Origin of the sequence: Streptomyces sp. NPDC059787, assembly GCF_042732315.1 — a bacterium.
Classification (GTDB): domain Bacteria; phylum Actinomycetota; class Actinomycetes; order Streptomycetales; family Streptomycetaceae; genus Streptomyces; species Streptomyces atrovirens.
Window position 1 is genome coordinate 56,300 of sequence record NZ_JBHWHX010000030.1, and the last position, 40,433, is coordinate 96,732.

The 40,433-nt window shown below is 72.6% G+C and carries 36 protein-coding genes (1 of these 36 cut by a window edge); 14 read left to right on the forward strand and 22 right to left on the reverse strand.

The window, feature by feature from the left end; translation table 11 throughout:
* On the forward strand, positions 1-3,480 hold the 3' portion of the coding sequence (gene pulA, locus ACFV5H_RS25670) for a pullulanase-type alpha-1,6-glucosidase (RefSeq protein ID WP_385197443.1). The gene continues 1,932 nt to the left of window position 1, outside the view; only the last 3,480 of its 5,412 coding nucleotides appear in the window; its start codon lies off the left edge, out of view; the stop codon is at positions 3,478-3,480.
* 55 nt (positions 3,481-3,535) lie between these two features.
* Positions 3,536-3,892 (forward strand): 5-carboxymethyl-2-hydroxymuconate Delta-isomerase, encoded by a 357-nt coding sequence (locus ACFV5H_RS25675; RefSeq protein WP_385048366.1) that lies wholly within the window; start codon positions 3,536-3,538, stop codon positions 3,890-3,892.
* A gap of 5 nt (positions 3,893-3,897) precedes the next feature.
* Here the strand turns inward: ACFV5H_RS25675 and ACFV5H_RS25680 are convergent, their stop codons facing one another.
* The gene (locus ACFV5H_RS25680; protein ID WP_385048363.1) at positions 3,898-4,620 is read right to left on the reverse strand and encodes a TetR/AcrR family transcriptional regulator; all 723 of its coding nucleotides are present in this window, start codon (positions 4,618-4,620) and stop codon (positions 3,898-3,900) included.
* A gap of 64 nt (positions 4,621-4,684) precedes the next feature.
* A complete protein-coding gene (locus tag ACFV5H_RS25685; RefSeq protein WP_385197445.1) occupies positions 4,685-6,574 on the reverse strand; it encodes a hypothetical protein in 1,890 nt (629 codons plus the stop codon).
* A 135-nt stretch (positions 6,575-6,709) separates the two neighbouring features.
* Between ACFV5H_RS25685 and ACFV5H_RS25690 the strand changes: the two genes are divergently transcribed.
* Positions 6,710-7,141 carry a hypothetical protein gene (locus ACFV5H_RS25690; RefSeq protein ID WP_385048357.1) on the forward strand — a complete coding sequence of 144 codons (432 nt, stop codon included), beginning with the start codon at positions 6,710-6,712 and terminating at the stop codon, positions 7,139-7,141.
* 78 nt (positions 7,142-7,219) lie between these two features.
* Here the strand turns inward: ACFV5H_RS25690 and ACFV5H_RS25695 are convergent, their stop codons facing one another.
* The 8 genes from ACFV5H_RS25695 to ACFV5H_RS25730 form a co-directional block, all read right to left on the reverse strand.
* Positions 7,220-8,734 carry a DUF1996 domain-containing protein gene (locus ACFV5H_RS25695; protein WP_385197446.1) on the reverse strand — a complete coding sequence of 505 codons (1,515 nt, stop codon included), beginning with the start codon at positions 8,732-8,734 and terminating at the stop codon, positions 7,220-7,222.
* Positions 8,735-8,950: 216 nt separating this feature from the next.
* A complete protein-coding gene (locus ACFV5H_RS25700; protein ID WP_385048351.1) occupies positions 8,951-9,604 on the reverse strand; it encodes a response regulator in 654 nt (217 codons plus the stop codon).
* Positions 9,589-10,854, reverse strand: coding sequence for a sensor histidine kinase (locus tag ACFV5H_RS25705; RefSeq protein WP_385048348.1), 1,266 nt, complete (start codon positions 10,852-10,854; stop codon positions 9,589-9,591). Before ACFV5H_RS25705 ends, ACFV5H_RS25700 begins: the two co-directional genes overlap by 16 nt.
* Positions 10,855-10,922: 68 nt before the next feature.
* The gene (locus ACFV5H_RS25710) at positions 10,923-11,933 is read right to left on the reverse strand and encodes an SDR family oxidoreductase (RefSeq protein ID WP_385048345.1); all 1,011 of its coding nucleotides are present in this window, start codon (positions 11,931-11,933) and stop codon (positions 10,923-10,925) included.
* Between the two features lie 72 nt (positions 11,934-12,005).
* Complete coding sequence (locus tag ACFV5H_RS25715; RefSeq protein WP_385197448.1) at positions 12,006-12,560, reverse strand: winged helix-turn-helix domain-containing protein; 555 nt, start codon at positions 12,558-12,560, stop codon at positions 12,006-12,008.
* 319 nt (positions 12,561-12,879) lie between these two features.
* Complete coding sequence (gene glnII, locus ACFV5H_RS25720; protein ID WP_385048340.1) at positions 12,880-13,908, reverse strand: glutamine synthetase; 1,029 nt, start codon at positions 13,906-13,908, stop codon at positions 12,880-12,882.
* 260 nt (positions 13,909-14,168) lie between these two features.
* On the reverse strand, positions 14,169-14,813 hold the full coding sequence (locus tag ACFV5H_RS25725) for a hypothetical protein (protein WP_385048338.1): 645 nt from the start codon (positions 14,811-14,813) through the stop codon (positions 14,169-14,171).
* Positions 14,814-14,923: 110 nt separating this feature from the next.
* Positions 14,924-15,283 carry an arsenate reductase family protein gene (locus ACFV5H_RS25730; protein ID WP_385048335.1) on the reverse strand — a complete coding sequence of 120 codons (360 nt, stop codon included), beginning with the start codon at positions 15,281-15,283 and terminating at the stop codon, positions 14,924-14,926.
* A gap of 232 nt (positions 15,284-15,515) precedes the next feature.
* Between ACFV5H_RS25730 and ACFV5H_RS25735 the strand changes: the two genes are divergently transcribed.
* The 6 genes from ACFV5H_RS25735 (at position 15,516) to ACFV5H_RS25760 (ending at position 21,861) form a co-directional block, all read left to right on the forward strand.
* A complete protein-coding gene (locus ACFV5H_RS25735) occupies positions 15,516-15,830 on the forward strand; it encodes a hypothetical protein (protein ID WP_385197450.1) in 315 nt (104 codons plus the stop codon).
* 178 nt (positions 15,831-16,008) lie between these two features.
* Positions 16,009-17,256 (forward strand): sensor histidine kinase, encoded by a 1,248-nt coding sequence (locus ACFV5H_RS25740; RefSeq protein ID WP_385048328.1) that lies wholly within the window; start codon positions 16,009-16,011, stop codon positions 17,254-17,256.
* Positions 17,256-17,930 carry a response regulator gene (locus ACFV5H_RS25745; protein ID WP_385048326.1) on the forward strand — a complete coding sequence of 225 codons (675 nt, stop codon included), beginning with the start codon at positions 17,256-17,258 and terminating at the stop codon, positions 17,928-17,930. Before ACFV5H_RS25740 ends, ACFV5H_RS25745 begins: the two co-directional genes overlap by 1 nt.
* 171 nt (positions 17,931-18,101) lie before the next feature.
* Positions 18,102-18,533, forward strand: coding sequence for a hypothetical protein (locus ACFV5H_RS25750; protein WP_385048323.1), 432 nt, complete (start codon positions 18,102-18,104; stop codon positions 18,531-18,533).
* A gap of 23 nt (positions 18,534-18,556) precedes the next feature.
* A complete protein-coding gene (locus ACFV5H_RS25755; protein WP_385048320.1) occupies positions 18,557-19,303 on the forward strand; it encodes an ABC transporter ATP-binding protein in 747 nt (248 codons plus the stop codon).
* Positions 19,300-21,861, forward strand: a complete 2,562-nt coding sequence (locus tag ACFV5H_RS25760) for an FtsX-like permease family protein (protein WP_385197451.1) — start codon at positions 19,300-19,302, stop codon at positions 21,859-21,861. Before ACFV5H_RS25755 ends, ACFV5H_RS25760 begins: the two co-directional genes overlap by 4 nt.
* A gap of 69 nt (positions 21,862-21,930) precedes the next feature.
* Here the strand turns inward: ACFV5H_RS25760 and ACFV5H_RS25765 are convergent, their stop codons facing one another.
* Both ACFV5H_RS25765 and glnA read right to left on the reverse strand, forming a co-directional pair.
* On the reverse strand, positions 21,931-22,188 hold the full coding sequence (locus ACFV5H_RS25765; RefSeq protein ID WP_385048314.1) for a hypothetical protein: 258 nt from the start codon (positions 22,186-22,188) through the stop codon (positions 21,931-21,933).
* A gap of 131 nt (positions 22,189-22,319) precedes the next feature.
* A complete protein-coding gene (gene glnA / locus ACFV5H_RS25770) occupies positions 22,320-23,729 on the reverse strand; it encodes a type I glutamate--ammonia ligase (RefSeq protein WP_385048311.1) in 1,410 nt (469 codons plus the stop codon).
* Between the two features lie 210 nt (positions 23,730-23,939).
* Between glnA and ACFV5H_RS25775 the strand changes: the two genes are divergently transcribed.
* The gene (locus ACFV5H_RS25775; RefSeq protein WP_344565381.1) at positions 23,940-24,410 is read left to right on the forward strand and encodes an RDD family protein; all 471 of its coding nucleotides are present in this window, start codon (positions 23,940-23,942) and stop codon (positions 24,408-24,410) included.
* A gap of 81 nt (positions 24,411-24,491) precedes the next feature.
* Here the strand turns inward: ACFV5H_RS25775 and ACFV5H_RS25780 are convergent, their stop codons facing one another.
* The 4 genes from ACFV5H_RS25780 to lipB form a co-directional block, all read right to left on the reverse strand.
* Positions 24,492-25,196, reverse strand: coding sequence for a DUF4191 domain-containing protein (locus ACFV5H_RS25780; protein ID WP_073935628.1), 705 nt, complete (start codon positions 25,194-25,196; stop codon positions 24,492-24,494).
* Between the two features lie 37 nt (positions 25,197-25,233).
* Complete coding sequence (locus ACFV5H_RS25785) at positions 25,234-25,464, reverse strand: hypothetical protein (protein ID WP_385048307.1); 231 nt, start codon at positions 25,462-25,464, stop codon at positions 25,234-25,236.
* Positions 25,465-25,731: 267 nt separating this feature from the next.
* Complete coding sequence (gene lipA, locus ACFV5H_RS25790) at positions 25,732-26,697, reverse strand: lipoyl synthase (protein ID WP_385048304.1); 966 nt, start codon at positions 26,695-26,697, stop codon at positions 25,732-25,734.
* A gap of 155 nt (positions 26,698-26,852) precedes the next feature.
* A complete protein-coding gene (gene lipB, locus ACFV5H_RS25795; protein WP_385048301.1) occupies positions 26,853-27,650 on the reverse strand; it encodes a lipoyl(octanoyl) transferase LipB in 798 nt (265 codons plus the stop codon).
* Positions 27,651-27,913: 263 nt separating this feature from the next.
* On the opposite strand from lipB, the gene ACFV5H_RS25800 reads away from it, so the two are divergent.
* Entirely contained in the window at positions 27,914-29,368 is a 1,455-nt protein-coding gene (locus ACFV5H_RS25800; protein ID WP_385048298.1) for a regulator, read from the forward strand.
* Positions 29,369-29,708: 340 nt separating this feature from the next.
* Here ACFV5H_RS25800 and ACFV5H_RS25805 read toward each other — a convergent pair whose 3' ends face one another.
* Positions 29,709-31,091: an NAD(P)/FAD-dependent oxidoreductase gene (locus tag ACFV5H_RS25805; protein WP_385197453.1), complete on the reverse strand. Its 1,383-nt coding sequence runs from the start codon at positions 31,089-31,091 to the stop codon at positions 29,709-29,711.
* A gap of 350 nt (positions 31,092-31,441) precedes the next feature.
* Positions 31,442-32,344, reverse strand: a complete 903-nt coding sequence (locus tag ACFV5H_RS25810) for a TIGR01777 family oxidoreductase (RefSeq protein WP_385058852.1) — start codon at positions 32,342-32,344, stop codon at positions 31,442-31,444.
* A gap of 72 nt (positions 32,345-32,416) precedes the next feature.
* Between ACFV5H_RS25810 and ACFV5H_RS25815 the strand changes: the two genes are divergently transcribed.
* On the forward strand, positions 32,417-32,902 hold the full coding sequence (locus tag ACFV5H_RS25815) for a GNAT family N-acetyltransferase (protein WP_385058850.1): 486 nt from the start codon (positions 32,417-32,419) through the stop codon (positions 32,900-32,902).
* 16 nt (positions 32,903-32,918) lie between these two features.
* On the opposite strand, the gene ACFV5H_RS25820 is transcribed toward ACFV5H_RS25815, so the two are convergent.
* Positions 32,919-34,103 (reverse strand): MarP family serine protease, encoded by a 1,185-nt coding sequence (locus ACFV5H_RS25820; protein ID WP_385197455.1) that lies wholly within the window; start codon positions 34,101-34,103, stop codon positions 32,919-32,921.
* 198 nt (positions 34,104-34,301) lie between these two features.
* On the opposite strand from ACFV5H_RS25820, the gene ACFV5H_RS25825 reads away from it, so the two are divergent.
* Positions 34,302-35,228: a peptidoglycan recognition protein gene (locus ACFV5H_RS25825; RefSeq protein WP_385197456.1), complete on the forward strand. Its 927-nt coding sequence runs from the start codon at positions 34,302-34,304 to the stop codon at positions 35,226-35,228.
* Positions 35,225-35,401, forward strand: coding sequence for a hypothetical protein (locus ACFV5H_RS25830; protein WP_385058846.1), 177 nt, complete (start codon positions 35,225-35,227; stop codon positions 35,399-35,401). Before ACFV5H_RS25825 ends, ACFV5H_RS25830 begins: the two co-directional genes overlap by 4 nt.
* A 13-nt stretch (positions 35,402-35,414) precedes the next feature.
* On the opposite strand, the gene ACFV5H_RS25835 is transcribed toward ACFV5H_RS25830, so the two are convergent.
* From ACFV5H_RS25835 to aceE, 3 genes are all read right to left on the reverse strand, one after another.
* Complete coding sequence (locus tag ACFV5H_RS25835) at positions 35,415-35,933, reverse strand: DUF4240 domain-containing protein (protein WP_385058856.1); 519 nt, start codon at positions 35,931-35,933, stop codon at positions 35,415-35,417.
* A 319-nt stretch (positions 35,934-36,252) separates the two neighbouring features.
* A complete protein-coding gene (locus tag ACFV5H_RS25840; protein WP_385197458.1) occupies positions 36,253-37,227 on the reverse strand; it encodes a helix-turn-helix transcriptional regulator in 975 nt (324 codons plus the stop codon).
* A 60-nt stretch (positions 37,228-37,287) separates the two neighbouring features.
* Positions 37,288-39,993 (reverse strand): pyruvate dehydrogenase (acetyl-transferring), homodimeric type, encoded by a 2,706-nt coding sequence (aceE, locus tag ACFV5H_RS25845; protein WP_385197459.1) that lies wholly within the window; start codon positions 39,991-39,993, stop codon positions 37,288-37,290.
* Positions 39,994-40,433 lie beyond the last annotated feature (440 nt).

Genomic DNA, 40,433 nt, shown 5'->3' on the forward strand with positions numbered 1-40,433 from the left:
ACCGTCGAGGTCACCGCCGACGTCGAGGGCGGCCGGCTCAACCGGGTCGTCTTCGCCGCCCAGACCGGCAACGGGAAGTGGCGGACCCTCGGCTCCGCCGACCACGCCCCCTACAAGGTCACCCACACCATCGGCGAGGACGTCCCCGCCGGTACCGCCGTGCGCTACAAGGCGGTCGTGATCGACTCGGCCGGCCGCACCGCGAGCGCCCTGGCCGCCTCCACCACGGGCACCCCGCCCGTCGAGGAGCCGCCCACCGCCGCCTCCCGCGACTACGCGATCGTCCACTACAAGCGCACGGACGGCGACTACGACGACTGGGGCCTGTACGCCTGGGGCGACCTCGCCGACGGCGAGGCCACCGAGTGGCCGGACAGCCACCCCTTCACCGGCCGTGACGCCTACGGCGCCTTCGCCTACGTCAAGCTCAAGCCGGGCGCGTCCGACGTCGGCTTCCTCGTCATCGACAAGGACGGCGACAAGGACGTCGCCACCGACCGCACCATCGACGTCACCCAGCACGGCGAGATCTGGATCGAGCAGGGCAAGGAGGCCGTCACCACCGAACGGCCCGAATACCCGGCCCAGGACACCACCAAGGCCGTGCTGCACTACCAGCGCGCCGACGGGAACTACGACGGCTGGGGCCTGCACACCTGGACCGGTGCCGCGAACCCCACCGACTGGTCGAAGCCCCTTCAGCCGGTGAAGACCGATGCCTATGGCGCTGTCTTCGAGGTGCCGCTCGCCGAGGGTGCCACCAGCCTCAGCTACATCCTCCACAAGGGCGACGAGAAGGACCTGCCCACCGACCGGTCGCTGGACCTCAAGGCCGACGGCCACGAGGTGTGGCTGTTGAACGGCCAGGAGAAGTACCTGCTGCCGCAGCCGGCCGGCTCGGCGGCGGCACTCGACCTGACCACCTCCAAGGCGGTCTGGATCGACCGGGACACCGTCGTCTGGGACGGCTCGGAGGCCGCCGCCTCCACCCAGCTCCTCGCCTCCCGCACCGGTTCCGTCAAGGTGCAGGACGGTGCGCTGGCCGGTGACGACGCACGCTGGCTCCGGCTGGTGAAGACGGACCTCACCGACGCCCAGAAGGCGAAGTTCCCGCACCTGAAGGACGGCACCGCCTGGTCCGTCGACCCGCGTGACCGGGACCGGGTGCGCGAGGCCCTGCGCGGCCAGGTCGTGGCCTCCCAGCACGCCGCCAACGGTGCCGTGCTCGCGGCGACCGGCGTGCAGATCGCGGGCGTACTCGACGACCTCTACGCGGCCGGCGCCACCAAGGCGGAGCTCGGCCCGGTGTTCCGCCACGGCCGGCCCACCCTCTCCGTGTGGGCGCCGACCGCGCAGGACGTCTCCCTGGAGATCGGCGACCGCACCGTCCGGATGCGGCGCGACGACGGCACCGGCGTCTGGTCCGTCACCGGTCCCCGCTCCTGGAAGGGCGAGGAGTACCGGTACAAGGTGAAGGTGTGGGCGCCCGGCACCCGCGAGATCGTCACCAACGAGGTCACCGACCCCTACTCGGTCGCCCTGACGACCGACTCCGAGCGCAGCCTCGTCGTCGACCTGGCCGACCGGTCCCTGAAGCCGCGTGAGTGGTCGACGTACGACAAGCCGAAGGCCGTGCCGCTCAAGGACGCCCAGATCCAGGAGCTGCACATCCGCGACTTCTCCGTGGCGGACCGCACGGCGGAGAACCCCGGCACCTACCTCGCCTTCACCGACAAGGACAGCGACGGCTCCCAGCACCTGCGTGAGCTGGCCGAGGCCGGCACCTCGTACGTGCACCTGCTGCCCGCGTTCGACATCGCCACCATCCCCGAGAAGAAGTCCGAGCAGGCCACCGTCGACTGCGACCTCGCCTCCTACCCGGCCGACTCCGGCCGGCAGCAGGAGTGCGTGGCGAAGGCCGCCGCCAAGGACGCCTACAACTGGGGCTACGACCCCTACCACTACACGGTCCCCGAGGGCTCCTACGCCACCGACCCGGACGGCACCGAGCGCACGGTCGAGTTCCGCGAGATGGTCAAGGCGCTCAACGAGGACGGCCTGCGGGTCGTGATGGACGTGGTCTACAACCACACCGCCGCGAGCGGCCAGGCCAAGACCTCCGTCCTGGACCGGATCGTCCCCGGCTACTACCAGCGGCTGCTCGCCGACGGCTCGGTCGCCAACAGCACCTGCTGCGCCAACACGGCCACCGAGAACGCCATGATGGGCAAACTGGTCGTCGACTCGGTCGTCACCTGGGCGAAGGAGTACAAGGTCGACGGGTTCCGCTTCGACCTCATGGGCCACCACCCGAAGGCCAACATCCTCGCGGTCAGGAAGGCGCTGGACGAGCTGACCCCCGCCAAGGACGGCGTCGACGGCAAGAAGATCATCCTGTACGGCGAGGGCTGGAACTTCGGCGAGATCGCCGACGACGCCCGCTTCGTCCAGGCCACGCAGAAGAACATGGCCGGCACCGGCATCGCCACCTTCTCCGACCGGGCCCGTGACGCCGTGCGCGGCGGCGGCCCCTTCGACGAGGACCCCGGCGTGCAGGGCTTCGCCTCCGGTCTCTACACCGACCCCAACTCCTCCGGGAACAACGGCACCGAGGCCGAGCAGAAGGCCCGCCTGCTGCACTACCAGGACCTGATCAAGGTGGGCCTGAGCGGCAACCTCGCCGACTACACCTTCACCGACACCAGCGGCAAGGAGGTCAAGGGCTCCCAGGTCGACTACAACGGCGCCCCCGCCGGATACGCCGCCGCGCCCGGCGACGCCCTCGCCTACGCGGACGCGCACGACAACGAGTCCCTGTTCGACGCGCTCGCCTTCAAGCTGCCGAAGGACACGTCCGCCGACGACCGGGCCCGGATGCAGGTCCTCGCCATGGCGACGGCCACCCTCTCGCAGGGCCCGGCCCTCTCCCAGGCGGGCACCGACCTGCTGCGCTCCAAGTCCCTGGACCGCAACTCCTACGACAGCGGCGACTGGTTCAACGCCGTCCACTGGAACTGCGCGGACGGCAACGGCTTCGGCCGCGGTCTGCCGCCGGCCGCCGACAACGAGGCCAAGTGGTCCTACGCGAGGCCCCTGCTGGGCGCGGTGAAGGTCGGCTGCCCGCAGATCGAGGGCGCCTCGGCCGCGTACCGGGACCTGCTGTCCATCCGTACGACGGAGAAGGCCTTCTCCCTCGACACGGCCGCGCAGGTGCAGTCCCGGCTCTCCTTCCCGCTGTCGGGGAAGGACGAGACACCCGGCGTGATCACGATGACCCTCGGTGACCTGGTCGTCGTCTTCAACGCCACGCCGGAGCGGCAGGAGCAGCGCGTCGCCGCGCTCGCCGGGACGGGCCACCGCCTGCACCCGGTGCAGGCGGCGGGCGGGGACGCGGTCGTGAAGACCTCGTCGTACGCGAAGGAGTCCGGCACGTTCACCGTCCCGGCGCGCACGGTCGCGGTGTTCACCACCGCCGGCTGACCCCGTGAGGAGCTGCGGCTAGTGTGAGCCCTCCCGACCCGGATCAGGAGGGCTCATGCCGCAGATCACCGTCGACTACTCCGAGCGACTGGCGGACGGTTTCGACCGGCCCGCCTTCGCGCGGGACCTGCACACCGCCGTGGTGGAGATCGCGGCGGCCAAGCAGCCGGCGTGCAAGACCCGGTTCCGGCGGACCGAGGACGTCGTGGTCGGTCCCGACACCGACGGGCACGCCCTCGTGCACGTCCACGTGGCCATGCTGCCCGGCCGCAGCGACGAGACCAAGGCCCGCCTCACCGAGACCGTCCTCGAACTGCTGCGGCAGTACGTGAAGCCGGCCGAGGGCGTGCGGCTGCACGCCTCCGCAGAGGTGCGCGACCTCGACGCCTCGTACCGGAAGTTCGAGGAGTAGGGGCCCTAGGAAGCGGCCAGCGAGATCAGCCGGGCGGCGAGGTCGGTGAACGGCCCGTCGCCCGGCTCGTTCTCGAGCAGGTCGCGCAGCAGCGCGGCCAGTTCCTCGTCGCGGGCGGCGGCCACGGCGGCGAGCGCGGCGAAGTCCTGCACCAGCTGCGCCTCCAGCTCGGCGCGCGGGATGCGCCGGCCGTCCAGCCAGATCAGCGCCGTCGACTCGACGAGCGAGATCCAGGACCGTACGACCAGTTCCAGCCGCACCGGCGCCGGGCCCACCACGCCCATGTGCGCCACCATCTGGTCGTACGCGGCCTGCCGCACGGAGTCGATCAGCGCGTTCGTGGCCGAGACCGTGCTCATTGAGCAGGCTCCGCCTGCGGACACCGCCGGGCCGCCGCGCATCAGGGCGGCGAAACCGGGCCCGTGCTCGTCGACGAAGTCGAAGAAACGGGCCATCACCCGCCGCAGCCGCGACCCCAGCGGGCCCTCCCGCGGTTCCACGAACCGGGACGCCAGGTCCTCCGCCGCACGCCTCAACGCGGCCTCGTACAGGCTGAGTTTGCCGGGGAAGTAGTGGTAGACCAGCGGGCGGGAGATGCCCGCCCGTGACGCTATCTCGTCGATGGAGACCTCGTCGGGGGAACGCCGGCTGAACAGTTCGAGGGCCACGCCGATCAACTGCTGCCGCCGCTCCTCGACTCCCATCCTGCGCCGCACCCCGGTAGTCATACGAACACCTTACCGATTGATTCCGGCCTCGAACGGTCCGGACCGGACGGCGGTGTTCATCCGGCTAGCGCAGTCCGTCGACCGACCGCCCGTTCTCGAGTGTGCCCCTGAGGCCGGCGCGGGCGCCCTTCTCCGCGCGGACGGCCAGCAGAGGGCCCCGTGCCGAGCCCTCGACCCCGCCCGTCGCCCTGACGGACGCCAGGTCGCGGCTGCCGGCGGCGAGCAGGTACCAGGTGCCGGATCCGGACTTCCACAGCACCCCGGCGAGCACCCGAGGCTCGCGCTCCCCGCAGGCCGGCGCGGACTCGGCCTTCGCCGCCACCGCCCCGAACCGCCCGCCCGGCGTGTGGAACTGCGCCAGCACCCGCGCCCCGCCGCCCCGCCAGGTCTCCGCCCGCGTGCACACCCACTCCGCCTCCCCGCTCCCGTCGGGCAGCGGCTGCTCGGCGAACGCCCAGGCGTTCACGCTCCGTACGCCCGCCGAGCGCATCGCGCTCAGCGAGCAGGCGTACGGCGCCCAGGTGCGCAGCGCCCCGGCACCGGAGGCCTCACGCGTCCCGCCGGGACGCCCGGCGGTGAGGTGGGCCGGGACCAGTTCGCCGAGGTCGGTCACCAGCCTGGTGCCGGTGCCGTCGGTCAGCCGCAGCACGTTCCAGGAGGCGCACGGCCCCGGCCGGAGGGCGGGACTCGCCAGCGGTGAGGTCACACCGTCGGTGAAGGTGAGGGCCGTCGCCTCCGAGCCGGGCTCGCGCAGGTCCCGCTCGTCCGCCTCACGCACCCAGGGCGCCAGCAGATAACGGACGTTGCCGTCGACGCGGCTCAGCACCACCGCGCCCGACCCGGCCCGGCCGGCGCCGTCGACGCGGGCGAGGTCGAGCACGGCCCCCCGCGTGCCGTCCTCCGGCTCGGCGTACCTGGCGAGCCGCAGACCGTCGTACAGGACCACCACGTGCGCGGTGTCGACCGTCCCCGCGTACAGCAGCCGGGGCGGTCCGGCGGGGCCGCCGGACGGGGTGCCCGGGGTCGCCGACACCCGGACGCCCTTCCCGGGCCGGGCCCAGACGGCGAGGGCGCGGCGCAGCAGGGCCTCGTCGCCGGTGCGGTCGCCGCGAGCCGGCCACACGGAGAAGTCGGTGCGCGCGGAGGTCTTCCACGCGGCGGGGGAGACCCGGGTCAGCTTCCCCGGGTCCAGCGCGGCCTGCGCGGCCGGGTTGCGCGCGTACGGGGGCGCGGCGGCGCCGTCCGGGCCCCAGCCGTCACCCGGCAGCCCCAGCAGCGTCCCGCACACCGCCAGCGCCGCCCCGCCGACCAGCGCGGCCTTCAGACGCCGGCGGCGGCGCAGCAGATCCGTCGGCCGGGCCTGGAGCACGCAGGGGTCGAACTCGGGGGAGTCGAGCAGCCGGTACGGGTCGGGGATCCGGTCGGCCTCCTCCAGCGCGGCGTCCACGTCGGCGACGCCCGCCGCCGCGAGCACCTCCCGCACGTCCCCGTCCGGGAGCCGCTCCAGACCGCGCAGGGCGTGGGCGGCGCGGGCCGGGCCGGACAGCGCGGACAGCCGCTGGTCCAGCGCGAGTTCGTCGGCGCCGCCCGAACGCGGGAACAGCTTCAGCCCCCACACCCGCGGTAGCGGCGACGGCAGCCGCGCCCCGCGCCCCAGCGCCGTACGCAGCACCTGGAGGCGGAGCAGCGCGTACCCGGGGTCGCCGTCACGGCCGGCCTGCTGGGCGGGGATCAGCGGCGCGGGGGTGCGGCCCCGGGGCAGCGCCCGCTGGACCAGGGAGTGCGCGGTGAGCACCCGCCTGCTCCGGCCCCTGCCGGACGGCAGCACCAGGTAGGCGAGCCGGACGAGCCGCGGATAGTGCTCGACGAGCGCGGCCTCGGCCTGCTCGACGCCCACGACCGGACCGGCCGCGGAGGAGGCGGGGGAGGGCGGGACGACATCCTGTGACTGCACGTCCAGCAGAACGAGCGGACCGGGGAGATGGTCACCGGGAATTGAGCGTCGCGGGCGTCACAGCCGTATCGAAGGGCGAGGGCCCCGCGCCGGGGCTCCGTGCGGCATGTCGCCCGCGAGGGACCGGAGGAACACATGAGGCTGACCCGACCGATGCTCGCGCTGGCCGGTGCGGCGGCGGCACTGGCGCTGACCGCCTGCGGATCCGGCGAAGACGGCGAGGACGAGGTGCCGCCCACCGCGACCGGCAGCCTGGAGCACCTGGCCGCCGAGGCGAAGTGCGAGCCGAACATGCAGACCGACGCCGACACCATCCGCCAGGCGCTGTGCGGGAAGGGCGACGGGAAGTACGTCCTCGCCACCTTCGCCACCGACCGGGGTCAGGCCGAATGGCTCAGCACCGCCAAGGACTACGGCGGTTACTACCTCGTCGGCCGCAAGTGGGTGGCCGTCGGCGAGGAGCGGACCGTGACGGCGCTGCGGAGCACGCTCGGCGGGACCATGGAGGAGGGGTCCGAGCACATGAACCCCGGCGGCAGCCACAACCAGGGCGGCCACCACGGCTGACCCCCGGCTCCGGACGGACGAAGAGGCCGGCGGTGGGAGATCCCACCGCCGGCCTCTTCCCGTCACCGGGTCACCGGACTACTGGCAGTCCTGGCCGCTGTTGATGCAGTCGACCATCTCGTTCATCAGGTCCTCGTCGAAGAAGTTGATGAAGTCGTTGTGGTCGGTGATCGGCTTGTGCAGCTGCTCCGGGAAGGAGTCCACCGCGAACGGGTTCACGACCTGCCCGTTCTCGATCCGCGGGGCCGGGATGTTGTCGTAGACCAGGCGGACCTGGAGCTGGGGGATGGCCTGGAAGCCGTTCGAGCAGGTGCCGTCCGCCTCGACGAAGTCGACGTGCGTGCGGTGGTTGGCGCTGTCGATGTTCTGGCCGTCCCAGCAGCTCTGGAAGGCGGACGTCCGGACCACGCTGCTGCCCTGGGGGCAGATCGGGTACTTGTCCGTCACCTGCCGGTCCTCGAAGCCGGTGCAGCTCCAGGCGGTGTTGGCGTTGTTCAGGCCGTTGGTGAAGGCCTTCGCGTCACCGGTGATGATGCGCAGCGCCCTCGGCATCGCGACGACGTCGCTCGTCCGGTTGCCGACGAACCTCAGCTCCGCCGCGGTGGGCGCGACGATCTTGCCGACGTTGCCGTCCTGACCGCCGCCCGGCTGGCCCTGGTCGATGTCCTGCGTACCGTCCTGGATCCGCAGGACCGGCCAGAAGTACGTCGACCTGTCGCCCTGGTTCTGGCAGGTCGTCTCCCCGTTGGCCAGGTCCTCGTCGCTCGCGAAGGCGGTGTTGGCCTGGTTGCCGACGTAGTCGTGCTGGTGCTGGGCGCCGTTGCTGACACCGGGGGCGACGATCACGTTGTCCGAGTTGCGGAGCGCGTTCTCGTTGGTGCCGCACTCGGTGGTGAAGGTGCCCGTCGAACCGCCGTCGCCGTTCGCGGCCAGACCGTTGGGCAGGTTGCGGGAGTTCGGCTGGACGTCCTCGATGTCGATGAAGTCGTCCGCCACGGGGCCGTTGTCGGCCTGCCCGCCGTTGCCCTGGTCCTGGCCGTTGTCCTGACCGCCGTCCCCCTGGTCCTGGCCGCCGTCGCCCTGACCGTTGTCCTGGTCCTGGCCACCGCCGTCGTTCCCCGGCTGTTCGACGGGAACGCCCTGGCACTGGGCGAACCGGCCGAGGTCGCGCGGCGCCTTGCCGCCCGCGCGGTTGATGTTGATGCCGATCCGGTCCAGGGTGGCCGTCCGCTTGGACTTCAGCGGTCCGAGGATGGCGTTGTCGACGTAGCCGGCGTCTCCCGCCTGGGCCTGGCGCGTCTCCGCGAGACGCGTGTAGGCGTCCGTGATCTGCCGGTCCAGCAGGGCCAGCTCCTTCGCCACGCCCCTGCGCGCGTTCCTCGGCACCTTCGTCAGCTTCTGGCCGACGTCGGGGCAGTTGATCGTGGCGACCTGTGCCCCCCTCGACTTCGTCCGGTTGTGGCCTCCGTCCTCGTGCGCCGAGGCATAGAAGTTGGCCCAGACCAGCCCGCCCCCACCGAGCGCCAGGGCCGCCGCCCCGGCTGTCACTTTGGTGGCCAGCGGCATACGGCGTTTTCTTGTGTTGCGTCCCATGGAAATCCTCTTGACCTTCCTTACGGGGGCACCTTTGCGGGGCGTCGAGCGGCCCGGCAGGAGTGAAGCGGCTCCCTTGAGTACGGGAGCCGCCCCACGGGTGTTCACCCGTCCCGGAAATCGATGGGAAGTCAGTACGGCCACACTGGTTTCAACAGGCCCCGAGATACCGGGAGTTGTCGATCGCCCACCCGCGGTGAAGGGGTGGGTCCGGTTTCACCGGCCGTGGTCGAGATAGGCGAGAACCGCCAGCACGCGCCGGTTGTCGTCGTCCGAGACCTCAAGGCCCAGTTTGGCGAAGATGTTCGCGGTGTGCTTCGCGATCGCCCGTTCCGTCACCACCAGCCTGGCCGCGATCGCCGCGTTGGTGCGTCCCTGCGCCATCAGCTCCAGCACCTCCAGCTCGCGGGGCGTCAGCCGCGCCAGCGGCCGGTCGTTCCCCGACCGCCGCGCCAGCAACTGCTGGATCACCTGCGGATCCATCGCCGTACCTCCCCGCGCCACCCGTCGTACCGCGTCCACGAACTGCTCCGCGTCGAACACCCGGTCCTTCAGCAGATAGCCCACCCCGCCGCTGCCGTCCGCCAGCAACTCCCGCGCGTACAACTGCTCCACGTGCTGCGAGAGCACCAGCACCGGCAGCCCCGGCCGCCTGCGACGGGCCTCCAGCGCGCACTGCAGCCCCTCGTCGGTGTGCGTCGGCGGCAGCCGTACGTCGACCACGGCGACGTCGGGCTCCCGCTCGGCCAGCGCCCGCGCCAGCTCGGGGCCGGACTCCACGGCCGCCGCGATCTCGAAGTCATGCGCTTCGAGCAGCCGGACGAGTCCGTCGCGCAGCAGGAACAGGTCTTCGGCTAGGACAACGCGCAAGGGATCTCCATGGTGACCATGGTGGGGCCGCCCGCGGGGCTGCTGACGGCCAGGACGCCGTCGAATGTACCCAGTCGCCGCTCCACCCCGGTCAGTCCCGAGCCGGCGCCGACCACCGCGCCGCCCCGCCCGTTGTCGGTGACCGTCACCCGCAGATGGCCGTCGGCGTGGTGCAGGTCGATCCAGACGCGGTCCGCCCCGGAGTGCTTCACCGCGTTGGTGAGCACCTCGCTCACCGCGAAGTACGCCGCCGACTCCACCGGCGCCTCGGCCCGCCCGGACAGCTCCACGTCCACCTCCGTGGCCACCGGCAGCCGCAGTGCCAGCGCCCGCACCGCGTCCCCGAGACCGCGCTCGGCCAGCACCGGCGGGTGGATGCCGCGCACCAGCTCCCGCAGCTCGGTCAGCGCCTCGGCGGAGGACCGCCGGGTCCGCGCCAGCAGATCGCGCGCCTTCGCCGGGTCCTTCTCGATCAGCGCCTCGACCGTCCCCAGGTCCATGCCCATCGCGACCAGCCGTGCCTGCGCCCCGTCGTGCAGATCCCGCTCGATGCGCCGCAGTTCGGCGGCGGAGGTGTCCACGGCGTCCCGCCGGGTCTCGGTCAGCACCCGCACCCGCTCGGTCAGTTCACCCCGGCCCGAGCCGAGGACGGCCCGCGTGAGCAGGAAGTGCACGTGCAGCAGGCGCGGGGTGAAGAAGTGCGCGAGGAACAGCAGGGCGAGGGCGAGGACGCCGGCGCCCAGCGCGGACGTCTGGTCGGAGACCGGCACGAAGCCGTACCAGTACCCGTCGGGCATCACCCGCCACAGTCCGACCGCCAGCGCGAACCCCTCCAGCGGATAGACCAGCAGCACGAACGGCAGCAGCGCGGTGACGAAACCGGCGGTCATGTCGACCGGCAGCCACCGCAGGTCCCGCCAGGTCGCCGGGTCGCCCAGCATCCCGAACGTCCGCCCCCACGGGTTGGCGTCCTTCGGTACCGGCCGGTACGACGGCGGGATCCGCACCCCGCCCCACTCGGCCGCCAGCACCCGCCGCCAGTTCGCGAACGTCCGCACCCCCTTCAGCACGTACGGGGTGGTGACGATGCCGACGCCGATCGGGATCAGCGCGACGGACACCGCGGACAGCACGAAGCACAGCACCGCCCCCGGCAGCGCCACCAGGGCGAGCGCCAGCCCTCGTATCGCGGCGAGCGCGATGCCCCGCCCCCCGGTCCGCCCCTGGCCGTTCTTCGTCTCGGTGGTCATGGCACAAGTCTGGCCGGGCGGGACCGGCGGGGCACTGGGCCGGGCACCCGGCCCGGGGGTGGTGCTGCCTACACCCCTCCGGTGGCCCCCAGCACCTTCGCCTCCAGCTCCGGATCGAGCCCCTTGCCGGTCCGGTCCGGGCGCCGGGGCGCGGTGCCGCCGATCTCCCGCAGCCAGGCCCAGGTGTCGGCCACGGTCTCGGCGACCGGGCGGCAGCGCAGTCCCGCCGCGACCGCCCGGGAGACGTCCGCCGAGTGCAGCGCGTCGTGCAGGTCGCTGCCCGGCGGCACCCACACCGGCAACTGCGTCCACGGCTCGATCCCCGCTTCGAGGATCACCTCCGGCGCGGTCCAGCGCAGCTCGGCCGCGCCCCCGGTCACCTCGGCGCACGCCTCCAGCAGCCCGCCCATCGTGGTGTGCCCCTGCGGCGACATCAGGTTGTACGGCCCGCTCAGCTCCCGCTGTGCCGCCCCGAGGATCCACTCCGCGAGGTCGCGGACGTCGACGTACTGGAGCGGCAGGTCACGCGGGCCCGGCGCGAGGACCGGCCCGCCGCGCGCCGTCCGGTTCAGCCACCAGGGCAGCCGGCCCACGTTCTCGTACGGCCCGAGGATCAGCCCCGCCCGCACCAGCAGCGACCGGTCCGCGCCGAAGGCGTCCACGGCGGCCAGCTCACCGCCCAGCTTGTCCCGCGCGTAGTCCGTGAGGCCGGCGTCGGCGGAGGCGCCCTCCACCACGGGTGCCCGCTCGGTGTATCCGGCGGGCGGGGCCCAGTCGTACACCGAGCAGCTCGACACGTACACGTACCGTCCGGCGCGTCCCCGCAGCAGCCGCGCCGCGTCCCGCACCGCGCGCGGGGCGGCCGACCAGGTGTCGACGACGACGTCCCACTCGCCGGGGTCCCCGTCGAGCGCGGCCAGCCCGTCGATCGCGGTGCGGTCACCCAGCAGCGTCCGCGCGCCCTTCGGGGCCTCGTGCCGCCCCCGGTGGAAGACGGTCACCTCCCAGCCCCGGCCGAGGGCCGCCTCGACGACGGCCCGGCCCGCGAACTCCGTACCACCCAGCATCAGAAGTCTCATACCGGTGACTCTGCCCGGCCGGGCGGCACGGGGGAACGGGAATCTGCTGTCGGCAGACCGGCCGTACGGGACTCAGCGTCCGGCCGGCGGCACGTACTTGTAGCCGACCCGGCGCACCGTGCGGATCGCGTCCCGGTGTCCGGAGCCCAGTTTGCGGCGCAGCCGGGCGATGTGGACGTCGACGGTACGGCCGTCACCGACATGGCCGTAACCCCACACCGTGCCGACCAGGTGGTCCCGGGTGTGCACCCGGCCCGGGTGCGTCACGAGATGGGCGAGCAGTTCGAACTCCAGGTAGGTGAGGTCGAGTTGCCGTCCGTCGACGTGGGCGGTGCGCTGTACGGGGTCGACGTGGATGAGCGGATCGCCGTCGGGGTGCCCGGCCGGTTCCGGGACCGCGGCCGGGAACGGCGGCTGCTGGTCGGCGGGGACCAGCACCAGGTAGCCGACCATCGGGGGGCGGCCGGGCAGGACGGGCAGGGCGTTCTGCGGCGCGGGCAGCCAGGTGGCGCCCGGCGGCAGCAGATCCGCCACGGTCACCACCTCGTCCCGGTCGACGGCACGCAGCCGGGGAGGAGCGGAGGGGGAGACGGGGGACACGGGGGACAGGGAACGGGGGGTCGCCATGAGACGTCAGCTCTTTCGCGCGAAGGGGTTCGTCGAGGACGTACGCGGTGCGCGCCGGCCGAAGGCCGGGAGGGGATCCGGGCGTTAGAGGGCCGGCGCGTTCGTCGCGCGACAACACACCCGGTCGAAGTCGTGGTGCTGACGGGAAGGCCAGAACGGTTCCAGGTCACGGCGACCCGTCGCGTCGTACTTCCGGAAGCTGGCCATGCGTCCATTGAAGCAGACACGCGGGGTCCGCAGGAGCCCCTTCCACCGCTCGGACAACGCGAAGGGGCGCCCACCCCGATCGGTGGACGCCCCTCGCGGACTGCGGTGCGGATCAGACCTGGCCGGCCTTCTCCAGCGCGGTGCAGCACGTGTCGACCAGCAGACGGGTCACCACGTACGGGTCGACGTTGGCGTTCGGACGGCGGTCCTCGATGTAGCCCTTGCCGTCCTTCTCGACCTGCCACGGGATGCGGACCGAGGCACCGCGGTCGGAGACGCCGTAGGAGTACTCGTTCCACGGGGCGGTCTCGTGCAGACCGGTGAGACGGTCGTCGATGCCGGCGCCGTAGTTCTTCACGTGGTCCAGCGGCTTGGAGCCCTCACCGAGCGACTCGCACGCGGTGATGATCGCGTCGTAGCCCTCGCGCATCGCCTTGGTGGAGAAGTTGGTGTGCGCGCCCGCGCCGTTCCAGTCGCCCTTGACCGGCTTGGGGTCGAGGGTGGCGGAGACGTCGAAGTCCTCGGCGGTGCGGTAGAGCAGCCAGCGGGCCACCCACAGCTGGTCGGAGACCTCCAGCGGGGCCAGCGGGCCGACCTGGAACTCCCACTGGCCGGGCATGACCTCGGCGTTGATGCCGGAGATGCCGAGGCCCGCCTTCAGGCAGTTCTCCAGGTGCGCCTCGACGACGTCACGGCCGAAGATCTCGTCCGAGCCGACACCGCAGTAGTAGCCGCCCTGCGCGGCCGGGAAGCCGCCCTCGGGGAAGCCGAGCGGGCGGGCGCCCTTGAAGAAGGTGTACTCCTGCTCGATGCCGAAGATCGGCTCCTGCGCGGTGAACTTCCCGGCGACCTCGGCCAGCGGGGCACGGGTGTTGGTCTCGTGCGGCGTCATGTCCGTGTTCAGGACCTCGCACAGCACCAGGACGTCCTCGCCGCCGCGGATGGGGTCCGGGCAGACGAAGACCGGCTTGAGGACGCGGTCGGAGGCGTGGCCCTTGGCCTGGTTGGTGGAGGAACCGTCGAATCCCCAGATCGGCAGCTCCGCGCCCTTGGCGTCGTCGGCCAGGATCTTCGTCTTGGAACGCAGCTTGGCGGTCGGCTCGGTGCCGTCGATCCAGATGTACTCGGCCTTGAAGCTCACGGTCCACATCCTTCGGGGGTGGGTCTGGGCGCTTGTGCGGGTGCTGCGGCGCTGCGGCACTGGGGCGCCGCCGTCGATGCCCGCAGCCTGTCAACAGGCGATTTCCCGGCCATTGCCCGAATGTGAACCCCGTGTTACCTGACACCGCTGTGTCCCACCTCACCGTGTGAGCACGCGTGCCCGGTCGCGGGGGACGCGGACGGGCCCGCCGCCCCGGTGGGGGAGCGGCGGGCCCTGGGAATCCGCGACGAACCCGGACCTCACCCCACCTTCTCGATCACCGCGCGGCGGATCAGGAACTTGCCGGCCTCCCGGACCTGCTCGAAGGCCGCGTTGTTGAGCAGTACACAACTGCCGGAGACCGAGGTGACCTCCACCGTCGTGGACTTGTTGTTGTCCAGGTTGGTGACCTTCAGCTTCGTGCCGGCCGGGAACTGGTTGCTGGACGCGGCCGGGGCGCCGCCCTCGCCGGAGAGGGTGACGGTCGACCCGTTGCACACCTGCTCACCGGAGGTCTGCGCACCCTCTTCCTCCGCCGCGGGCTGCGAGGGGGCGGGCTGCTGCGGCTGCGCGGCCTGGGAGTCCTGAGCCGACTCCCCCACCGTGCATCCGGACGCCTCCTGCTGGCGCTGGATCTGGGCGATGACCGCCTCGCGGTTGGCGATCCGCGCCTCGGACTGCGCGTCCGGGGCGGCCCGTTGGCCCTCGATGAACTTCTGGTTGTTGCCGAGCGCGGTGGCGAGGCCCTGGCAGACGGTCGAGTCCGCCGCCGACCTGGTGGTGGCCGACGGCGGGCTGGCGTTCGACGTGGTCGCCATGACGAAGGCCCCGCCTCCCGCCACCGTCGCGGCACCGACCAGCAGCGCGAGCTTCTTCTTCGGGCCGAGAGTTCTCCTGCGCGACATGCGCGCCTCCTGAAGAGGTAGGGGGAGCGTACGCCGCTATGTACGAGATACCGAACAGAGTTGCTCAGCGGTCGGGCCGGGCAGTCGAAGTGGCCTGCGTCACACGGCTGTCAGCGGGAGAGGGCGTCCCGCACGGCGTCCTCCGTGCGGCCCACGACCGCCGTACCGTCGTCCGCCGTGATGATCGGCCGCTGGATCAGCTTGGGGTGCGAGGCGAGCGCCGCGATCCAGCGGTCCCGCGTACCGGCCTCCCGCGCCCACTCCTTGAGTCCCAGCTCCGTCGCGACGGCCTCCTGGGTCCGGGTGATGTCCCACGGCTCCAGCCCGAGCCGCTCCAGCACCGCCCGGATCTCGTCCTCGCTCGGTACGTCCTCCAGATAGCGGCGGACGGTGTACTCGGCCCCCTCGGCGTCGAGCAGACTGATGGCGCCACGGCACTTGGAACAGGCGGGATTGATCCAGATCTCCATGCCGCCCACGGTACGCCGACCCCGCTCTGTTCGAATTCTCCGCCCTCGTGCGCGTGTCGTGCGGGGCCTGTGTGACGTCATGCCAAAACCCGTGCTCACCAGCGCATTTATTGGCTCCGTCAGGTCTGCTGATTGTCAGTGGGGGGCAGTAGACTGGAAGCAGTGTTCGAGGGTGGTGCCGGGGTCGTCGGGGATCCCGGCGGGCCGCCCCGACCGCGACAGGAGGATGCCCGTGCCCGCTGCCGCACTGAAGCCGAAGCCCCTGCCCACCCAGTCCACCGCGAAGCGTCCCGTGCTGCTCGAACTGCCCTGCGCCCCGGTGGAGAAGCGTGCCCTGCCGGCGGGCCGCCCGCGCGAGTGGTACGTCACGCACAACCGCCGGCTCAAGGCGATGCGGCTCGCCATCGCCCTGCTCGACTCCGGCGTCTATCTGCCCAGCCAGGCCCGCAACAACAAGATCCGCACCACGGCGGCACTGATCGGCGTCCACCCGCCGTCGGACACCACGTGCCACATGGTGCGCGCGTTCATGCGCTACAACCGCTGAGTTCCGGGCCGGTGCCGGGCGGCCTCCGTGTGCGGGGCGCCCGGCACCGGTGTGCCGTGCGCTGAGGCAGTATGGGCGGGCGAGGGCGATGCCCTCACCCGAAGTCGCCGCGGTCCGGCGGCACTTGTGCCGGCAGGCCGCGCGGTCGCGGCCCTGCCGGAGGAGAAAGGTACGACGGTTGGCTGAGGAGAGGACGGTCCCGGTCCCGTCGGCCTGGATGACGCCGTCCGGCCGGTACGGACGCGCCGTCGCCCGGGCGTGCGACATCGGTGTCGCGCTGGTGGTCCTGGTGGCGGCGGAGTACTACGGCGGCGAGTACGACCTGCTCCTGGGCGGGCTGATGGCGCTGTGCCTGCTGGCCCGCAGACGGTTCCCCGGCACGGTGATGGCGGCCGTCCTGGCGCTGGGCGTCGTCCAGTTCGTCCTGTACGACCTGCCCGACCTGCCGCTGACGTCGGCGCCCGCCTCGTACGACGTGTCCGTGCTGTTCGCCATGATGTCGGTCGTCCACCACTCCCGGACCACCTGGATGCCGTACCTCGCGGGCGCCGTGGTGCTGCTGGCCACGGCGACCGGGACGGTGGGGATGCCGGTCCTCGGCATCGAGCCGTTCGTCGAGCCCGAATCGCTCCTGATCTTCTGGGGGCTGACGCTGACGGTCTGGCTGACGGCCTTCGCCCTGCACACGCGGCGCCTCTACGCCGAGAGCCAGACGGCCCGCGCCTGGCACGCCGAGCGGGAACAGGAGCAGCGGATCCGGCTGGCCGCGACCCGGGAGCGGGCCGAGATCGCCCGTGAACTGCACGACGTGGTGGCGCACAGCCTGGCCGTGATGATCCTCCAGGCCGACGGCGCCGAGGCCGTGCTGCGGAAGTCGCCGGACATGGCGGAGTCCGCGCTGAAGACGATCGCCGCCACGGGCCGGGACGCGATCGACGACATGCACCGCATCGTCCGGGTGCTGCGCGAGGGGAACCCGGACCCCGGCGACCCGGACTCCGCCGACGGCGGCCCGCCACGGCGCCTGGTCACCCTCGACGAGATCGAGGTCGTCGCCGAACGCGCACGGGCCGCCGGGCTCACCGTGGACGTGTCGGTCGAGGTCGGCGAGGGACGGCTGTCGCCGGCGGAGGAGATGACGGCCTTCCGCATCGTCCAGGAGTGCCTCACCAACGTGCTCCGCCACGCCGGAGCCGGGGCCGGGGTCGGCATCCGGCTCCATGAGGAGCAGGGCACCCTGCTGATCGGTGTGGTCGACGACGGGGCGGGAACCCTCGCCGGCCACGGCGTCGGCGGACGCTCCGGAGGGAACGGACTCGTGGGGATGCGGGAGCGGGTGGAGCTCGCGGGCGGCAGCTTCGAGGCCGGCCCCCGGCTCGGCAGCGGATGGCACGTACGTGCCTCGATTCCGACAAGGACGAAATGATGACGCGGGCGGACAGGCCGATCAGGGTGGCCGTGGTGGACGACCAGCCGCTGATCCGGGCCGGTTTCTCCATGGTGCTGGCCGGTCAGGACGACATCGAGGTCGTCGGTGAGGCGGAGAACGGGGCGGACGCCCTCGACCTGCTGGAAAAGGTCGAGGCGGACGTCGTCATCATGGACGTCCGCATGCCCGTCATGGACGGCATCCAGGCCACGGAGCGGCTGATGCGGCGGGACGACCCGCCCGGCGTGCTGGTGCTGACCACCTTCGACAACGACGAGGACGCGTTCGCGGCCCTGCGCGCCGGAGCCGGCGGCTTCCTGCTGAAGAACGCTCCCGCCACGGAGGTCGTGAACGCCATCCGGGTCCTGGCCGCGGGGGAGTCGGTGGTGGCGCCGCGCATCACCCGGCTGCTCCTCGACCGGGTCTCGGACCGGCTGGCACCGGCGAACGGACAGGCCGAACGGCTGGACGCCCTCACCGCGCGCGAGCGGGACGTGCTCACCCTGGTCGCCCGGGGGCTGTCCAACGCCGAGATCGCGGAGGAGCTGTATGTCGCGGGGGCCACGGTGAAGACGCACCTGGGCAACCTCATGGCCAAACTGCACCTGCGGGACCGGGCCCAGGCCGTCGCGTTCGCCTATGAGTCCGGACTGGTCCGTCCCTCCCCCTGAGGGTGCAGGGGCGCCCCCGGGTTCTGCCCCCGGGGGTGCAGAGACCACCCCGTCCGGTGTGCCAGATCCGCCGCCTCCGATCTCGGATCCGTGGCCGATGTCCGGCGGGCCGCCGAACTCCAGACTTCTCACTGTCGCCGAACGCGGCCGAGAAGACATCCGGAGGACCCGATGAACACCACGCCCACCACGCGGAACCGCAAGCGGAACCGTCTCGTCATCGGCGCGGCCGCGGCCGTGATCGCCGCGGCCCTGGCCGCCGGAGCGGGCTACTGGTGGCTGGACCGCGACGAGCTCAGCCAGGCGTCCGCCGAGGACTGCCGGCTGGCGCAGCGCATCATCACCGAGGCCGAGGAGATCTCCACCGGCCCCGCGCCGGACGCGGAGAAGTGGTGGCAGGAGACCGGCGACGAGCGTCGCGCGAAGATGAAGGACGGCTACCTCGGAGCCAAGATCTCCCAGTACGAGGGGTGGGCGCTCGCGACCGCCCGGAAGTCCCCCGAAGCGCCGTCCGCGAAGGACGTGAAGAACCTCCAGGAAGAGGCGCGGGGACACTGCTCGGACTCCGGCGTCACCCTCACCATGCCGTCGCTCGGTGCCTGACCCGGATCGCGAGAACCGTCCCCATGGCTGTCCACACCGCCGCCCGCGACCGCGTACCGGACGACGTCATCACCGCCACCGCCCTGGTGAAGACCTACCGCCAGGGCACCGCCGAGGTACGGGCCCTCGACGAGGTGTCCGTCGGCATCCGGCGCGCCCGGTTCACCGCCGTCGTCGGCCCCTCCGGGTCGGGCAAGTCGACCCTGATGCACTGCGTCGCCGGACTCGACACCGTCACCTCCGGCAGCATCGTCCTGGACGGGACGGAGATCACCGGACTGTCCGACCGGCAGCTGACCCGGGTGCGCCGGGAGCGGACCGGGTTCGTCTTCCAGTCGTTCAACCTGCTGCCGCAGCTGACGGCGTACGAGAACATCGTGCTGCCCGTCGCCATGTCCGGCGGGCGCCCGGACCGCGCCCTGGTGGACCACCTCTGCGAGGTCCTCGGCATCGCCCACCGGCTCTCGCACCGCCCCGCCGAGCTGTCCGGGGGCCAGCAGCAGCGGGTCGCCGTGGCCCGGGCGCTGGTGGCCCGGCCGGCCGTGCTCTTCGCCGACGAACCCACCGGCAACCTCGACTCCCGGGCCGGCACCGAAGTCCTCACCATGCTGCGCCGGTCCGTCGACGACCTCGGCCAGACGGTCGTGATGGTCACCCACGACCCCGCGGCCGCGCGGTACGCGGACCGGGTGCTGACCCTCGCGGACGGACGCGTCGTCGAGGACGAGCACACCGCCCCCGCCGGCGACGTCGTGGGGAGGCGGCGATGAGCACCCCGTGGCGCGCGACCGTCCTGGGCTCCCAGGTGGCGGAACTCCTGCGGCGGCCCGGACGGTTCACGGCGACCGGACTGTCGCTGCTGATCGCGGCGTTCGTCGTCTTCGGGACCGTCACGGCCCAGCAGATCATCACCGCGACCGTCGTCGAGAAGTTCCGCGGCACACCCGAAGCGGTGTCGCTGGTGGTCACGCCCGGCGACGGGGAGGACATCGGCGAGGACCGCCTGAGCGAGATCCTGGAGACGCCCGGAGTCACCGAGGCCGTCGGCCGGCTCGACGGCGGCACCCCGCTGGACGGCAGCGCCGTCGAACGCTACCTGGCCCTGTCCGCGGACCCGGGCACCGGCGCCCTGGCGGAAGTCCGGCTGCTCGACGGCACGTACCCCTCCGGCCCGGGCCGGCTCGCCGTCGACACGCGGGCCGCGCGGGAGTACGGCCTCGCTCCGGGATCGTCGCTCACCCTGCTCCGGCCCGAACCCGACGGCGAGGGCACCCGACGGGTGACGGTCGAGGTCAGCGGCATCGTCCGCGGCACCGCCACGGACGACGCGGAGCCCACCGGGTACGCCCCGGGCCCTCGGATCGAGGAGCTGCTCGGCGTGTCGGGCTACTCCCGCATCGACGTCCGCACCGACACCGAGTCCTCCGCTTCCGGCTCCGTGGATACGGCGGAGCGGATCCGGCAGGCGGTGCCCGGAGCACAGGTGCGGTCCGGGGACGAGGTGCGGGAGGAGGAGGCCCGCGAGGCGGTGGCGGAGGCGAAGGACACCCTGGAGCTGGTCACCGTCTTCCTCGCCGTCGCCGTCGGCGCGGCCGTCCTCGTCGCGACCTCCACCTTCCGTATCGTCTTCGCACGGCGCGTACGCCAGCTGGCGCTGCTGCGCGCCATCGGGGCGACCCCGCGACGGCTCGCCGCCGCGCTCGTCGCCGAAGGGGCGGTGGTCGGCCTGCTGGCCGGCGCGACCGGTGTGCTGGCGGCCTGGGGCTGCGGGCGGCTCGTCCCCCCGGTCGCCGGGCGGTTCGGGCACGACCTGTTCGCCCCCTCCCACCTTCCGCTGACGGAGGCCGTTCTCACCGTTCTCGGCACCGGCCTCCTTGCGGTCCTGGCGGTCCTGGCCCCGTCCCTGAGCGCCTCGCGGGTCTCCCCGCTGCAGGCCCTGCGCAGCGCGGCGTCCGGGGAGGGCACGGCGAGCGGTACCGGCCGGACCCTGCTGGGCCTGCTGTGCGCGGCGGGTGCCGCGCTCCTCGCTTGGCGGCAGTACGACGGACTGCCCCAGCCGGGCGACACGGAGTACGACCGGTTCGCGGCGCTGACCGTCGTGGTGCTCTCGGGCGGGCTGGCCTTCCTGGCCCTGATCGCCCTCGGCCCCCGTCTGGTCCGGCCGGTGCTGTCGGCCGTCGCCGTGCCCCTGCGCCGCACCGGCGCGGCCGGCCGGCTCGCGGTCGCGGGCGTCGGGGGCGCGCCGGGCAGGGCGGCCTCGGTCTCGGTCGTCGTGGCCCTCGGCGTCTGCCTGGTCGGCTCGACCCTGACCTGCCTCGCCTCCCTGAACGCCTACGAGCGCTACCGGCAGGCGGTGGAGGCACCCGCCGACTTCCACCTGTACCCACGGGACAGCGAGACGCTGGACCGGTCGCTGGCCGCCGATCTCACCTCGCACCCCGAACTCGCCGACGTGACCGCGTTCCGTACGGCGGAGGTCGTCGAGGACTCCCGCAGCGCGACCGTCTCCGACCTCGACCTCGGCACCGTCCGCTCCGGCGTGAGCCTGACCGCCCGCACCGGCTCCCTCGACCACCTCGGACCCGCCCACGTCGTCGTGGACGCCGACCACGCCCACCGGCTCGGCGTCCGGGCGGGCGACCGCGTGACGCTGACGTTCGAGGGCCGCCCCGTCCGGCTCACCGTGGCGGCGACGCTGCCCGGAGCCGGCCCCTACGGAGGGAACTTCTTCGTCCCCGCCGCGGACCTCACCCGTATGGGAGCGGACGCCGCGCCCACCACGGTCACGGCCAACGCCTCGCAGGCCGGCGCCCAGGGGCGGATACGCGCACAGCGGGCCATCACCGACACGCTGACCGGCCCGGAGCGCGGCGACGGCCGCGTCATCGCCGAGGACTCGGCCGCACAGGCCGGAGACTCGGACGACCTGCGGACGATGGCCACGACAGTGATCATGGTCCTGGGGCTGACCGTCCTGGTGGCGGTCGTCGGAGTCGCGACGACGGCGAGTCTCACCGTCGTCGAACGCAAGCGTGAGTTCGGGCTGCTGCGGGCCCTGGGGCTCAGCGGGGCGGCCGTGCACCGCATGGTCACGGTGGAGTGCGCGCTCCACGGCGTACTGGGCGGGGTCCTCGGTCTGGCCCTCGGCATCCCGTACTCCTGGCTGGTGGTCCGGGTCGCCCGGACGAGCGCCCCGTTCAGCGTGCCGGCCGGGGAGCTCGCGGTGGTCTTCACCGCCCTCGTCCTGGTGACCGCCGCCGCGGGCATGGTGCCCGCCCTCCGCGCCTCCCGGACCTCACCGACGGTCGCCGTCGCCCAGACCGAGTAGCCGGAAGGCGGGCCGGTGCGCGGGCGGGTGCGCGCACCGGGGCCTGGCGGGCACGCCGCGTCGCCGGGATCAGTACGGGCGGAAGTCGGCGTAGCCGAGCAGCACGATCACCGCGACGACGCAGCCGAGCACCACGGCCGTCGACACCCACGACGAGCGGCCGGACGATCCCCGGTACTCCGGTTCGCCGCGGAACGGGACCGGTCCGGGCGGGTTGTCCTTCCAGCGGGCGGCGAGCATCCGGGCCCGCGCCGACGGCTCCTTGTGCTCGGCGCCGTCCGCCCACTTGATGTCGAACTCCCGCTTCTCCTCGTCCCGTTCGGACATCCCCGTGACCTTCCTCGAACAACGGTGTCAGTCCTTATGATCCCCCTCCGCGCCCACCGGGGGAAGGATTCCGGACACACGACGGCGCCCCCGCCCTGGAGGAATCCAGAGGCGGGGGCGCCGTGAGCCGGTCACACGTCGAAGTACAGCTCGAACTCGTGCGGGTGCGGGCGGAGCTGGAGCGGGGCGATCTCGCTGGTGCGCTTGAGGTCGATCCACGTCTCGATCAGGTCCGGCGTGAAGACGTCGCCCTGGAGGAGGAACTCGTGGTCGGCCTCCAGGCGGTCGAGGACCGCGCCGAGGGAGGTCGGGACCTGGGCCACGCCCGCGTGCTCCTCGGGAGCCAGCTCGTAGAGGTCCTTGTCGATCGGCTCGGCCGGCTCGATCTTGTTCTTGATGCCGTCCAGGCCGGCCAGCAGCAGCGCCGAGAAGGCCAGGTACGGGTTGCCGGAGGCGTCCGGGGCGCGGAACTCGACGCGCTTGGCCTTCGGGTTGGACCCGGTGATCGGGATGCGCATCGCGGCGGAGCGGTTGCGCTGCGAGTACACCAGGTTCACCGGCGCCTCGAAGCCCGGCACCAGACGGTGGTACGAGTTCACCGTCGGGTTGGTGAAGGCCAGCAGCGACGGCGCGTGCTTGAGGATGCCGCCGATGTAGTAGCGGGCCGTGTCCGACAGGCCGGCGTAGCCCTGCTCGTCGTAGAAGAGCGGGTCGCCGCCCGCCCACAGCGACTGGTGGACGTGCATGCCCGAGCCGTTGTCACCGAAGATCGGCTTCGGCATGAAGGTCGCGGTCTTGCCGTTGCGCCAGGCGACGTTCTTGATGATGTACTTGAAGAGCTGCAGGTCGTCGGCGGCGGCGAGCAGCGTGTTGAACCTGTAGTTGATCTCGGCCTGGCCGGCGGTGCCCACCTCGTGGTGCTGGCGCTCGACCTTCAGGCCGGACTTGGCCAGCTCCAGGGACATCTCGGCACGCAGGTCGGCGAAGTGGTCGACCGGCGGGACCGGGAAGTAGCCGCCCTTGTAGCGGACCTTGTAACCGCGGTTGTCCTCCAGCGCACCGGTGTTCCAGGCGCCCGCCTCGGAGTCGATGTGGTAGAAGGACTCGTTCTCGGAGGTCTTGAAGCGCACGCTGTCGAAGACGTAGAACTCGGCCTCGGGACCGAAGTACGCGGTGTCCGCGATCCCGGTGGAGGCCAGGTACGCCTCGGCCTTCTTGGCCACGTTGCGCGGGTCGCGGGAGTAGGCCTCGCCCGTGATCGGGTCGTGGATGAAGAAGTTGATGTTCACCGTCTTGTCACGGCGGAACGGGTCGACCCGGGCGGTCGACAGGTCCGCGCGCAGCGACATGTCGGACTCGTGGATGGCCTGGAAACCGCGGATCGACGATCCGTCGAACGCCAGCTCCTCGTCCGGGTCGAACGCCTCGGCAGGAATGGTGACGTGCTGCATCACACCCGGGAGGTCGCAGAACCGGACGTCGATGAACTTGACGTCCTCGTCCGCGAGGTACTTCTTGGCGTCGTCGGCGTTCTGGAACATCCAGCTCCTCCTACTCCCGACCGTCCCGCCGGGGTGGTAGATCGTTCGTGTGGCCGGTGCGACCGGCACACGCTCCCCTCGACCCTAGGGACGGGTCATTTCTCGGGCGTGACCCATTTGTTTCGCACAAGTTAACCGGGCCCTCTCCCACGGTAGCCCCGGCGCACCCCGCCGTCCTGTGGTCATATCCGGGCGCAGTACCGTGGACGGGTGGACAACAGGCAAGCAATCGGATCATGGCTCTCGGGGCCCCGCGCGGCCCTGGAGGACGCCGGTGCCGAGTTCGGCTACCGGGGCGAGCAGCTGGGGCTGCCGGAGAACGGACCGGGCTCGATCGCGGGACCCGGCCGCAGGCTCGGCGCCCTCGCCGTGGACTGGGGTCTGTGCGTCCTGATCGCATACGGTCTGATCACCGAGGGCTACGAGGGACAGGCGACCAGCAACTGGGCGCTGCTGGTGTTCCTCGTGCTGAGCGTCCTCACCGTCGGCACGGTCGGCTTCACCCCCGGCAAGCGTCTGCTCGGGCTGCGGGTGGTCGCCCTCGACACCGGCCGGATCCAGCCGCTGCGCGGGCTGGTGCGCTCGGTGCTGCTGTGCCTGGCCGTTCCCGCCCTGGTCTGGGACCGTGACGGCCGCGGACTGCACGACCGGCTGGCCCGCACGGTCGAGGTGCGGATCTGACAGCCGCTTCTGACGGGATACGACGACGGGGGCGCCGGAATCCGATTCCGGCGCCCCCGTCGTCGTAGAGGAAAGGGTGGGTCAGCGGCCCCTCGGGCCGCCGCCCTTCGGCAGTCTCATGCCCTTGGGCATCGGGCCCTTCGGCAGCGGCATGTTGCTCATCAGGTCGCCCAGGGCGCGCAGCCGGTCGTTGGTCGCGGTGACCTGCGGGCCGGTGAGCACGCGGGGCAGCTTGAGCATGGTCGTACGGACCTTCTTCAGCTCGACCTGGCCCTCGCCGGTGCCCACGATCAGGTCGTGCACCGGGACGTCCGCGACGATGCGGTTCATCTTCTTCTTCTCGGCGGCCAGCAGGCTCTTCACCCGGTTCGGGTTGCCCTCGGCGACCAGCACGATGCCGGCCTTGCCGACCGCGCGGTGCACCACGTCCTGGTTCCGGTTCATCGCCACCGCGGGGGTCGTCGTCCAGCCCCGGCCGATGTTGTCGAGCACGGCCGCGGCGGCGCCCGGCTGTCCCTCCATCTGCCCGAAGGCGGCCCGCTCGGCCCTGCGCCCGAAGACGATCGCCGTCGCGAGGAAGGCGAGCAGGAGGCCCAGGATGCCGAGATAGATGGGGTGCCCGATCAAGAAACCGATCGCGAGGAAGACACCGAAGGTGACGATTCCGACAGCCGCGAGTACAAGACCGATCTTCTTGTCGGCCCTGCGGGTCATCTTGTAGGTCAGGGCGATCTGCTTCAGTCGCCCGGGGTTCGCAGCGTCCGCTGCGGTTTCCTTCCTCGCCATGCCATGAAGTCTACGTGTCCCCGCGGGGGGCGGTAGGTCAGGGGCGGGTCGGCAGGGACGGAGCGCTCAGGGGCGGGGTGCTCAGGGCCTGGTCGAGGACGCGCTGTGCCTCGACCCGGTCCCTGGCGCGACGGCGGTCCTCCAGCACCGAGGTCCAGGCGTTGCGGCGGGCGGTGCGCTGGCCGCCGCTCATCAGCAGCGACTCGACGGCGCGCAGTGCGGTGGCGAAGGACGGGATGGCGGTGGCGCGGACGGGCGCGGCCTGCATGGTGGAGGTCTCCCTCGGTGCCGGCGGGTAGGGGTGTACGTGCTGTGATTCCAGGCTCACTGACTGGTGTTACCAGGGCGTGACCGGCCGGTCAAACAGGCATGAAGCCTCGGTGGGAGGGTCCGGAACGCCGACGCGGCCCCGACCGGTGCCCTCATCTGCGAGGACGGTCGGGACCGCGTGGTCTCGGCCATTACTGGCCGGTAGGGCCTTGTGCGTGAATTCACACGCCGTCGGCGGTGTGCCGCCGGACGGCTCCGGGCGAGGTCAGACGGCTTGGGAGGCCACGTACGCGCCTCGCTTCTCGACCGCCATCCGGTAGAGGCGGCCGGCGCGGTACGAGGAGCGGACCAGCGGGCCGGACATCACACCGGAGAAGCCGATCTGCTCGGCCTCCTCCTTCAGCTCCACGAACTCGTGCGGCTTCACCCAGCGCTCCACGGGGTGGTGGCGCACGGAGGGCCGCAGGTACTGCGTGATGGTGACCAGCTCGCAGCCCGCGTCGTGCAGCTGCTTCAGCGCGTCGCTGACCTCCTCGCGGGTCTCGCCCATGCCGAGGATCAGGTTCGACTTGGTGACCAGGCCGTAGTCGCGGGCCTCGGTGATGACCTTCAGGGAGCGGTCGTAGCGGAAGCCGGGGCGGATCCGCTTGAAGATCCGGGGGACCGTCTCGACGTTGTGCGCGAACACCTCGGGGCGGGAGGAGAAGACCTCCTCCAACTGCTCGGGGATCGCGTTGAAGTCGGGGGCGAGCAGCTCGACCTTGGTGCGGCCGTCCGCGCGGTCGGCCGTCTGCGCGTGGATCTGGCGCACGGTCTCCGCGTACAGCCAGGCGCCGCCGTCCTCCAGGTCGTCGCGGGCGACACCGGTGATGGTGGCGTAGTTCAGGTCCATGGTGACGACCGACTCGCCCACGCGGCGCGGCTCGTCACGGTCCAGCGCCTCGGGCCTGCCGGTGTCGATCTGGCAGAAGTCGCAGCGCCGGGTGCACTGGTCACCGCCGATGAGGAAGGTCGCCTCGCGGTCCTCCCAGCACTCGTAGATGTTCGGACAGCCGGCTTCCTGGCAGACCGTGTGCAGCCCCTCGCTCTTGACGAGGTTCTGCATCTTGGAGTACTCGGGGCCCATTTTCGCCCGGGTCTTGATCCACTCGGGCTTGCGCTCGATGGGGGTCTGGCTGTTGCGGACCTCCAGGCGCAGCATCTTGCGTCCGTCGGGTGCGACTGCGGACACGACCGGCTCCCTAGCGATTGATTCTTCGGCGTGCTCAAGGGTACGCCCGTTGATTTGAAACCCGGCGTGGGTGCCGGGGCTGCCGGGGCTGCCGCCCCCGGGTCCCCGCTCCGGCCCTGAACGGGCCTTGTCCCCGATCGCCGGACGGGCTGTCGTCATGCCGGTGTCTTCTCGATGACCCGGGGCTTCGGTTCCGCGTTCTCCAGGATGTCCCGGAGGTGGCGTTCCGCCACGGGGAGCACCTCGGCGATCGTGATGTCGCGGCCCAGCTCGTTCGCCAGGGAGGCGACGCCCGCGTCACGGATGCCGCACGGGATGATCCGGTCGAACCACTTGTTGTCGGGGTTCACGTTCAGCGCGAAGCCGTGCATGGTGACGCCCTTGGCCACCCGGATGCCGATCGCGGCGATCTTGCGGTCCTCGCGGCGCTGGCCGGCGTTGGAGGGCGCGTACTCCGGGCCGTTGAGGCGGGGGTCGAACTCGTCGTCGGTGAGCCGGGGGTCGAAGTCCAGGGAGAGTCCGCCGAGCGCGGGGCGCCGCTCCACCGGGTCGCCCAGCACCCACACCCCGCTGCGGCCCTCGACCCGGGTGGTCTCCAGGCCGAACTCCGCGCAGGTGCGGATCAGGGCCTCCTCCAGGCGGCGGACGTGCGCGACCACGTCCACCGGGCGGGGCAGCTTCTGGATCGGGTAGCCCACGAGCTGGCCGGGACCGTGCCAGGTGATCTTGCCGCCGCGGTCCACGTCGATGACCGGGGTGCCGTCGAGGGGGCGCTCGCTCTCCGCGGTGCGCCGGCCGGCCGTGTAGACCGGGGGGTGCTCCAGGAGGATCACGGTGTCGGGCACCTCGTCGGCGAACCGTGCCGCGTGCACCCGGCGCTGCTCGTCCCAGGCCAGCTGGTAGTCCACGGCCTCGGCCCCGAAACCCATCCGCACGAACCGCAAATCGCTCACGGCAGAGCGCCTCCCTAGAAGGTCGTCAGGCACGAAACGCGCCCACGCCACTGTACGACCGTTCGAGCCGGGGTCGGTCGGGGACCGGTCGGGGTCGACTGTCAGCTTTCGGGCAATCCTCACACGATCGGATGAATGCCTGTCGAATTCTGCGATCGGGTGTTCACTCTCCGCTACATTCGCGCCGTTCGTGTGGCCATAAGGGCTGCTCACAGGCAATCCGGGCACCTCGCTCAGCCGGAAGGCAGGAGACCGCACCGCAGATGACGGAACGACCCGCGCAGCGCACCCCCAACCGACAGCTCGCCGCGCTCATCGCAGAAGCGGGGTTCTCCAACGCGGGACTTGCCCGTCGCGTGGACCAGCTCGGTCTCGAACACGGGCTCGACCTGAGATACGACAAGACGTCCGTCACCCGCTGGCTGCGCGGGCAGCAACCCCGCGGTACGACGCCGGCGCTGATTGCCGAGGTCTTCACCCGGCGCCTGGGGCGGCGGCTGACCGCCCAGGACCTGGGGCTGGACGCCTGTGCTCCGGTCTACGCGGGGCTGGAGTTCGCGGCCGCGCCGGAGGAGGCCGTCGACATCGTCAGCGGGCTGTGGCGCAAGGACTCCGGCAGCCACGCCGAGCTGCGGAAGATCGCCTTCACCTCGGCGGGGCTGGTCGTGCCGAGCCGGGACTGGCTGATCGGGCGGGCGGACGAGAAGGTGGCCCGGGCGGAGCCGCCGGTACGGGTTCCGGCGCAGGGCCGGCCGCCGCTCCGGCCGGCCGAACTGCTCACACGCCGGCGTGCCACGGCCGAACGCGGTCCGGGCCACCGGGTCACCGGAGGTGACATCGCGGCGCTGCGTTCGGTCGGCGAGCTGTTCCGCACGCTCGACGACGCGTACGGCGGTGGGCACGCCCGCCAGGCTCTCGTGCGGTACCTGGAGCACGAGTGCGAGCCGATGTTGCGCGGCACGTACGGGGAGCAGACCGGCCGTCGGCTGTTCGCGGCCGCCGCGGATCTGACGCGGCTGGCCGGGTGGACGTCGTACGACATCGCGGCGCACGGGCTCGCGCAGCGGTACTTCGTGCAGGCGCTGCGGCTGGCACAGGCGGCGGGGGACCGGCCGTACGGCGCGTACGTCCTGGTCACCATGAGCCGGCAGGCCGTCTACCTCGGGCACGGGCGGGAGGCCGTGCAGCTCGCGCGGGTCGCCCAGCAGGGGGCGGGCGGGTCGGGCCCGCCGGTCGTGCAGGCGCTGCTGCACGCGGCCGAGGCGCGGGGGCACGGGGTGCTGGGGGAGGTGCGGGCCTGTACGGCGGCGCTGGTGCGCGCGGAGCGGGCGCTGGAGGGCGCGCGGCCCGGCGACGAGGTTCCGTACTGGGCGCGCTTCTTCGACGAGGCGCAGCTCGCCGACGAGTTCGGGCACTGCCACCGGGACCTGCAGCAGTTCCGGGCCGCCGCGCAGCACGCGGAGCGGTCGCTGCAGTTGCGGGCTCCGGGGTACGCCCGCAGCCGGCTCTTCTGCCGGGTGGTGCTGGCGACCGCCCGGCTCGGGCTGGGGGAGCTGGACCAGGCGTGCCAGCTGGCCGCCGAGGCGGCCGGGGCGGCGGCGGAGATGCGCTCGGTCCGGGCCGTCGAGTACGTCCGGGACTTCGAACGCAGACTGGAACCGTACCGGGACGCGGCCCCCGTACGCACGTACCGCGACAGGGTCGCGGCGTACGGCTGACCCCGGCCCGGCATCCATGCACGGCGGGCGGGGGCTGCGGCTGCCCCCGCTCCCGCGGGCAGCCGCTACCGCCCGCTCCCGCTCCTGCTCCCGTCCCCGCTCCTGCTCCCGTCCCCGCTCCCGCGGGCAGCCGCTGCCGCCCGCCCCCGCTCCCGCGGGCAGTCGTGCCGCTGGGGCGGCACGGGTGGGCGCGACGGCGCCCCGTAAGCGCCGGGCTGCGCGAACATCCCCAGGCCCACACCCACGCCGGGGCACCCCGTAAGCGCCGGGGCCGCGGGCCCGCCCCGGGCCCGCATCAGCACGGGGCACCCCGTATAGCGCCAGGCCGCGCACCCCCGGCTCACGCCGCGCGAGCGCTCGGCACAGGATCCGCCCGATGCATCGACCGCCCCGCCCCCAGATCCGTCAGGATCGCCGCAGCCGCCCGGTGCGCCGAGTGCAACGCCCCCTGCACCGTCCCGGTGTCCCGGTGATCACCGCACACGTACAGCCCCGCCAGCAACCGCACCGGCCGCCGCAGATCGTGCGGCGGCCGCATCACCGGCACCGCCTCCGCCGTGTGGTACACACCCAGCGTCTCCCAGCGCGCCGTCGACACCCCGTACAGCCGGGCCAGATGCATGCGTACGGCGGTGTCCACCCCCGGCACCGGCGGCCCCAGGACCGTCGAGCTGACCAGCGTGCGCCCGGCCGGGGCCCTGGACGGGTCGACCCGGCTGACGACCGCCGTGTGCGCCACCGGCCCGCCCCGCTCGGCGTCGAGCAGCAGCGAGGCACCGGTCCCCGGGGCCTCGTCGACGCTGTGGTGCACCACCGTCACGGGGTGGAAGTCCGGCACCCGCAGCCCGGGCAGCAGCTCGGCGGCGGACCGCGCCCCGGTCGCGATCAGCACCGCGCCGCACCGGAACTCCCCGTGCTCCGCGGTGGTCACCGAGGTCGTCGACACGGAGGTGACCCGCACCCCCGTGCGCACCGTGCCCGGCGGCAGCGTCCGCGCCAACTGCCGCGGCAGCGCCTCCGCGCCGCCCTCCGGCACGCACAGCCGCCCGCTCGCGAACGCCCGCAGCGCCAGATCCGCGCACCGGCTGGACGTGGTGAGGTCCGGGTCGCACAGCAGGGCGGCGAGGAGAGGGCGCAGGAAGCCGTCGATGGTGCGGGCGGGCAGGCCCCGGGCCGGCAGCGCCTCGGCCGCCGTCGTCTCGGGCCGGGCCAGCAGCCGTTCCACCGGCGTGCCCGCCAGCTTGCTGAACGCGGCGCCCAGACGGGCCTGGTCGACCGCCGTGCCCAGCGGGGCGCCGGTGCGGCTGCGGGGCACGGCCACCGGCCTTCTGGGCCCGCCCCCCGGCCGTGGGGCGCTCGCCAGGGCGCGCACGGCGTGGAGTGCGCCCCTCGCGCTCCGCGCCCCCCTCGCGCCCGGCTGCACGCCCGCACGGTGGTGCCGTCCGTCGCTGTGCAGCAGGACACCGGGCGCGAAGGGTCGCAGCACCAGCCCGTCGAGGCCCGAGGCCGGCCGTAGTTCGGGATACGCCGTGGACAGCAGCCGTCCGATCCGGTCGAGCCGGAAGCCGTCGACCTTCTCGGTCGCCATCCGGCCGCCCACCTCATGGGCGGCCTCCAGGACCAGGGTGGTGACTCCTGCGCTGGTCAGTCGTCGTGCCGCGGAGAGTCCGGCGACCCCGGCTCCCACGACGACGACGTCCGCCTGGTACGTGGGCTCAAGCACGTGCCCCTCCTCGAGGTTGCGCGGGCGCTGGAGACGTCATGCCCTCAACGGGCCCCGGGGATACCCGAGTTCGGGTCGAGGTTAGGGCCGTGGCCGAGTGCCTGGTCAGTCGCGCATGGACAGAGCACGGGCGCACGACGGTCGCATACGCACACCGGATGGGCACGATGTGGTCGCAGAGGGCTCAGTGCCGGATCGGTTCCGGGCGGATCGTGGTCACGCGGGCGCGCCTTCCCGCCTTTACGCGGGCACGCCCTCCCGCCCTCCCGCCTTTACGCGGGCGTGCCTTCACGCTTCCACGCGGGCCGGCCTTCCCGTCCGTGCGCCCTCCCGCGTTCCCGCCCGCGCGCTCACAGCGCCGCCCGGACCGCCCCCTCGATCCGGGGGAACGCGAACCGGAAGCCTGACTCCAGCAGCCGGGCCGGCAGCACCCGGGCGCTGCCGAGGACATCACCGGCCATCTCCCCGAGCACCGTCCGCAGCACCGGCGCCGGCACCGCGAACACCGCCGGCCGGCGCAGCACGCGCGCCATCGCCGCGGTGATCTCACGGTTGGTCACCGGATGCGGCGCGGTCAGGTTGAACGGCCCGGACAGCCCCTCGGTGTCGAGGAGGTGGCGCAGAGCCGCCACCTCGTCGTGCAGGGCGACGAACGACCAGTACTGGCGCCCGTCGCCCATCCGTCCGCCCAGCCCGGCCCGGAAGAGGGGGAAGAGCCTGCCCCACGCCCCGCCCTCGCGCGCCACCACCAGCCCGGTGCGCGCGAACACCGTCCGTACGCCCGCCTCCCGCGCCGGTGCCGCGGCCGCCTCCCACTCGACGCACAGCTCCGGCAGGAAGCCCTCGCCCGGCGGCGCGCTCTCGTCCACCGTCCGGTCGCCGGTCTCGCCGTAGTAGCCGATCGCGCTGCCGTTGAGGAACACCCGGGGCCGTACGTCCTCGGGCAGCCCGGCGACGGCCTCGGCGAGCACGGTCGTGCCCCCGACCCGGCTGGCCCTGATCCGCGCCTTGTACTCCGCCGTCCAGCGCCGGCTGCCGACCCCGGCGCCCGCCAGATTGACCACCGCGTCGCACCCGGCGAGGCCGGCCGCGTCCACCGACCCGCGCTCCGGGTCCCACCGGACCTCGCCCGCCGCCCGCGGCGCGCGCCGCACCAGCCGGACCACCTCGTGCCCGTCCGCCGTCAGGGACCGCGCCAGCGCGCCACCGATGAGCCCGGACGCACCGGCCACCGCGATTCGGGAACGTTCCATGCCGTCCATCCTGCCCCTCGCGGCACGGAAATCACGGCCGGGGCGACGCGAGCCGCCCGTACAGTGGCGCTCATGTCCGAGCCGTCCATACGTGTCGCCCGTCCCGACGACGAGGGGGAACTGGCCCGTCTCGACCGGGAGACCTGGTCCACCCTGCACGCCGTCACCCCGCGGCCGTCGTACGACTGGTTCTTCAGCGAGCGGTCCGGGCCCCGGGACCATCGTGTCGCCGAGCACGGGGGCCGGATCGTGGGTTACGTCCGTCTCGGCTTCGCCACCGAACTCGCCAGCAACGCCCACGTACGGCAGATCCGCGGTCTCGCCGTCGCCGAGGAGGCGCGCGGTCTGGGAGTGGGGCGGGCCCTGGTGCGGGCCGCCGTCGCGGAGGCACGGGAGCGCGGCGCCCGCCGGATCACCCTGCGCGTGCTCGGCCACAACACCGCCGCCCGGGCGCTGTACGAGTCCGAGGGCTTCGTCGTGGAGGGCGTGCAGCCGGGGGAGTTCTTCGTCGGGGGCGAGTACGTCGACGACATCATGATGGGGCGGTCGCTGCTCTGACCGGCCCTGACAGGGCCTACGAGGTCACCGGCTCCCCGGTGTCCACCGGCGCCGTCGCGTCCGCCGCGCGCTCGGCGTCGTCCGCCACCTCGTCCGCCGTCAGCACGTAGCCGGTCTCCGCGTCCGAGGTGGAACGCGCGAACACCACGCCGTACACCCGGCCCTCGGTGGTCAGCAGCGGGCCGCCGGAGTTGCCGGGGCGGACGGTCGAGCGGATCGAGTAGATCTCACGGGTGACCACCGCGTCGTTGTAGATGTTCTGCCCCCGGGCCTGGACACGGTTGGCGACCGTCGCCGCCTGCAGGTTCAGATCGCCGTCCTGCGGATAGCCGGCGACGACCGCCGAGTCGCCGCGCTCCGCGTCGTCGTCGAACTCCAGGACGGGCGCCCGCAGCTCCGGCACGTACAGCACGGCCACGTCCTTGCGCGGGTCGAAGAGCACCACCCGTGCCTCGTACGTCCGTCCCACCCCGCCCACGCGCACGGTCGGCTCGTCGATGCCGGCCACCACATGGGCGTTGGTCATCACGTGCTCCGTCGCGTACACGAAGCCGCTGCCCTCGCGGCCCTGGGTGCCCGTCACGCCCTCGACCTTCACCGTGCCGCGCTGCGCGGCCCGGGTGGCCGCCGCGGTGACGCTGTCGCCGGTGGGCGCGGCGACCTCGGCGGTCGACTCGTTCTCGAACGGGTTGAAGACCTGCGGGAAACCCGCCTCGGTCAGCGCCGACGTGGCCCGGGAGAACCAGCCCGGAGTGGTGTCCGGCATCGCCTTCTGCACCGCGCCCAGCAGCCGCGAGTCCCGGATCGCCGACGTCACCAGCGGGGAGGAGGACGCGCCCAGCACGCTCGCCACCACCCACGCCACGATCAGCACGGCCACCGAGTTGGCCACCGCCCCGCCGGCCCCGTCCGCCACCCGCAGCGGGCCCCGGTCCAGCTCCCGCCGCAGTCTGAGCGCCAGCCGTCCCGCCAGCTCGTGGCCCGTCACGGCCGGCAGCAGCACCGTGAACACGGCCGTCACCGTCGCCCGGGTCGTCCCCGGCGTCACCAGGTCCATCACCCACGGCAGGATCCACACGCCCACGACCGCACCGCCCACGAAACCGGCCAGCGAGACACAGCCCGCCAGCAGTCCGCGCCGGTAACCGGACGCCGCGTAGGCCAGGACGACCAGCAACAGCAGGATGTCGAGCAGGTCCACGCACGCCGCCTTTCTCTCGGGACCACCGGCCCATCAGTACGTGGGGGAGGGGCCCGGTGATCAGCCACGCGCGCGACGGCCGCGGGAATGCGGCCACGCGCGCGTGTACCGGGGAAAACGTCGCGGACCGAGGCGATGGTTCCACCGGGTGGCGCAGCACGGATCGCGGACCCGGGAGGACCTGCCCACAGTGGGACCATGCGTGTCCCCAGGAGACCGCGCGGAGCGCGGAGACGCCGCTCCCCCCGGATACCCGGCGGGCCCGGCTCCCCGCGCCTGCCGCGGGCCGTCACGGCGCCGCTCGGCTGTCTGCCGGGCGTGGCCGCCGCGGTCGCCCTGGTGCTGTGCGCCTACGGCGTCGAGCACGCCGCCGAGGACTCCGCCGCGCGCAGCGCCGCGCGGGTCGCGGCCGCCCATCAGGCGCCGGCGCCGACCGTCCTGCCCCGCTCCGTCTGGCTGGGCGACGCCGAGCGGGAACAGCCGCCGCCGCGCTACGACGACGAGGTCGTCGCCGTCTTCGTCCACCACACCGACTCACCCAACGGCTACGACTGCGCCGACGCCCCCGGCATCATCCGGGGCCTGTACGAAGGACAGACCGGCGCCCGCGACTGGGACGACCTCGGCTACAACTTCGTCGTCGACCGCTGCGGCACCGTCTACGAGGGCCGCGCGGGCGGCACCGACCGCCCCGTCACCGGCGCCCACACCCAGGGCTTCAACCACCGCACCACCGGGATCGCCGCCCTCGGCACCTTCACCGAGGGGGCGGAGGTGCCGCGGGAGATGCTGCGCGCGATCGCCGCCGTGGCCGCCTGGAAGCTCGGCACGTCCGGCACCGACCCGCGCGCCGATGTCCGGCTGGTCTCCAGCAACGGCGGCAGCCGCTACGCGGCCGGCACCACCGCCGTCCTGCCCGCGGTCGCCGGCCACAGCGACGGCTACATGACCGACTGCCCGGGCGCCGCCCTCAAGGCCCGCCTCCCGGAGATCAGGACCCTGGCGGCCCGCCTCCAGGGACGCGGGACCGGGGACACCGTGCCCGACGACACCCGGACCACCGTACGGAACGACAACGACACACGGAACACACGCACCACACGGAACGAAGAGCAGGTCCCATGAACGACACGCCCGACCGAAGTACCACCTGGGCGGACGCCCTGCGCCGCCCCTGGACGGCCCTGTGCGCCGCGGCCGCCGTCGTCCTGGGCCCGGCGGCCCACACCGCCGCCGCCCTCATGCAGGCCAACGCGGCCCCCCTGCGCCACGCGCCGAGCCCTCACCGGCGCCTGTGACCGAGCCCGCCGCTCAGCCCCCGAACCGCTCCCACAGCCGCGGGTAGCGTTCGGCGAGCAGGGCCTCGTTCTCGAAGTCGAGCGGCGTGCCCTCCGGCTCCGCCGGGGCCGGGGGCAGGTCGAGGTCGGGCGCCACCGTCCCGGTGAGCTGCTCGTACGCCTCGTCCGCCGCGTAACCGAGGTCCTCGCCGTCGCCGTCGACCTCCTCGTCGAAGTCGTCCAGCAGGCCGGCCAGCGCGTCCGGGTCGTGCAGCGCCCCCTCGAACACCTCCCGGCCCTGGCCGATCAGCCAGCACCGGAAGTAGTCGAAGGCGTCGTCGCTCGCCCCGTCCAGCAGCACCCAGGCGGCGCCCCACAGATCCCAGTGGTAGGCGCGGTGGTACCGGGACTCGAAGTGACGGGCGAAGTCCAGAACCGCCTCCGGGTCCAGCCGCAGCAGCCGTTCCACCAACAGATCGGCCTGCTCCTCCGGATCACCCCCGGCGTCCCCGCGGGCGGCGTCCACCAGCTCCCAGAACTCCGTCTCGTCCATCACGAGGACAAGCATCGACCCTACGCCCCCCAGACGCACCCGCAGCGCCCAAAGGGACGCGGGGCTGTGCCGACATGCGGCTCCGCCGCGTGGGCGCGAAGGGGCCGGGCTCAAAGGGGCGCGGGGCTGTGCCGACATGCGGCTCCGCCGCGTGGGCACGAAGGGGGTCTGGGGGCGAAGCCCCCAGGGACGGTGGGGGCACCTCCCGCTCGAGCGAAGTCGAGAGTGGGGGGAGGGAAGGGGCGGCGGGGGCGAAAACCCCGGAGGGCACACTCCCGCATCAGGGGATCGAAAAGGGCCCCCTTTCAGCACCGTGTTCTCAGCACCCATACAGCTCCGCCAGCCGCACAGCCCCCGCCACGAACCGCTCCCGCAGGGACGGCGGCGCCAGCACCTCCACCTCCGCCCCCAACGCCGTCAACTGCTCATGGGCGACCTCCTCGGACTCCACCGGCAGAGTCACCGTCACCCACCCACCCCCCTCCGGCTCCCCCGCCCGCTCCAACGCCTCCCGCGCCGCACCCGCATCCACGGCGTACGGCAGCCGGCGCACCCCCTCCGCCGACAGCCGCACCACGACCTCCGCCCGCAGGATCGACCGCGCGAACTGCTCCGCCCGCTCCCCCCAGAACGCCGGCAGGTCGAAGTCCTCCGCCCGCTCGAAACGCTCCGCGCCCGCCTCCACCGCCGTGAACCGGTCGATCCGGTACACCCGGAAGGACCCCCGCCCGGAAACCCGCGCACACAGGTACCAGACCCCCGCCTTGAGCACGAGCCCGTACGGCTCCAGCTCCCGCTCCACCTCGCCGCCGTCACGCCGGTACCGGGCGGTGACCCGCCGGTCGTCCCACACCGCGTCCGCGACCGCGGGCAGCAGCTCGGGAGTGTCCGGCTCGTGGAACCAGTTGGGGGCGTCCAGATGAAACCGCTGCGCCGCCGTACGGGAGGCGTCCCGCAGGGACGGCAGCAGGGCAGCCGACACCTTCAGCCGGGCCGCCGACGCCGCGTCCTCCAGCCCCATCTCACGCAGCGCCCCCGGCACCCCGGACAGGAACAGTGCCTCCGCCTCCCCGCGCGCCAGCCCCGTCAGCCGCGTCCGGTATCCGCCGACCAGCCGGTAGCCCCCGATCCGCCCCCGGTCCGCGTACACCGGCACCCCGGCCTCCGACAGGGCCTGCGCGTCCCGGGTGACCGTCCGCTCCGACACCTCCAGCTCCCGCGCCAGCTCGGCGGCGGTCATGGAGGGCCGGGACTGGAGCAGCAGCACCATCTTGATCAGCCGGGCAGCGCGCATGCGCCCATCATGCAAGAAGCCCCCGCCGAGCGGGCGGGGGCCTCCTGCATGATCAAGCCGTCACAGGCCGTACTTCGCGCGCGCTTCCTTCACGGACGCGGCCTGGACCTCACCACGGCGGGCGAGCTGCGCCAGGGCCGCGACGACGATCGACTCGGCGTCGACACCGAAGTGGCGGCGGGCCGCGTCACGGGTGTCCGACAGACCGAAGCCGTCGGCGCCCAGCGACGAGTAGTCCTGCTCGACCCACTGCGCGATCTGGTCCGGGACCTGGCGCATGTAGTCGGAGACCGCCAGCACCGGACCCTCGGCGCCCTGCAGCGCCTGCCGGACGAACGGCACCCGGTCCTCGCCGCGCAGCAGCGCCTCGTCCGCCTCCATGGCGTCCCGGCGCAGCTCGGTCCACGAGGTGGCGGACCACACGTCGGCGGCCACACCCCACTCCTCGGCGAGCAGCTTCTGCGCCTTCAGCGCCCAGTGGATCGCCGTACCGGAGCCGAGGAGCTGGATCCGCGGCGCGTTCGCGGCGGGGGACAGGCCCGCGGACTCCGCCGTGTTGAAGCGGTACAGGCCCTTGACGATGCCCTCGTCGACACCGGCGGCCGACGGCTTGGCGGGCTGCGGCAGCGGCTCGTTGTAGACCGTCAGGTAGTAGAAGACGTTCTGGTCCTCGTCCGGCAGGGCCTCGCCGAACATCCGGCGCAGACCCTCCTTGACGATGACGCCGATCTCGTACGCGAACGCCGGGTCGTACGTCAGCGCCGCCGGGTTGGTCGCGGCGATGACCGGCGAGTGGCCGTCGGCGTGCTGCAGGCCCTCGCCCGTCAGCGTCGTGCGGCCGGCCGTGGCGCCGACGAGGAAGCCGCGGCCGAGCTGGTCGCCGAGCTGCCACATCTGGTCGCCGGTGCGCTGCCAGCCGAACATCGAGTAGTAGATGTAGAACGGGATCATCGTCTCGCCGTGCGTCGCGTACGACGTCGAGGCGGCGACGAACTCGGCCATGGCACCGGCCTCGGTGATGCCCTCGTTGAAGATCTGGCCGTTCTTGGCTTCCTTGTAGTACATCAGCTGGTCGCGGTCGACCGGCTCGTACGTCTGGCCCATCGGCGAGTAGATGCCGAGGGACGGGAAGAGGCTCTCCATGCCGAAGGTGCGCGCCTCGTCGGGGACGATCGGCACCCAGCGCCTGCCGGTCTCCTTGTCGCGGACCAGGTCCTTGACCAGGCGGACGAACGCCATGGTGGTGGCCACGTTCTGCGAACCGGAGCCCTTGTCGAAGGCGGCGAACGCCTTGTCGGCGGGCTGCGGCAGCGGAGCCACCGGGTGCACGCGGCGGGCCGGGGCCGGACCGCCGAGGGCGGCACGGCGCTCCTGGAGGTAACGGACCTCGGGGGAGTCAGCGCCCGGGTGGACGTAGGGGACCTGGCCGTCGACGAACTGCGCGTCGGAGACCGGCAGTTCGAGCCGGTCGCGCATCGCCTTGAACTCGTCCACCGTCAGCTTCTTCATCTGGTGGTTGGCGTTCTTCGAGGCGAAGCCCTCACCGAGGGTGTGGCCCTTGACCGTCTGCGCCAGGATCACGGTCGGCGCGCCCTTGTGGGCGAGCGCGGCCTTGTACGCGGCGTACACCTTGCGGGACTCGTGGCCGCCGCGCGAGAGGTGGAAGCACTCGAGGATCTTGTCGTCGCTCAGCAGCTTCGCCATCTCGACGAGCGCCGGGTCCTTGCCGAAGAAGTCCTCGCGGATGTAGGCGGCGTCGCGCGTCTGGTACGTCTGCACCTGCGCGTCGGGTACCTCGCGGAGGCGTCGTACGAGAGCGCCGGTGGTGTCGAGCCGGAACAGCTCGTCCCACGCGGTGCCCCACAGGGTCTTGATGACGTTCCAGCCGGCGCCGCGGAACTGCGCCTCCAGCTCCTGCACGATCTTGAAGTTGGCGCGGACCGGACCGTCGAGGCGCTGCAGGTTGCAGTTGATGACGAAGGTCAGGTTGTCGAGCTGCTCGCGGGAGGCGAGGGTGAGCGCGGTCGTCGACTCGGGCTCGTCCATCTCGCCGTCACCGAGGAACGCCCACACGTGGGAGTCGGAGACGTCCTTGATGCCGCGGCTGGTCAGATAGCGGTTGAAGCGCGCCTGGTAGATCGCGGAGATGGGGCCGAGGCCCATCGACACGGTCGGGAACTCCCACAGCCAGGGGAGGCGGCGCGGGTGCGGGTACGACGGCAGGCCGTTGCCGCCCGCCTCGCGGCGGAAGTTGTCGAGCTGCTGCTCGCCGATCCGGCCGTCGAGGAAGGCGCGGGCGTAGATGCCGGGGGAGGCGTGGCCCTGGATGTAGAGCTGGTCGCCGGAGCCGTCACCCTCCTTGCCGCGGAAGAAGTGGTTGAAGCCGGTCTCGTAGAGCCAGGCCGCGGAGGCGAAGGTGGCGATGTGGCCGCCGACGCCGTACTTGCTGCCGCGGGTCACCATGGCGGCCGCGTTCCAGCGGTTCCAGGCGGTGATCCGCTGCTCCATCGCCTCGTCGCCGTCCACGGCGGGCTCGGCGGAGGTGGGGATGGTGTTGACGTAGTCCGTCTCGAGGAGCTTCGGCAGCGCGAGGCCGGCTCCCTCGGCACGCTCCAGCGTGCGGCGCATCAGGTACGCGGCACGGTGCGGCCCGGCCGCCTCGGTGACGGCGTCCAGGGAGGCCTGCCACTCGGCGGTCTCCTCGGGGTCGCGGTCCGGGAGCTGGTCGAGCTCGCTCGGCTGGATGGCGTTGGGGTCGGTCGTCATGTCGCCGCCTTCCTCAGTCGAAGGGGGGTGCCCTTGTGTCTTTGGCAGGACAGGGCGGAGGGCTCGGGTGCAAGCCCGCTGGCGACTGTAACTCGCTGATCGATGATCGATCAAAGGGTTGAGGGGCAAAATCTCTCGATCTCGAGAAAGTCGGCACGGGGTGCCTCTGCTTGTGGCACGGGGTGACTGTCCAGTCGGGGTGTTTGCGCAGGTGAGACGCGATGGCCGCGAACGAGCATCCGGGCGTGCGCCCTGCTTTCCTTCGCCCCCGCCGCCCCTTCCCGTCCCGTCCTCAAGGGGCGCTGCCCCTTCGACCCCGATGTGCGGGTGGGCGGGGGTTGCTCGCGCCCACGCGGCGGAGCCGCATATCGACACAGCCCCGCGCCCCAAGACGGGGCGCGGGGAACAGCGCGCGGGGGTCCCGGGGCGGAGCCCCCCAG

What these genes read in the sequence shown, in the direction of transcription:
- ACFV5H_RS25760 (WP_385197451.1), top strand. Translation starts at nt 19,300, where the DNA reads ATGAGCACCCCGTGGCGCGCGACCGTCCTGGGCTCCCAGGTGGCGGAA.
- ACFV5H_RS25695 (WP_385197446.1), bottom strand. Translation starts at nt 8,734, where the DNA reads ATGGGACGCAACACAAGAAAACGCCGTATGCCGCTGGCCACCAAAGTG.
- ACFV5H_RS25725 (WP_385048338.1), bottom strand. Translation starts at nt 14,813, where the DNA reads ATGTCGCGCAGGAGAACTCTCGGCCCGAAGAAGAAGCTCGCGCTGCTG.
- ACFV5H_RS25810 (WP_385058852.1), bottom strand. Translation starts at nt 32,344, where the DNA reads ATGGAACGTTCCCGAATCGCGGTGGCCGGTGCGTCCGGGCTCATCGGT.
- ACFV5H_RS25710 (WP_385048345.1), bottom strand. Translation starts at nt 11,933, where the DNA reads ATGAGACTTCTGATGCTGGGTGGTACGGAGTTCGCGGGCCGGGCCGTC.
- ACFV5H_RS25715 (WP_385197448.1), bottom strand. Translation starts at nt 12,560, where the DNA reads ATGGCGACCCCCCGTTCCCTGTCCCCCGTGTCCCCCGTCTCCCCCTCC.
- ACFV5H_RS25745 (WP_385048326.1), top strand. Translation starts at nt 17,256, where the DNA reads ATGACGCGGGCGGACAGGCCGATCAGGGTGGCCGTGGTGGACGACCAG.
- ACFV5H_RS25765 (WP_385048314.1), bottom strand. Translation starts at nt 22,188, where the DNA reads ATGTCCGAACGGGACGAGGAGAAGCGGGAGTTCGACATCAAGTGGGCG.
- ACFV5H_RS25705 (WP_385048348.1), bottom strand. Translation starts at nt 10,854, where the DNA reads ATGACCACCGAGACGAAGAACGGCCAGGGGCGGACCGGGGGGCGGGGC.
- ACFV5H_RS25815 (WP_385058850.1), top strand. Translation starts at nt 32,417, where the DNA reads ATGTCCGAGCCGTCCATACGTGTCGCCCGTCCCGACGACGAGGGGGAA.
- glnA (WP_385048311.1), bottom strand. Translation starts at nt 23,729, where the DNA reads ATGTTCCAGAACGCCGACGACGCCAAGAAGTACCTCGCGGACGAGGAC.
- ACFV5H_RS25785 (WP_385048307.1), bottom strand. Translation starts at nt 25,464, where the DNA reads ATGCAGGCCGCGCCCGTCCGCGCCACCGCCATCCCGTCCTTCGCCACC.
- ACFV5H_RS25675 (WP_385048366.1), top strand. Translation starts at nt 3,536, where the DNA reads ATGCCGCAGATCACCGTCGACTACTCCGAGCGACTGGCGGACGGTTTC.
- ACFV5H_RS25800 (WP_385048298.1), top strand. Translation starts at nt 27,914, where the DNA reads ATGACGGAACGACCCGCGCAGCGCACCCCCAACCGACAGCTCGCCGCG.
- ACFV5H_RS25690 (WP_385048357.1), top strand. Translation starts at nt 6,710, where the DNA reads ATGAGGCTGACCCGACCGATGCTCGCGCTGGCCGGTGCGGCGGCGGCA.
- aceE (WP_385197459.1), bottom strand. Translation starts at nt 39,993, where the DNA reads ATGACGACCGACCCCAACGCCATCCAGCCGAGCGAGCTCGACCAGCTC.
- ACFV5H_RS25825 (WP_385197456.1), top strand. Translation starts at nt 34,302, where the DNA reads ATGCGTGTCCCCAGGAGACCGCGCGGAGCGCGGAGACGCCGCTCCCCC.
- ACFV5H_RS25755 (WP_385048320.1), top strand. Translation starts at nt 18,557, where the DNA reads ATGGCTGTCCACACCGCCGCCCGCGACCGCGTACCGGACGACGTCATC.
- ACFV5H_RS25840 (WP_385197458.1), bottom strand. Translation starts at nt 37,227, where the DNA reads ATGCGCGCTGCCCGGCTGATCAAGATGGTGCTGCTGCTCCAGTCCCGG.
- ACFV5H_RS25830 (WP_385058846.1), top strand. Translation starts at nt 35,225, where the DNA reads ATGAACGACACGCCCGACCGAAGTACCACCTGGGCGGACGCCCTGCGC.
- ACFV5H_RS25750 (WP_385048323.1), top strand. Translation starts at nt 18,102, where the DNA reads ATGAACACCACGCCCACCACGCGGAACCGCAAGCGGAACCGTCTCGTC.
- ACFV5H_RS25680 (WP_385048363.1), bottom strand. Translation starts at nt 4,620, where the DNA reads ATGACTACCGGGGTGCGGCGCAGGATGGGAGTCGAGGAGCGGCGGCAG.
- ACFV5H_RS25730 (WP_385048335.1), bottom strand. Translation starts at nt 15,283, where the DNA reads ATGGAGATCTGGATCAATCCCGCCTGTTCCAAGTGCCGTGGCGCCATC.
- ACFV5H_RS25835 (WP_385058856.1), bottom strand. Translation starts at nt 35,933, where the DNA reads ATGGACGAGACGGAGTTCTGGGAGCTGGTGGACGCCGCCCGCGGGGAC.
- ACFV5H_RS25780 (WP_073935628.1), bottom strand. Translation starts at nt 25,196, where the DNA reads ATGGCGAGGAAGGAAACCGCAGCGGACGCTGCGAACCCCGGGCGACTG.